General features: G+C 41.8%; 55 protein-coding genes, 1 tRNA gene and 1 pseudogene (1 of these 57 running past the window's edge). 28 read left to right on the plus strand and 29 right to left on the minus strand.

Features of this window, described 5'->3' with window-relative positions:
* Positions 1 to 213: 213 nt before the first annotated feature.
* Complete coding sequence (locus tag H6H03_RS08955; RefSeq protein WP_190954791.1) at positions 214 to 1,044, plus strand: alpha/beta fold hydrolase; 831 nt, start codon at positions 214 to 216, stop codon at positions 1,042 to 1,044.
* Between the two features lie 139 nt (positions 1,045 to 1,183).
* On the opposite strand, the gene H6H03_RS08960 is transcribed toward H6H03_RS08955, so the two are convergent.
* Entirely contained in the window at positions 1,184 to 1,480 is a 297-nt protein-coding gene (locus H6H03_RS08960; RefSeq protein WP_190954792.1) for a DUF3349 domain-containing protein, read from the minus strand.
* A gap of 2 nt (positions 1,481 to 1,482) precedes the next feature.
* Positions 1,483 to 1,662: a DUF1308 domain-containing protein gene (locus H6H03_RS41205; protein WP_313931815.1), complete on the minus strand. Its 180-nt coding sequence runs from the start codon at positions 1,660 to 1,662 to the stop codon at positions 1,483 to 1,485.
* Between the two features lie 192 nt (positions 1,663 to 1,854).
* Here H6H03_RS41205 and H6H03_RS08970 point away from each other — a divergent pair, with 192 nt between their 5' ends.
* The 4 genes from H6H03_RS08970 (at position 1,855) to H6H03_RS08985 (ending at position 7,322) form a co-directional block, all read left to right on the plus strand.
* On the plus strand, positions 1,855 to 3,018 hold the full coding sequence (locus H6H03_RS08970) for a hypothetical protein (protein WP_190954793.1): 1,164 nt from the start codon (positions 1,855 to 1,857) through the stop codon (positions 3,016 to 3,018).
* Between the two features lie 359 nt (positions 3,019 to 3,377).
* Positions 3,378 to 4,859: a leucyl aminopeptidase gene (locus H6H03_RS08975; protein ID WP_190954794.1), complete on the plus strand. Its 1,482-nt coding sequence runs from the start codon at positions 3,378 to 3,380 to the stop codon at positions 4,857 to 4,859.
* Between the two features lie 257 nt (positions 4,860 to 5,116).
* Positions 5,117 to 6,139, plus strand: coding sequence for a phosphate acyltransferase PlsX (plsX, locus tag H6H03_RS08980; RefSeq protein WP_190954795.1), 1,023 nt, complete (start codon positions 5,117 to 5,119; stop codon positions 6,137 to 6,139).
* 190 nt (positions 6,140 to 6,329) lie between these two features.
* The gene (locus H6H03_RS08985; RefSeq protein ID WP_190954796.1) at positions 6,330 to 7,322 is read left to right on the plus strand and encodes a beta-ketoacyl-ACP synthase III; all 993 of its coding nucleotides are present in this window, start codon (positions 6,330 to 6,332) and stop codon (positions 7,320 to 7,322) included.
* A 24-nt stretch (positions 7,323 to 7,346) separates the two neighbouring features.
* Here the strand turns inward: H6H03_RS08985 and H6H03_RS08990 are convergent, their stop codons facing one another.
* Entirely contained in the window at positions 7,347 to 7,520 is a 174-nt protein-coding gene (locus H6H03_RS08990) for a hypothetical protein (protein WP_190954797.1), read from the minus strand.
* 13 nt (positions 7,521 to 7,533) lie between these two features.
* On the opposite strand from H6H03_RS08990, the gene fabD reads away from it, so the two are divergent.
* From fabD to H6H03_RS09005, 3 genes are all read left to right on the plus strand, one after another.
* Positions 7,534 to 8,415: an ACP S-malonyltransferase gene (gene fabD, locus H6H03_RS08995; RefSeq protein ID WP_190954798.1), complete on the plus strand. Its 882-nt coding sequence runs from the start codon at positions 7,534 to 7,536 to the stop codon at positions 8,413 to 8,415.
* 134 nt (positions 8,416 to 8,549) lie between these two features.
* Positions 8,550 to 9,140 carry a Uma2 family endonuclease gene (locus H6H03_RS09000; protein ID WP_190954799.1) on the plus strand — a complete coding sequence of 197 codons (591 nt, stop codon included), beginning with the start codon at positions 8,550 to 8,552 and terminating at the stop codon, positions 9,138 to 9,140.
* A 110-nt stretch (positions 9,141 to 9,250) separates the two neighbouring features.
* Positions 9,251 to 9,916, plus strand: coding sequence for a glutathione S-transferase family protein (locus H6H03_RS09005; protein ID WP_190954800.1), 666 nt, complete (start codon positions 9,251 to 9,253; stop codon positions 9,914 to 9,916).
* A gap of 117 nt (positions 9,917 to 10,033) precedes the next feature.
* Here the strand turns inward: H6H03_RS09005 and H6H03_RS09010 are convergent, their stop codons facing one another.
* From H6H03_RS09010 to H6H03_RS09030, 5 genes are all read right to left on the minus strand, one after another.
* Positions 10,034 to 11,029, minus strand: a complete 996-nt coding sequence (locus H6H03_RS09010) for a DnaJ C-terminal domain-containing protein (protein ID WP_190954801.1) — start codon at positions 11,027 to 11,029, stop codon at positions 10,034 to 10,036.
* 119 nt (positions 11,030 to 11,148) lie between these two features.
* A complete protein-coding gene (locus H6H03_RS09015) occupies positions 11,149 to 11,346 on the minus strand; it encodes a hypothetical protein (RefSeq protein WP_190954987.1) in 198 nt (65 codons plus the stop codon).
* A 9-nt stretch (positions 11,347 to 11,355) separates the two neighbouring features.
* Positions 11,356 to 11,895, minus strand: a complete 540-nt coding sequence (locus tag H6H03_RS09020) for an AAA family ATPase (protein ID WP_190954802.1) — start codon at positions 11,893 to 11,895, stop codon at positions 11,356 to 11,358.
* Between the two features lie 33 nt (positions 11,896 to 11,928).
* Positions 11,929 to 13,218 (minus strand): glucose-1-phosphate adenylyltransferase, encoded by a 1,290-nt coding sequence (locus tag H6H03_RS09025; RefSeq protein WP_190954803.1) that lies wholly within the window; start codon positions 13,216 to 13,218, stop codon positions 11,929 to 11,931.
* 323 nt (positions 13,219 to 13,541) lie between these two features.
* A complete protein-coding gene (locus tag H6H03_RS09030; RefSeq protein WP_190954804.1) occupies positions 13,542 to 15,560 on the minus strand; it encodes a pentapeptide repeat-containing protein in 2,019 nt (672 codons plus the stop codon).
* A gap of 41 nt (positions 15,561 to 15,601) precedes the next feature.
* On the opposite strand from H6H03_RS09030, the gene H6H03_RS09035 reads away from it, so the two are divergent.
* Positions 15,602 to 16,936 (plus strand): trypsin-like serine peptidase, encoded by a 1,335-nt coding sequence (locus H6H03_RS09035; RefSeq protein ID WP_190954805.1) that lies wholly within the window; start codon positions 15,602 to 15,604, stop codon positions 16,934 to 16,936.
* Positions 16,937 to 17,043: 107 nt separating this feature from the next.
* Here the strand turns inward: H6H03_RS09035 and H6H03_RS09040 are convergent, their stop codons facing one another.
* Positions 17,044 to 18,081 (minus strand): caspase family protein, encoded by a 1,038-nt coding sequence (locus H6H03_RS09040; RefSeq protein WP_190954806.1) that lies wholly within the window; start codon positions 18,079 to 18,081, stop codon positions 17,044 to 17,046.
* Positions 18,082 to 18,150: 69 nt separating this feature from the next.
* Complete coding sequence (locus H6H03_RS09045; RefSeq protein WP_190954807.1) at positions 18,151 to 18,318, minus strand: caspase family protein; 168 nt, start codon at positions 18,316 to 18,318, stop codon at positions 18,151 to 18,153.
* Between the two features lie 146 nt (positions 18,319 to 18,464).
* Here H6H03_RS09045 and H6H03_RS09050 point away from each other — a divergent pair, with 146 nt between their 5' ends.
* Positions 18,465 to 18,836, plus strand: coding sequence for a CU044_2847 family protein (locus tag H6H03_RS09050; protein WP_190954808.1), 372 nt, complete (start codon positions 18,465 to 18,467; stop codon positions 18,834 to 18,836).
* A 40-nt stretch (positions 18,837 to 18,876) separates the two neighbouring features.
* On the opposite strand, the gene H6H03_RS09055 is transcribed toward H6H03_RS09050, so the two are convergent.
* From H6H03_RS09055 to H6H03_RS41210, 3 genes are all read right to left on the minus strand, one after another.
* The gene (locus H6H03_RS09055; protein ID WP_190954809.1) at positions 18,877 to 19,179 is read right to left on the minus strand and encodes a hypothetical protein; all 303 of its coding nucleotides are present in this window, start codon (positions 19,177 to 19,179) and stop codon (positions 18,877 to 18,879) included.
* Positions 19,180 to 19,293: 114 nt separating this feature from the next.
* Positions 19,294 to 21,021: a S8 family peptidase gene (locus H6H03_RS09060; protein ID WP_190954810.1), complete on the minus strand. Its 1,728-nt coding sequence runs from the start codon at positions 21,019 to 21,021 to the stop codon at positions 19,294 to 19,296.
* Between the two features lie 324 nt (positions 21,022 to 21,345).
* Positions 21,346 to 21,471: a hypothetical protein gene (locus H6H03_RS41210; RefSeq protein ID WP_277926136.1), complete on the minus strand. Its 126-nt coding sequence runs from the start codon at positions 21,469 to 21,471 to the stop codon at positions 21,346 to 21,348.
* On the opposite strand from H6H03_RS41210, the gene H6H03_RS09065 reads away from it, so the two are divergent.
* Positions 21,466 to 22,929 (plus strand): glycoside hydrolase family 13 protein, encoded by a 1,464-nt coding sequence (locus tag H6H03_RS09065; protein WP_190954811.1) that lies wholly within the window; start codon positions 21,466 to 21,468, stop codon positions 22,927 to 22,929. The genes H6H03_RS41210 and H6H03_RS09065 overlap by 6 nt on opposite strands.
* 164 nt (positions 22,930 to 23,093) lie before the next feature.
* Here the strand turns inward: H6H03_RS09065 and H6H03_RS09070 are convergent, their stop codons facing one another.
* The gene (locus H6H03_RS09070) at positions 23,094 to 23,513 is read right to left on the minus strand and encodes a fasciclin domain-containing protein (RefSeq protein ID WP_190954812.1); all 420 of its coding nucleotides are present in this window, start codon (positions 23,511 to 23,513) and stop codon (positions 23,094 to 23,096) included.
* Positions 23,514 to 23,664: 151 nt separating this feature from the next.
* Between H6H03_RS09070 and H6H03_RS09075 the strand changes: the two genes are divergently transcribed.
* The 5 genes from H6H03_RS09075 (at position 23,665) to H6H03_RS09095 (ending at position 26,902) form a co-directional block, all read left to right on the plus strand.
* Positions 23,665 to 23,901 carry a DNA-directed RNA polymerase subunit omega gene (locus H6H03_RS09075; protein ID WP_094351515.1) on the plus strand — a complete coding sequence of 79 codons (237 nt, stop codon included), beginning with the start codon at positions 23,665 to 23,667 and terminating at the stop codon, positions 23,899 to 23,901.
* 104 nt (positions 23,902 to 24,005) lie between these two features.
* A complete protein-coding gene (locus H6H03_RS09080; protein WP_390842034.1) occupies positions 24,006 to 24,602 on the plus strand; it encodes a hypothetical protein in 597 nt (198 codons plus the stop codon).
* A 155-nt stretch (positions 24,603 to 24,757) separates the two neighbouring features.
* Entirely contained in the window at positions 24,758 to 25,123 is a 366-nt protein-coding gene (locus tag H6H03_RS09085; protein WP_190954813.1) for a DUF1818 family protein, read from the plus strand.
* Between the two features lie 95 nt (positions 25,124 to 25,218).
* Positions 25,219 to 25,292, plus strand: a tRNA-Pro gene (locus H6H03_RS09090).
* A gap of 224 nt (positions 25,293 to 25,516) precedes the next feature.
* Complete coding sequence (locus H6H03_RS09095; protein WP_190954814.1) at positions 25,517 to 26,902, plus strand: hypothetical protein; 1,386 nt, start codon at positions 25,517 to 25,519, stop codon at positions 26,900 to 26,902.
* Positions 26,903 to 27,444: 542 nt separating this feature from the next.
* Here the strand turns inward: H6H03_RS09095 and H6H03_RS09100 are convergent.
* Complete coding sequence (locus tag H6H03_RS09100; protein ID WP_190954815.1) at positions 27,445 to 27,684, minus strand: hypothetical protein; 240 nt, start codon at positions 27,682 to 27,684, stop codon at positions 27,445 to 27,447.
* 313 nt (positions 27,685 to 27,997) lie between these two features.
* Here H6H03_RS09100 and H6H03_RS09105 point away from each other — a divergent pair, with 313 nt between their 5' ends.
* A complete protein-coding gene (locus H6H03_RS09105) occupies positions 27,998 to 29,638 on the plus strand; it encodes a purple acid phosphatase family protein (protein ID WP_242057761.1) in 1,641 nt (546 codons plus the stop codon).
* Between the two features lie 161 nt (positions 29,639 to 29,799).
* Here H6H03_RS09105 and H6H03_RS09110 read toward each other — a convergent pair whose 3' ends face one another.
* A complete protein-coding gene (locus H6H03_RS09110) occupies positions 29,800 to 30,465 on the minus strand; it encodes a class I SAM-dependent methyltransferase (RefSeq protein ID WP_190954817.1) in 666 nt (221 codons plus the stop codon).
* Positions 30,466 to 30,532: 67 nt separating this feature from the next.
* Between H6H03_RS09110 and H6H03_RS09115 the strand changes: the two genes are divergently transcribed.
* Both H6H03_RS09115 and H6H03_RS09120 read left to right on the plus strand, forming a co-directional pair.
* Positions 30,533 to 30,937 (plus strand): hypothetical protein, encoded by a 405-nt coding sequence (locus tag H6H03_RS09115; protein WP_190954818.1) that lies wholly within the window; start codon positions 30,533 to 30,535, stop codon positions 30,935 to 30,937.
* Positions 30,938 to 31,168: 231 nt separating this feature from the next.
* The gene (locus H6H03_RS09120) at positions 31,169 to 31,942 is read left to right on the plus strand and encodes a hypothetical protein (protein ID WP_190954819.1); all 774 of its coding nucleotides are present in this window, start codon (positions 31,169 to 31,171) and stop codon (positions 31,940 to 31,942) included.
* Between the two features lie 238 nt (positions 31,943 to 32,180).
* On the opposite strand, the gene H6H03_RS09125 is transcribed toward H6H03_RS09120, so the two are convergent.
* The 7 genes from H6H03_RS09125 to H6H03_RS09155 all read right to left on the minus strand — a co-directional run bounded on the left by H6H03_RS09125 (position 32,181) and on the right by H6H03_RS09155 (position 40,260).
* Positions 32,181 to 32,894, minus strand: a complete 714-nt coding sequence (locus H6H03_RS09125; protein WP_190954820.1) for a hypothetical protein — start codon at positions 32,892 to 32,894, stop codon at positions 32,181 to 32,183.
* A gap of 150 nt (positions 32,895 to 33,044) precedes the next feature.
* On the minus strand, positions 33,045 to 34,688 hold the full coding sequence (locus tag H6H03_RS09130) for a formylglycine-generating enzyme family protein (protein ID WP_190954821.1): 1,644 nt from the start codon (positions 34,686 to 34,688) through the stop codon (positions 33,045 to 33,047).
* On the minus strand, positions 34,685 to 36,370 hold the full coding sequence (locus tag H6H03_RS41730) for a VWA domain-containing protein (protein WP_190954822.1): 1,686 nt from the start codon (positions 36,368 to 36,370) through the stop codon (positions 34,685 to 34,687). The genes H6H03_RS09130 and H6H03_RS41730 overlap by 4 nt, the downstream gene beginning before the upstream one ends.
* Positions 36,363 to 37,316 (minus strand): AAA family ATPase, encoded by a 954-nt coding sequence (locus tag H6H03_RS09140; RefSeq protein ID WP_190954823.1) that lies wholly within the window; start codon positions 37,314 to 37,316, stop codon positions 36,363 to 36,365. Before H6H03_RS09140 ends, H6H03_RS41730 begins: the two co-directional genes overlap by 8 nt.
* Positions 37,301 to 38,323: a hypothetical protein gene (locus H6H03_RS09145; protein WP_190954824.1), complete on the minus strand. Its 1,023-nt coding sequence runs from the start codon at positions 38,321 to 38,323 to the stop codon at positions 37,301 to 37,303. Before H6H03_RS09145 ends, H6H03_RS09140 begins: the two co-directional genes overlap by 16 nt.
* A 291-nt stretch (positions 38,324 to 38,614) precedes the next feature.
* Positions 38,615 to 39,964, minus strand: coding sequence for a hormogonium tapered terminus morphoprotein TftA (gene tftA / locus H6H03_RS09150; RefSeq protein WP_190954825.1), 1,350 nt, complete (start codon positions 39,962 to 39,964; stop codon positions 38,615 to 38,617).
* A 110-nt stretch (positions 39,965 to 40,074) separates the two neighbouring features.
* The gene (locus H6H03_RS09155; RefSeq protein WP_190954826.1) at positions 40,075 to 40,260 is read right to left on the minus strand and encodes a hypothetical protein; all 186 of its coding nucleotides are present in this window, start codon (positions 40,258 to 40,260) and stop codon (positions 40,075 to 40,077) included.
* Here H6H03_RS09155 and dnaG point away from each other — a divergent pair.
* The 5 genes from dnaG to H6H03_RS09180 all read left to right on the plus strand — a co-directional run bounded on the left by dnaG (position 40,259) and on the right by H6H03_RS09180 (position 47,675).
* Positions 40,259 to 42,214: a DNA primase gene (gene dnaG / locus H6H03_RS09160; RefSeq protein ID WP_190954827.1), complete on the plus strand. Its 1,956-nt coding sequence runs from the start codon at positions 40,259 to 40,261 to the stop codon at positions 42,212 to 42,214. The two genes, H6H03_RS09155 and dnaG, sit on opposite strands and share 2 nt — an antisense overlap.
* Positions 42,215 to 42,529: 315 nt before the next feature.
* Positions 42,530 to 44,263: a serine/threonine protein kinase gene (locus tag H6H03_RS09165; RefSeq protein WP_190954974.1), complete on the plus strand. Its 1,734-nt coding sequence runs from the start codon at positions 42,530 to 42,532 to the stop codon at positions 44,261 to 44,263.
* 404 nt (positions 44,264 to 44,667) lie between these two features.
* A complete protein-coding gene (locus H6H03_RS09170) occupies positions 44,668 to 45,231 on the plus strand; it encodes a pentapeptide repeat-containing protein (RefSeq protein ID WP_190954828.1) in 564 nt (187 codons plus the stop codon).
* Between the two features lie 238 nt (positions 45,232 to 45,469).
* Positions 45,470 to 46,210, plus strand: a complete 741-nt coding sequence (locus H6H03_RS09175) for a cytochrome c biogenesis protein CcdA (protein ID WP_190954829.1) — start codon at positions 45,470 to 45,472, stop codon at positions 46,208 to 46,210.
* 64 nt (positions 46,211 to 46,274) lie between these two features.
* Positions 46,275 to 47,675, plus strand: a complete 1,401-nt coding sequence (locus H6H03_RS09180; RefSeq protein WP_190954830.1) for a cytochrome c biogenesis protein — start codon at positions 46,275 to 46,277, stop codon at positions 47,673 to 47,675.
* On the opposite strand, the gene H6H03_RS42200 is transcribed toward H6H03_RS09180, so the two are convergent.
* The 5 genes and pseudogenes from H6H03_RS42200 to H6H03_RS09200 form a co-directional block, all read right to left on the minus strand.
* Entirely contained in the window at positions 47,672 to 47,875 is a 204-nt protein-coding gene (locus H6H03_RS42200) for a hypothetical protein (protein WP_449289991.1), read from the minus strand. The two genes, H6H03_RS09180 and H6H03_RS42200, sit on opposite strands and share 4 nt — an antisense overlap.
* Before the next feature lie 20 nt (positions 47,876 to 47,895).
* Positions 47,896 to 48,204: pseudogene (locus H6H03_RS09185) on the minus strand (hypothetical protein); the annotation flags it as partial.
* A complete protein-coding gene (locus H6H03_RS09190; RefSeq protein WP_190954988.1) occupies positions 48,116 to 48,433 on the minus strand; it encodes a hypothetical protein in 318 nt (105 codons plus the stop codon). The pseudogene H6H03_RS09185 and the gene H6H03_RS09190, both read right to left, overlap by 89 nt.
* 159 nt (positions 48,434 to 48,592) lie before the next feature.
* Entirely contained in the window at positions 48,593 to 51,511 is a 2,919-nt protein-coding gene (locus tag H6H03_RS09195; protein ID WP_313931824.1) for a tetratricopeptide repeat protein, read from the minus strand.
* On the minus strand, positions 51,512 to 51,964 hold the full coding sequence (locus H6H03_RS09200; RefSeq protein WP_190954833.1) for a hypothetical protein: 453 nt from the start codon (positions 51,962 to 51,964) through the stop codon (positions 51,512 to 51,514).
* Positions 51,965 to 52,194: 230 nt separating this feature from the next.
* On the opposite strand from H6H03_RS09200, the gene sat reads away from it, so the two are divergent.
* The 4 genes from sat (at position 52,195) to H6H03_RS09220 (ending at position 56,586) form a co-directional block, all read left to right on the plus strand.
* Positions 52,195 to 53,373 carry a sulfate adenylyltransferase gene (gene sat, locus H6H03_RS09205; protein WP_190954834.1) on the plus strand — a complete coding sequence of 393 codons (1,179 nt, stop codon included), beginning with the start codon at positions 52,195 to 52,197 and terminating at the stop codon, positions 53,371 to 53,373.
* 4 nt (positions 53,374 to 53,377) lie between these two features.
* Positions 53,378 to 53,767, plus strand: a complete 390-nt coding sequence (locus H6H03_RS09210) for a hypothetical protein (RefSeq protein ID WP_190954835.1) — start codon at positions 53,378 to 53,380, stop codon at positions 53,765 to 53,767.
* A 2-nt stretch (positions 53,768 to 53,769) separates the two neighbouring features.
* On the plus strand, positions 53,770 to 55,896 hold the full coding sequence (locus H6H03_RS09215; protein ID WP_190954836.1) for a caspase family protein: 2,127 nt from the start codon (positions 53,770 to 53,772) through the stop codon (positions 55,894 to 55,896).
* A 207-nt stretch (positions 55,897 to 56,103) separates the two neighbouring features.
* Positions 56,104 to 56,586: a hypothetical protein gene (locus H6H03_RS09220; RefSeq protein ID WP_190954837.1), complete on the plus strand. Its 483-nt coding sequence runs from the start codon at positions 56,104 to 56,106 to the stop codon at positions 56,584 to 56,586.
* 365 nt (positions 56,587 to 56,951) lie between these two features.
* On the opposite strand, the gene H6H03_RS09225 is transcribed toward H6H03_RS09220, so the two are convergent.
* Positions 56,952 to 57,671, minus strand: the 3' portion of a protein-coding gene (locus H6H03_RS09225) for an oxidoreductase (protein WP_190954838.1). It continues 168 nt past the right edge of the window; only the last 720 of its 888 coding nucleotides appear in the window; its start codon lies off the right edge, out of view — the gene reads right to left on this strand; its stop codon occupies positions 56,952 to 56,954.

The raw sequence follows: 57,671 nt of genomic DNA on the forward strand, positions 1-57,671 counted from the left end.
CCCTCTGAACTGGGCAGACAAAATGCCCACCCCACAAGAAAATCCTGATGTTTTTTGATTGGGAAGTCTCTGAATTCAAGGCTTTGAGTTGCTTGCTGAGAGGGAATTTTTGCGTCTGGTCACAAGCAGCCAACAATCAACAATCCAAAAGTTTTATACCATTAACTAGTGACCAATGACTAATACTTCGACTTTGCTCAGTACAAGTGACCAATGACTACCCCAGAAGTTGAACTCAAGCCTTGTTTCCTTACACCGAAACGACTAAAACCACAGTATCCGCTGTTTGTGTATTTACCAGGAATGGATGGAACAGGTCAATTATTGCGATCGCAAACCGCTGGATTAGAAGTTGGCTTTGATGTCCGCTGTTTTGCAATCCCTCGAAAAGACCTTAACAGTTGGGATGTGCTAACGAACAGTGTATTAGACTTAATCCACGCCGAATTAGAAAAGAGTTCCCACAGGAGGCCAGTTTACTTGTGTGGTGAATCCTTTGGCGGTTGCTTGGCGATGAAAGTTGCAATCAAGGCACCGCAGCTATTTAAACGAATTATTTTAATTAACCCAGCTTCAGCCTTTCACCTTCGTCCTTTGTTGAATTGGGCATCGCAAATTACTTACTTAGTCCCATCAGGATTATATGATGTCGGCGCACTGGGGTTACTGCCATTTTTAGCATCTTTGCCACGTATTTCTCGCAGCGATCGCCATGAATTATTAAGAACTATGCGTTCTGTACCGCCAGAAACCGTTCATTGGCGATTGTCTTTACTGCGGGAGTTTGAGATTGATAAAGAGAAATTGGGCCGCTTAAAGCAACCAGTTTTGTTGATTGCTGGTGGTAGCGATCGCCTTTTACCTTCTGTAACTGAAGCCAAGCGTTTAGGGAATATCATACCAAATACCGAGATTGTGGTGCTGCCTCACTGCGGACATGCTTGCTTGTTAGAGCAAGATATTAATCTCTATGAAATTCTCAAGACTAACGACTTTTTAGAAAGTCAAGCTGATACTGTTACACAGCAAGAAGTGAGAGGATAGGGTGAGGGGCGATCGCATTTCTACAAATGCAAAACGCCCATAAACTTTAGTATGTTAGTTACACAGAGTTATCTAACTTAAAAGTTTGTATTAGCAAGGCGATCGCTCTTTTGCCTAAATAGGCAGGTTTACGATCGCGCTATTCAGTTTCTTTAAGCCACTTTTCATAACCGCAAACAAGCAAACGCTGTTTCACCTTGTCAATAGCTTCAGCCTTTGGCACATCAGTTGTTACTACACGATACACATCATTGAGAACAAGGTTATAATGCCTTCCTGTGCAGTGAGATACGATTTCTGCTAAGTTTCGATCTGACATTTCATCATAAAGTAATGCCAACAATGGTAAATAGTCTTGTGTTTCTATTCCATTGGGAAAAGCACACTGAATCAGTTTATAAGTACTTAAAAGATAAGGTGCAATAGTAATTTGCATGGTTAGTTTCCTGTTAAAAGGCAAGGCTGATGGATATACACATTGAACTTTACACCCTGAGAAAGTGCTGCTCTAACCGCTTTAGCATCTGCTGTCATCGTCACAATGCCTAACCGATCCCCTGTTCCTAAAATGATGATATCATTAGCGCCCAAACTTCTAGTCGGCTGTAAGTTTAGCAAACACAGTGCCTGTGTCTAGATTGACCATTTAAACGCCATACTCAACGGGATTATTTTATGGGAATGAGGTAACTTTCGGTAAAAGCATCGCAGGAATTTTTAATCCATAACTTGTACTTGTCGAGGGATGTCAAGCCGATGGCAATTCGCTACAAAATAACATAGAGAGGCTTTAGAGAATGGTGTCTAGCAATGACAGATCGATCCCAAGAAATAGAAGCAAAAAAATTAGTTAATTCACCTACAGAAACAAACAAAGTAAAAATTCAACCTCAATCATCAGTTGAAAATCAACCGTCTATATTAGAGTCTTTTGCTAAAACTGTTGCTGAGACTGGTAAAGCAGTTTTAGACACAGCAATAGGTCTAGGACAAGCAGCCACTAAACAAACACACAAATTAATTGAACAAACAACTCAAACCAGCGGTACAGTTGTAAATCGCCTGAGCGATAATTGGCTGATTAGAAAACTATCTGGAGTATTAAATCTCAATTGGCTATTTGGTGCCACTGATAATGTTGATTTAGAAAAAGCAGAAGTGGCAGTTAAAAAGCTCAAGGAAAAGTATCCCAACGAATCACCCAGCCAAATTGCTCACCGCATCATGATGGACAAAGCAGCAAGAGCCGGTGGGATTGGTTTGGCAACGAGTATTTTACCAGGATTTGCACTGACATTTTTGGCAATTGATTTAGCAGCCACAACAAAATTGCAGTCAGAAATGGTTTATGAAATTGCATCTGACTATGGGCTAGATTTAAAAGATCCTGGCCGCAGAGGTGAAGTTTTAGCAATTTTTGGTTTGGCTTTGGGTGGAGGCCGTTTGTTGAAAGCTGCGGGATTAGGCTTGTTAAGAAATGTGCCCTTTGCGGGTGCAGCGATCGCCGCTAGTTCAAATGCAACAATGATCTATTCATTGGGGTATGCTGCTTGTCGATTTTATGAAGCCAAACTAGATGAATCAACTTCCCTCAATTCGCCAGAGACATTGGCAACATTAAAACAACAGAGTGAAGAGTATCTGCAAAGTGCGATCGCTCAACAAGCCGTCATGGATCAAATTTTAGTTCACATGATCCTCGCCAGCCATCCCGAAAAAACTTGGCAAGAAATTTTGCCAGAATTGCAAGTTGCAAATTTAAGCCCTACGTCCCTAAAAGCCATTGCCGAAAATATCAAATCACCCAAGCCTTTAGATACACTCCTCAATCAGCTAAGCCGTGATTTTGCCATACCGTTGTTAGCTCAGTGTCGCAAAATTACCCAGCTTGATAACCAGACTACACAACTTGAACAGGAAATAATAGACGCGATCGCCAACAAATTCGATCTGGGCATGGGGAATGGGGCATAGGGCATTGGGCATTGGGCATAGCGAATGAGTCTTTGATACTCGCCGACGAGTGTTTAATACTCGTGAATGAGTGTTTAATACTCGTGAATGAGTGTTTAATACTCGTGAATGAGTCTTTGATACTCGTGAATGAGTCTTTAATACTCGCCGACGAGTGTTTAATACTCGTGAATGAGTCTTTGAACTCTACTTTATACACCCCAATGCCCAATGCCCAATGCCCCATACCCAATGCCCAATGCCCCATGCCCCATGCCCAATGCCCAATGCCCAATGCCCCATGCCCAATGCCCCATCCCCAGTCCCCAAATTTTGAGCAATACTGGTACAAGAACGAATATTTTAGATAAAATCCCGCAATGAAAATTCAACCTAGTGATACGCCTTTGCTAGAGTGGACAGGCGATAGTCTGGCAATTGGATTATTTGAAGATGGAGTAGAGTTAACCGGAGATCTGGCAAATTTAGATCAAAAGTTTTCCGGAGTCTTGAAAGAACTGATTGCTGAAGAGGAATTTAAAGGGAAAGCCAATAGCACCATTTTTACCCGTGTGAGTGGTAATAGCCCAGTGCGTAAATTGATTGTGGTGGGTTTAGGAAAACCAGAAGCACTCAAACTAGATACACTGCGACGCGCTGCGGCTGGGGTAGCTAGGGTAGCCAAAAAGCAAAAAAGCAAAATTCTCGGTTTGAGTTTTCCACTATGGAATAACGATCCTGACGCAAGTGCCCAAGCCATCGCAGAAGGCGTAGAATTAGCACTCTACCAAGATGTTCGCTTTAAATCAGAACCCGAAGATAAAGGGCCACAAATAGAAACCGTAGAATTACTAGGTTTTGGTGGACAAGAAGCAGCCATCAACCGCGCTCATCAAATAGTTTCCGGGGTAATTTTGGCACGGCAGTTAGTAGCAGCCCCAGCCAATGCAGTAACACCGATTACCTTAGCAGAAACAGCCCAGGCGATCGCCAACGAACACGGTTTACAACTGCAAATTCTCGAACGAGAAGACTGTGAAAAGTTGGGTATGGGTGCTTTTTTGGGAGTAGCCCAAGCATCTGATTTGCCACCAAAATTTATTCACCTCACTTACAAACCAGAAGGTACACCTAAAAAGAAACTAGCCATTATTGGCAAAGGTTTAACCTTCGACTCCGGTGGACTTAACATAAAAGGTGCTGGCAGTGGTATTGAAACCATGAAAATTGATATGGGTGGTGCAGCTGCAACCTTAGGTGCAGCAAAAGCGATCGCTCAACTCAAGCCAGATTCCGAAGTACACTTTATCTCAGCGGCGACCGAAAACATGATTAGTGGTCACGCCATGCATCCAGGTGATATCCTCACAGCATCAAACGGCAAAACAATCGAAGTGAACAACACCGACGCAGAAGGACGTTTGACCCTAGCAGATGCCCTAGTGTATACCGACAAATTAGGATTAGATGCGATCGTAGATTTAGCCACCCTCACAGGTGCCAACGTCATCGCCCTGGGCGACGATATTGCTGGCTTATATACTCCCGATGATGCAGTAGCTTCCCAATTGGAAAAAGCCGCCCAAACATCAGGAGAAAAGATTTGGCGGATGCCAATGGAAGAAAAATATTTTGAAGGGCTAAAATCTGGCATTGCCGACATGAAAAACACCGGCCCCCGTCCAGGTGGTGCAATTACCGCCGCCCTTTTCCTCAAAGAATTCGTTAAAGAAACCCCTTGGGCACACTTAGACATAGCCGGCCCAGTGTGGACAGATAAAGAAAACGGCTACAACAGCTCCGGGGCAACTGGTTACGGTGTTCGGACGCTGGTTAACTGGGTATTGAACGCTGGGGAGTAGGGACTGGGGACTGGTGACTGGGGAGATGAGGGAGTGTGGGGGGAAAGATTCTTCCCTATCCTCCCACACCTCCCACCCCTCCCACACTTCCTGCTTGCCCAATTCCCAATCCCCAATGCCCAATTTCGTGCTATCTTGGGTGGGCTAGCCACAAAAAATGTTGCAATATTAACAAAAGTATTTGGCTATCTCGAAAGTTAAGCTTTTTGGGCAAAGCCATCTGGTAAAATTTGTAAGGTTTCTAGAAGCTCTAAGCAATGGGATCGACTCGTGTACGGATCGCAATTGACGCAATGGGAGGGGATCACGCACCCGGTGAAATTGTTGCTGGCGCATTGCGAGCAAGGGAAGAATTGGGTGTAGATATATTGTTGGTCGGCGATCCCCAACAAATTGAAGCTGCCTTACCTCCAAAAACAAATTTAGGGCAGATGGAGATCGTGACCGCACAGGAAGCGATCGCGATGGATGAAGAGCCTTTAAACGCAGTTAGACGCAAACGCAACGCTTCTATCAATGTGGCGATGGATTTGGTCAAGCAGCAACAGGCAGATGCGGTATTTTCAGCAGGTCACTCTGGCGCAGCTATGGCATCAGCTTTGCTCCGCTTAGGACGATTACCAGGAGTTGACCGCCCGGCCATTGGGACTGTTTTCCCGACCATTGTCGCTGGGAAGCCAGTGTTAGTGCTTGATGTCGGCGCAAATGTAGACTGCCGTCCGAAGTTTTTAGAGCAGTTTGCTGTCATGGGGTCGGCTTACAGTCGGTATGTCTTAGGTACAAATGAACCTAAGGTGGGTTTGTTGAATATCGGTGAAGAAGACTCCAAGGGCAATGATGCAGCTGTCCGCGCCCACCAACTACTACGGGAAAATTCCCAAATTAATTTTATTGGCAATGCCGAAGGGCGTGATGTGCTTTCCGGGCGTTTTGATGTGATTGTCTGTGATGGCTTTGTTGGCAATGTCTTGTTAAAATTTGCCGAAGCTGTCGGAGAAGTAATTTTGCAAATCTTAAGGGAAGAATTACCCCAAGGATTACACGGTCAAATCGGCTCAGCACTGTTAAAACCAAACCTCAAGCGCATCAAGCAGCGCATGGATCACGCAGAACACGGCGGCGCTTTACTCTTAGGCGTGGCAGGAGTTTGCTTGATCGGTCACGGTAGCTCACAGGCACCATCAATTTTTAATGCAATTCGCATGGCAAAAGAAGCAGTTGACAACCAGGTACTGCAAAGAATCCAGTCCCAATACACCCTAGAGCGGGAGAGCGGTTAGTCATTAGTTATTAGTCATTAGTCACTTGTACTGAGCGGAGTCGAAGTATTAGTCATGAGTCATTAGTTAAAAGCAACAAATGGCAAATGACAAAAGGCAAAGTCAAATTAGACAAATAACAAAGGACGAATGACGAAGGACAAATAACCAAGGACAAGTGACAAAAAGCTGATAGCTTGGGAGATTAGGTGTGCATAACTTAGGTATAGCAATTACAGGAAGTGGCTCAGCAGTACCAGCAACTTCCCTACACAACCAGAGATTGACTGAACTGGTTGAAACATCCGACGAATGGATTACCACAAGAACTGGAATTTGTCAACGGCGAATAGCGCTACCATCGGAGTCATTGAGTGTACTCGCTACAGCGGCCAGCAATCAGGCGATCGCAGCTGCGGGAATTAAACCAGAAGACCTAGATCTGATTTTGCTGGCGACTTCTACCCCTGACGATTTGTTTGGTAGTGCTTGTCAAGTACAGGCTAAATTGGGAGCAACCAAAGCAGTAGCCTTTGACTTGACGGCAGCCTGCTCAGGCTTTGTATTTGGACTGATTACAGCAGCTCAATACATCAGAACCGGTGTCTATCAAAATGTACTGTTGATAGGAGCAGATATCCTCTCTCGTTGGGTAGATTGGCAAGACCGACGCACTTGTGTACTATTCGGTGATGGTGCAGGGGCAGTGGTATTGCAGGCATCCAAAAGCGATCGCTTACTAGGTTTTGCCCTCAAAAGTGATGGTACTCAAAACCATTACCTCAACCTTAGCTATACAGGCTCATCCGAAGAACTACTTCCTGGTATAAATGTCACTAAAGGCGCTTACCAACCCATTAGTATGAACGGCAAAGAAGTCTACCGCTTCGCCGTCCAAAAAGTGCCAGAAATCATTGATAAAGCCTTGTTTCAAGCTAACCTCACTGTTGACCACATAGATTGGCTAATCCTACATCAAGCCAATCAGCGGATTATTGATGCCGTTGCCCAACGCCTCAATATCCCAGAACAAAAAGTTATTAGTAATCTCGCCCACTATGGCAATACCTCCGCTGCTTCCATCCCTCTAGCTTTAGATGAAGCAGTGCGCCAAGGCAAAATTAAACCCAATCACATCGTTGCTACATCCGGCTTTGGTGCCGGTCTTACATGGGGTGCAGCAATTTTTGAATGGGGAAGATAGGGATTGGAGACTGGTGACTGGGGACTAGGGAGATGGGGGAGTGTGGGGAGTGTGGGGAGTGTGGGGGGAAAGAGAATTAATACTTCCCCATCCTCCCACACCTCCCACACCTCCCACACCTCCCACACCTCCCCATACCCAATGCCCAATGCCCAATGCCCAATGCCCAATGCCCAATGCCCAATATCCACTGACCACTGACTATTGACCAATGACTAAAACTGCATGGGTGTTTCCCGGACAAGGTTCCCAAGCGCTGGGAATGGGAATGGATTTATTAGATATACCTGCCGCTAAAGACAAATTTGACCAGGCTGAGGCAATTTTAGGCTGGTCTGTGACGGAAATTTGTCAAACACAAGAAGAAAAATTATCACAGACGCTATATACTCAGCCGAGCCTTTACGTAGTAGAAAGCATTCTTGCTGACCTTCTTCGAGAGCGAGGGCATCAACCAGATTTAGTTGCTGGACACAGTTTGGGAGAATATGTTGCCCTTTATGTCGCTGGTGTCTTTGAGTGGTCGGCTGGTTTATATCTAGTGAAGCGTCGTGCAGAACTCATGGATAGTGCCTCTGGTGGTATGATGGCAGCCCTGGTGAACTTTGACCGCGAACAGTTGGAAAAAGTCATTGGCGAAACGCCTGATGTAGTCGTGGCAAATGACAACAGTCCGGCTCAAGTGGTAATTTCAGGTACTACCGAGGCTGTACAAACAGTCATGTCTCAAGTAAAAGCCAAACGTGCTATTCCTTTAAAAGTTTCTGGGGCATTTCATTCACATTTAGTTGCGGCGGCGGCGGCTGAATTTCAAGACATTTTGCAATCTGTGGAATTTCAGCCAGCTGTTGTTCCAGTTTTATCGAATATAGAACCAATTCCGTCTATTGATGCCGAAATTTTGAAGCAGCGCCTCAATCAACAAATGACGGGTTCGGTACGCTGGCGAGAAATTTCTCTGCAATTACCAGCCAACGGCATCGAGCAAGTAATAGAAATTGGCCCTGGCAAAGTTCTAACTGGCTTAATTAAACGTATTAGCCCTGACTTAATCCTAAAAAACATCAATACTGCTGCTGATTTGCCAGTTTGATTTTTTGAAAGGATCTTTTAAAAAGAAGAATTCAGAATTGGTGAATTCAGGAATCAGAATCAATGCGATCGCTGACTCCTGAATAGTTTATTTTTAAAATTAAAAACAAAACCTGATACTGATTCTGCCAACCAATGATTACTTCAACAAACGTCACCCGAAAACTATTCAATATTCAAGAATATCACCGCTTGATTGAATTAAGTTTCCTTACAGAAAACGACAGAATTGAATTAATTCGTGGAGAATTAATGCAAATGGCTGCCAAAGGAACACCACACAGTAGCTGTACTTCTTCTCTAGTCAATGAATTAGTAGTTTTACTCTACAATAAGGCTATAGTTAGAGGGCAAGAACCAATTTCATTACCTCCAAATAGCGAACCTGAGCCTGATGTAGTCATTGCGCGTTATCGTGCAGATCGTTATTCGTCAAAGCATCCTTCTGTTGAAGATATTATATTAGTAGCTGAAGTATCTGATAGTCCCCTTAAATACGATACACAAGAAAAATTAACCCTTTACGCTGAATCAAAAATTGCTAATTATTGGATATTTAATTTAATAGCGAATTGTTTAGAAGTTTACACCCAGCCGTTTCAAGATTTGCAAGGTAATTTTAATTATGCAACTAAGCAAATATATTTACCAAATGCAATTGTAAATATTCCTGAATTTCCAGATTTATTGCTCAATTTATTAGCGGTGTTTCCTCTAGTTAGTTAGTACTACACAAAGTTATATCTGCAACCATACTTGCTCAATAAATCTGCTTTTTGGTAGTAGGTATTCAGATAGCCTTGCAAGTAAGATGGTATAAAGTATGAGGTTTTCTGATGCTGACTCTTTATCACTCGCCAATTTCTCCTAACTCGCGCCGTGTCTGGATTACTCTGCTAGAAAAAGGACTTGAGTTTGAATTGGTAGAGATCGAGCTGGATGGGGAGCAGTTGAAACCAGAGTTTTTGGCAATTAATCCTTTTCATCATATTCCAGCTTTGGTAGATGACGGCTTCAAGATAATAGAATCTTTGGCAATTCTCGACTATTTAGAGGCAAAATACCCTACGCCTGCGATGCTGCCTAAAGATGCAAAGGATTTGGCGATCGCACGTATGGTACAACTGGTGACTGTGAATGAGCTTTTGCCTGCAACTACCATCTTTCTACCTCAGTTTCTAGGCTTGCCTGGAGGAGATCCAGAAAAAATTGAGAAGGCAAAGCAAAAAATTGCTACAGTGCTGAAGTTTTTTGAAAGTTTACTTGACGATCGCCCTTACTTTGGCAGTGAAAACTTAACTCTAGCTGAAGCTGTGGCTGGAACTGTAGTACCTTTGATGCCAATTGTAGGCATATCTTTAAGTGAATATCCAAAATTAAACGCTTGGTGCGATCGCTTGATTGCACGTCCCACATGGCAAGCTACTGAGGCTACTGCGGAGGACATAGCGGCGTTCAGACCGATCGTAGTGGCAAGAATGTCACAACAGAATTCAGGCTAAAAGCCATCAGCTTTAAGAGTAAGCTTCTGACAAAGATTGCAAACTTTCAAAAGCCTGCCTGTACGCGCCGCGCCATAGGCAAGCTTTGTTTGCATGGGTGCTTGATAATAATTTTTCTTACAGCTTGACTTGAGACAAATGACTGCGGGGATTGTAGGTACGTATAGCCCGGATTTTTTCATAATACTCCCGCTCCTGTTGGCTGAGGTCTTTTGGTGGGGCGATCGCCACCTTCACCAACTGATCGCCGCGTCCACCCTTGGCGAGAGGCCAACCTTTGCCACGCAACCGCAGTGATTGGCCGGAACGCACACCTGCTGGTAGCTTGACATTAACCATACCATCAGGTGTAGGTACATCAATAGATGCTCCCAGGGTTGCTTCATCTGGGGTAATTGCCACTTCGCAAACCAAATTATCGCCTTCCATTTGGAAGAACGAGTGCGGCTGAAGTTCGACTTTTAAGTATAAATCTCCCCGTTGTTGAGTCATGGGGTTAATTTGACCTTTACCCCGCACGCGTAGGCGAGTACCAGTTTTAGCCCCAGGTGGGATGCGAACATCAATTGTTTCATTGCCTAAACTAAAGCGCTTTTGCACGCCATAAAATGCTTCACCAAAAGTTAACGCGATCGCAGCTTCACTATCTTGGGCAGTACCAGCGCCTGCATCTTGAAACCCATAATCGCTAAAGCCACCAAAACCACTAGGAGCACCTGTGGAAGTGCGGTAAGAATACGTTTGTCGCCCACCGCGAGGGCTAGCACCACCAAAGCGTCCTAGCAACTCATTAATAAACTCATCAAAATTGCCGTATTGACTGAAGTCAAAACCGCCCATATCAACACCAGCGCCACCAGACGGGAAACCTTGACCAGCTTGTTTCCAATATTGACCGAATTGGTCGTATTTTTTGCGTTTATCTGGGTCTGAGACGACTTCGTAGGCTTCGTTAATTTCTTTAAAGCGTGCCTCAGCCTGTTTGTTGCCTGGATTCACATCAGGATGATATTTGCGGGCTAGTTTCCGAAAGGCTTGTTTAATTTCCTCTTGACTGGCAGTCTTACTAACTCCCAAAATTGCGTAATAGTCTTTGAAGTCGGTTGCAGCCATTCTACCAGCCTCCTATATAAATTTACGTTATGTTTTTTTAAGATAAGAGATATTTACTTTGCCAGGTATAATGCCAAGCAAAAAGAATCTGACTTTAAATTAACAAAGAATATACAAAATCAAGTGTGGTTCTTGCTGACCGGGCGATCGCAATTTCCGTACTTTGAAGAAATGGGGGATTGGGGACTGGGGACTGGGGATTGGGGACTGGGGACTGGGGACTGGGGACTGGGGAGATGGGGAGAACTTACAACAAGTCTTTCCCCTTGTCGCCTTGTCCTCTTCCTATGCCCAATGCCCAATGCCCCATGCCCCATGCCCTAAATTCAAAGAAAACGAATCAGGTTGTCTAATCCTTCTTCTAGACTTGGCGGAGCATCCCGGAGTTGACGGTGCATTCGCAAGATAATTTCTTCTGGAACTTGGCGCGATCGCTTTTTATTGCGTGCCAAACACAGCCAAACTGGCATGTTTACCCAAATTCCCGTAATCTGGGTAAACCCAAAGTCACGGGCTAAACTAATCACCTCACGGCGATTGCCTCGTTGGGCGTTGGTGGCGTCGAAAATTGCCGTCCTACCAGTGGAAATAGCTTGTTGAAATTGCCGTTCCACTTCCCGCCAAATTAATAGCCACGATCCCTGAATAGTTTCCGAACCAAATAGTTGCCCCCGGATGGCATCGGTAGAAATCAGCAGCATCTGGGGGCATTGTGCCACTAATTGTTTTGCCAGAGTTGACTTACCACTACCTGGAAGACCAATCAGCAACAAAAGTGAGGAATGAGTAGTGAGGAGCGAGGAGTTGAGAGTTAGAAGTGAGGAGTGTTCAGAATTTTTATTTATAACTCCTAACTCACAGTCCATAACTCTTAACTCCTAACTCCTAACTATTAACTATTAAATGATGGTTCCATCAGGAATTACAGCATTTTTTAGTACAACTACGATGCCACTGCGGATGTAGAAACCTTGATTTTCCCGATTGGCTTCTTGGACGTTATCTTTGTTGATAATTTTTACATCATGGCCTATGCGGGCATTTTTATCGATGATGGCACCCCTAATGATTGTGTCAGTACCGATGCCTACGGGAATGTCACCTTTGACTAAGCTACATTGGCGTTCCACAGAAGCCTGGTAAAAGTCTGCACCCATAAGCAAAGATTCTTCGATGACGCAGCCAGATTCAATACGCGATCGCACTCCCAAAACTGAATGTTGAATGCGGCAATTTTTCAAAATGCAACCTTCGCCAATAATTGATTCTGTGATTTGGCAATCTAATAGTTTGCTTGGAGGTAAATATCGGGCGCGGGTATAAATTGGTGCTTGTTCGTCGTAGAAACTAAAAGGTGGCTGCGGTTGGCGAGTCAGGGTTAAGTTTGCGTGATAAAATGCCTCGATTGTTCCAATATCTTCCCAGTAATCATCAAATAGATAAGCTTGAACGTTGTAATCCTTAGAGGCATCAGGAATAATTTCTTTGCCGAAATCAGTCCTTTCTGTACCCTCTCTTAACAACTTGAACAAAACGTCTTTTTTGAAGACATAAATCCCCATCGAGGCGATGTAAGGCTGTTGTTGGGCTTGTTCTTTTGTTAATCCCAGTACGCTTGTATCAACTTGCATTTGGGTTAACGCTTCGCCTTTCGGTTTTTCGCTAAAATCGATGACTCTACCAGAATCGTCAATTTTCATCAAACCAAAATCTGAGGCGCGGCGCTCATCAATGGGGATGACTGAGAGAGTAATATCAGCCCCTGTTTCTCTATGGCGCTGGATAAACTGACGATAATCCATGCGGTAAAGGTGATCGCCTGAGAGAATTAGATATTCATCTACATCCCATTCTTCCATTAACCACAGGTACTGACGCACCGCATCGGCTGTACCTTGGAACCAGTTCGGGTTTTCTGGTGTTTGTTGTGCAGCTAGCACTTCGACAAACCCTTCATTGAACCCAGTAAAATTGTAGGTACGGGCAATGTGACGATTCAGGGAAGCTGAGTTAAATTGTGTCAGAACATAAATTTTGAATATTTCGGAATTTATACAGTTACTGACAGGGATATCGATTAAGCGGTATTTCCCCGCCACTGGTACTGCTGGTTTGGCGCGGAGTTTGGTTAGCGGATAAAGCCGAGTCCCCGCGCCACCACCAAGGATGATTGATAAAACTTTTTTCACAAAATTTCTCCCAGCTGCCTTTCAACTCTCATCTTCAGTTTAGGACTGTATGTGGCAGCTGGTAAGGGGGAATCAAAGAATCTCAGGGATGAATTTTATAAAATGCTGCTGGTGTTTAATGATATTATTGACTACTTTTTATTAAAATATAAGTATTAATTAATACTAAATAAACTATTTTTTAGCTACTCTAATATCATAAATAGTTAATTTTTAGGTTTCCTAGCAAATCATTAATAAGTATTTTTTTAGACATAGTGTTATTATCAGAGTTAGAAGTTATTAGATAACTAAGTGGTTATTGATGCTTGTTAGCGTGGTTCCTAAATTTCTCCTGGTGAAGCTTCTGTTTTTTCTGTTCTCAGTTGGGAGTATGCTTGTTGGATAGCTGTGGCGATCGCACTCTCTGGTATTAGATTAGCGATTTCCTGTCCTTGTTGTAGAAGAAACTGTTTAAAAAATGGGTCGTTTTTAGCTTCATTGAGAATCACCTGCTGAATTAGTTCAGATTGTTGACTGGTAGAAATAGCAACGCTTTGACTTTGAAATTGCTCTAACAAGCTTTGAGCTAAAGTTGTCGCTTCAGCTAAATTGCTACCATTAGCTACAAAACTGCGAATCTTACTAGCAGCTTCGTCATAATTAATTTCACCAGAGCCTGCAAGGTTTGTAATTGTGCTACCAACAATAAAAAAACTATTACCAAAAGGCCTTTTATTTAAAGCTTGTGCTTGATTTTCTGCAATACCGAGAAGCCTATTAATTTGCTGTTCTTTGACAGCCATCAAAGTTTTAAGATCTTCATAAATTAGATTGACTTTTTGTTCAACTTCTCGCCGAGGAATCCCTTCTCTATATGCTACTTTCACAACCCAAAGGTCGCCGCGTTGTTCGACTCCTTTCAGTTCTAATCCTAAACCTTCATCATCTAATTGTAATTTACGGAAAGCAAAGCTTAGAGCTTGCCAGTTAATACCTTCTTTAAAAACTAATTCCACTACTTCTTCTACTTTTTGAAACAGAGCTTCAAACTCTCCTTTCTCAAAGTTGCGCCCAACAGGATATTTATCTGTAGACTCTCCTTTATCATCTAATTTGCGGTAGATATATTCACATTCAACCCCAGCAAAACAAGTCTGGGAATTAATACTCCAATCTTCAATACAAATTCCTGTCAATTTAGCACGAGTAAAATTCGCTCCTGTAACTTGAGCGCGTACCAAAATACTTCGACGCAAATCAGCACCTTGTAAATCTGCGCCATTTAAATTAGTTTCTATTAGAATAATATCTCTCATATCTACATCTCGTAAATATGCACCTTGCAAATTGATTCTGCTAAAATTTTTATGTTCGCAAACTTCTTTAGTGAGAAGCTTTTGCACTTTGTAATTGATTAAATCTAAATATCTATTATCGAGTCTGGCTCTATCCAAACCAGTAACTCCCTTAAAACAAGTCCGGTAAAATTTACGCGCTCTTAAGTCACTATTTGCTAACTGAGAACCAGTAAAATCAACATGACTTAAATCTAAATTATAAAACGATGTTCCGCCCCAAGAAGCAACTGCGATCGCCCAATCTCGCAAAAAGTCTAAATGCCCGCGATGTTTATTATGAAAATTTGTTGCGATTAGGCTAACAATTATCGTACCAAAGCCTAAAGCTATACCACCACTTATAGAAATACTTCTAATTAAAAAACTATCTTCTTCTGGTTTATTTTCTAACCAGTGAAAGTGATATGCTGCCACAGCAATAATTATTGCTGAGAATAGTATAGCGAGAATTCCCCACACTCGAAGTAAATATTTATTTTGAGAAGACAAAGTTGAACTTAAAGCAAAAGCCAAGCTACCTGCTAACAGACTAATCGTTGCAAACAACATTCCAAATGTAGTGGCAGCTAAATTTTGAATACTGCGATCGATAACTGGTGGAATACCTTGTTTTATAGTTGTAAATAAATTGAAATTTACTAACAATGCTGTTATAAACAAAGCTATCAGAAAACTTATAAAAGCTATTTTTAAACCTTCAGCAATACCTCTGCGTATAGTAGTAATTATCCAAAGGGTCACTACCACAATCATCCAAAGTAGTTCTATCCAACCATCAGCTTGTATACTTATGTTAAAAAATACATTCGCACCAAAAAATCCAGATACAATACCTGATGTTAAATAAAGAACATTTATAAATAAAAGCAGCAAAGCTTTTACTATTAGTGGTTGACCAGCAATCATACCACGTAATTCCGATTGCAAAGATTCTTGAGAGAAACGCCAACCTTGGATATTTTGTCCGGGTTGGATAGGGCGGGATAAGTGATGAGACTGCATTCCAATTCCACCAAGTAATTTTCGGATTTTACAAAACGTTTATGAGCATTAATATAACTCCGTCTCGGAGCAAAATATTATATAATTGGTTTCTGCCTACTAGACTTCTTAGGGAAAGACTCAATGTAAGTTCTATACCAATTAATAGGCAGCAAGAACAATTACTTGAGTCTATTGACCCCGGAGATTTAGTAGAAATTATCAACTCGCGTTTTGATGTTAACCCAACATCGCGGATTAATGCAGTTTTTGGAAATCCAGATTTTTTACCATTTTCTTTTTTAGAACTAGGAGTAAGGCGAGGCGCTGCGGTATGCCGAATAGTTCGGAATTTCTCTGAACCATTTAGGCAAGAAATAGTCAATGTAGTTAGTGAGTTTGAACAGGAACTTAAAAATAATAATCAAGATATTCTAACTAGGCAAGAAATAGAAGAAATCTTTTCAATGTCAGAAAAAGAACAAGGTTTTGCCGACGATTTTTTTCCTAATCTTGCTGAAGCATCTCCTTCAAATGTGCTTCAAGATCCAGAACGTTTTAGTAAACTGTTACCAATTCCGATTGGGACAGGGTTTTTAGTTGGAAATAGTTATTTACTTACCAATCATCATGTACTTCCAGAGCGGAAAATATGTCATGAGATTATAGCCGAATTTGGATACGATCAAGATGGTCTTGGAAGAAAAATTCCGCCGATAGCATATAAACTTGATACCAATCCAGAAACGGGTTTTTTTGAAACTAATGAAAATTTAGATTACACCTTGGTTAAGTTGCAAGATAAACCTGTAGATCCAGACTTCTCTATTTTAGGCCGAGCAGGCGATCGCTTCGGCTGGATTACCTTAGACGAAAACCCAACAAGGATTGCACCGCCTGTAGATGAGACAAAAATCCAAAATCTTCAATCCGACGGTTTTGAGATCAGAATTCCCCAAGGGAAATCTATGGAAGGAGAACCTGTAAATATTATTCAGCATCCAAAAGGAAAGCGTAAACAAGTTATTCTTTCCAGTAATCGAGTTACTGAAATTTATAAGCAATTTATTCAGTATCAAGCTGATGCTGATTTTAGTTCATCGGGTAGTCCAGTTTTTAATCAGCAATGGCAATTAGTAGCCTTACATCATGCAGCAGTAGCAGAAAATGACACTAATACAATGTTTGAAATAACAGCAGAAGAAGGTGTGAGAACTTGTGAAATTGTCAAGGATTTAAAAGCAAAAATGGAACAATATAATGCAGAGGCAGATTTAGGGCCAGAACAAAAATCAAATCCTCAATCGCAAAAAATTCAGACTTTTATCACAAACTTTGTTGATACAGTAGAAAAAAAAGCTGAAAGCAATCCTACATATCAAGCAGCAGCTTCTTAAATAAGAATTCAAAACTCAAGAGTCAGAATTCAAAATGATTATATGAGTTGAATCTCGCGTAAAATTGGGAACTTGCTGTTTGGACTAATATTAAATCAGTTCGCAATTCAACATCCCAAATTATTAATTTCTTGTTCATAACTGGCGATTTTTTGTCGCAATTTTTCCTGTTCATTTTTGGCACTTCTACGTATTTTTGGGTCACTTGTCAGTCTTTCTTGTTGTTCATATTCTTCTAGTAATTCTAATGATTCACTAAGATGATTCCGAAGGGTTTGACACCGCTGCTGGTTAGTTAATTGGTTAAGCGATGGAGATGGCAAACTAGAGGAATTAACGGTTATGCTGCGAATTTGGTTAGGAGCTTCATTATAGTTAATCGAGCCACTAGCAGCAAAGTTTCCAATAGAATTACCAGACATGTTAAAAGATTTATTAATTACTGGTTGGTCTGATTGGGGTGTAGAAACTGGAGCCTGACTGCCTGTAGGATAGCTAACTAAAGTAATAGAACGTCCCCAACCCATGCGAATAGGTTCTTGTACAGAACCTCTAAGTTCATCGCTGATAAAATCAAATAAGCGATCGCTGCTAATTCTTCTACTCTTACCTGCATTCTCAGGCGCTAGTCCCTTGATAACTGCACCTGTGAAAATGCTATATTCTTCACTCTTAATTACTCCCGCACGTTCAAAGCCACGACAAGCTGTAATTAAGTAATAATCTCTTTGGGAACTGAAAGCGGTAAGAGTTTGTTCTATCAACTGTCTTTCCAAAAAATAGCCAGCATGACAACAATCGAGTAGCACTACCAAACTACTTAATTGCGAATCTCGAATTAATTGATTGAGACTGTCAAGGGAAATACTAGATTTTTGTTCTACAATTTGGTTTTCCGCAACTTCAATCTGAGAATCAGAAGTTGCCAAATATCCCTTTTTTTGTCCCAAGCGATCGCAAGTTATAAAACCGTGTCCGCTAAAATAAATCAACGCTTCATTATTAGCAGCTTTCTCTAGTAAAAAAGTTTTCAAATCTTCGCCAAGTTGAGCGCCAGTAACTTTTTGCGCTCCTATTTCAAAGCCGTTTTTAAGTAGAACAGCGTAAAAAAACCAAAATATGTAACTAAAAGTAAAGTTGCCCAAAAAACTCTTGCCTTCTGCCTTCTGCCTTCTGCCTCCTGCCTTGTCATAACGACAATTTTCAACACCGACCTACTTATCCTTATTCCAACGCTGGGGTAGTCTTTGCACAGACTGGAAATCACCATATTGCTCTAGAATTTGCGCTATAGCCTCGGCATCATTTGTAGCTTTCGACAAACGCGGTAATGATGGGCTGAGATAATCGGCGATGCCAATAACAAGGGCGTATCGTGCCATTTAACACACCTTGGGTTAGTAAATACAGGATAATCTTGACAGACACAATTGATGGCTGTGTTACTAGAAACAACACGATATGTTATTTTTTCGCAAACAGCCTGGAATATTTCAGACACGATACAAAAATTTAATTGAGGTAGCCCATGTCAGAAGTACAGCAACTATTTTTCCAAGCAGACGGTGAAATTAAGCAGATTCAAATTAACGTCACAGCCACCGAAATAACTCAGGAAATTGAGGAGGAGGATGATGGCATAGAATACAAGGATATCCGAACAGATGCGATCGCTCGAATGCAACAAGCTCGCCAAATGATTCGCTCTTATACTATCTATGCTCTTAGTGCTTTTAGAGACTTTAATACTGCTGAGATTGAAGAGGTAAGACTTAAATTTGGCATTAAGCTGGGTGGCAAAGCAGGCATACCTTACATTACCGAAGGTTCAGCTGAAAGTAATCTGGAAATCGAGGTGAAGTGTAAGTTTCCAGAAAAACAAAAACCTGATTCACAGTAACAGTAAAAAATTATCCGCGGGGTGTAGGGTTAGGCAATGCCTATTGAACACCCAACTTGCCAATACCTATTCTCCTATTAACCAAATGTAATTGCTGCGATCGCTTCAAATACTTCACCCAAGGTTGCTCTGATAATTGAGAGATGGCATTGGGTGACAGTGTTGCCGTAAAAATATCTTTACCGCTGGTAACACCGCTAACGCCGAAATTTTCTAAAACAGCAGTTGCATTAGAGTCTAAAATTGGTTCGGTATGGATAAAAACCCCCAAACTCGGTTTTTCTGAATCTTGAACATCATTCAACGCTGTAGCAAGGGCGGCATCTAGCTTTTGATAATTCATAAACAATTCCTTGTTAAAAAGGGTAGGCAATTTTTACCTACCTTAACTTATCAAATTTATAGTTTTTTATTGCCTACCCTTGTACAGAAATAATATCCACCTTTCTCAATCTAATTACAGATTTAAAGCATTAATCACTCCATAACCCCATTTCTCATCGAATGTACCTGCGGGTTTTCCGGGAATTGCACTATTTTTACGTAGCAAATCTTTCAAAGTAGCGGGATCGAGTTGGGGATCGCGTTGTAAGAGTAATGCAACTAAGCCAGTGACGAAAGGTGTAGCCATACTCGTCCCAGCCATTGCCACAAACTTAGAATTAATCATTGAAGAACGGGCAGAATTAGCATCAGCAGAAAGTGTAGAAACAATCATTGCTCCCGGTGCTGCTATATCGGGCTTTTGGGCATCATTGCGTAAAGGGCCTTCACTACTGAATTCGGAAATCGTATCCAAATCTAAGCCCATTTCCCGCACTTGGTTATCAATATCTGTGTACTTAGCTTTGGTAGTATAAGCTGCAACTGTAACAGCACTACTAGCGGCTCCTGGGGAACCAATTTTTACTGCATCCTTGATACTTTTACCTGTAAAAAATACTGATGACATATCATCTAACGTCCACACATCTACACGTGTGTCAGTTGCAGAAGTATTGCGTAGGCGTAGTTGCCAAATACCTCCCATGACTTGGGAAGGGCCGATACCACGTATTTGGACAAAGAAGTTGCGATCGCCGTTAGCTTGGTCTGGGCCTGGTGTCACAATTTCCACCCGTGCATCAGGTAACTGATATTCCTGCGTAGGATTACCGTCAGTAATGATTTTTTGGAACGGAGTAACAAAATCGTTGGGACTCCGCACCGAAACTTCCAACTCACTGTCTTTGGAATACCAACCATTTAGCCAAACTATGCCTACTTGATTCAAAGGAACATTAAAGCGCATACCACGGGTGCGATCGCTGGGTATGGTTGCTTGGCCGTGAATATTGATGCTTCCTTCGTTACCCGCAGCACAGCAAACAATTCTGCCAGGGCCAGTTTCGGCGTCAATTACCTTTGATAGAGAATCGCTACCATCATGGGCATCGGCGTGTCCACCCAAGCTGAGATTAACAACGGCTGGGCGTCCCAATTGTCTGGCGACTCGAAAAATGTAGCGAATGCCATCGGCAATGTGGGCATCTTGTAAATCTGACCTGACCACAACTAATTCCGCCTCTGGCGCTACGCCGCTATAGGTAGCATCTGCACCAGCAGCGATTCCGGCAACGTGGGTGCCATGTCCCTCGGTATCCTGAGAAATTGTCAGCTGCGCCCCTGAAAATTCAGCCCCGTAGCCTCCTTCTGCTACTCCTGGGCCTGGGAGTGTTTGATCCCAAATGTGTAAAATTCTGCCGGCAAAAGCTGGGTGTTTCGGGTCAATGCCACTATCTATAATGCCGACAATTACGCCTTTGCCAGTCAGCCCAGTTTGGTTTTTAAACTCCGGCAGTTTAACTTTTCCGGGTGCAACGTCCATCCGTAGCTGAAGTTTGCGTGATGGTTTGATACGTTGGATTGTATCTTCTTCAGATAAGACATCTAAAGCATTTATTGGTAAGAAAGCTGTGCGGACGCTGCCAGAATTTTGATTGACTTCAATATTATATTGCGATAAATAACTCAAGTCTGCATCAGAGTCGCAGTAGAGAAAAACGACGCTTTTAGTTGGCTTGACAGTGGTCTTATGGGCAATAATACCGAGCGATCGCTTATGTGTAACTAAGGCTTGTTCTCCTTCGTTTTGATAATCCTGAAAGGCCAAAAGTAATCCGGGAGAAAGTTTGTCGTGTCTCATTTTTGCCTCAAATTCAATTTATTGGGGTTAGGAACCATAACAATTCATATTTTGAATCCTAACTTCCTTTTCTACTACTAGGACTGAATACACCTTGACATAATTCATAATCTATAAAAATAATCCAGTACTTGCTTAATTCATTACGGATAAAGTTAATTCAATAAATATTAACAATTATTAATTAAGTAAAATTAATAATTTTGCTAGGATTTTTTTTCAAATTCTGATAGTATTATTCGGCTACAAAATAGATTCTGAATAAAAAATAAAAAATGGGAAAGAGTCTTCCCATGCCCAATACTTCTCTACGAGAGGCTGCGCTCAGTACAAGTGCCCCATGCCCAATGCCCAATGCCCAATGCCCAATTTTCTATCATAAGTAGGAGCCACAAAGAAGCTAATATCTGCAACGATCGCTTCTGAAGCCACTGTGAGTAATTCATGCAAATTCAAACACCAGACTGGGTGAAGCACGCTGTTTTCTACCAAATCTTTCCAGACCGCTTTGCTAGAAGCAAAAAGCCACGTAAACGCCTGTTGCATGAAGCCCGTTGGGAAGATTGGGACGCAATGCCAACACTCCAAGGTTATAAAGGCGGGGATTTATGGGGCATCATGGAAGGTTTAGACTATATCAAGGATCTGGGCATTAACGCCATTTACTTTACACCGATTTTTCAATCTGCCAGCAATCACCGCTATCATACCCATGATTATTATCAAGTCGATCCCATGCTGGGGGGCAACGAAGCTTTTAAAGAATTACTAGAGGCCGCCCACCAACGAGATATCAAAGTTGTTCTGGATGGAGTTTTTAACCATTCCAGCCGGGGATTTTTCTTTTTCCACGACGTTTTAGAGAATGGGCCTCATTCACCGTGGGTAAATTGGTTCAAAATCGAAGGTTGGCCCGTTTCCCCCTACAATGGCGAGTTTCCTGCTAACTACGTAGGTTGGGCTGGAAATCGCGCCTTGCCAGAATTTAACCACGACAATCCAGAAGTGCGGGAATACATTATGGAAATTGCCGAATATTGGATTAAATTCGGCATCGATGGTTGGCGATTAGATGTACCATTTGAAATTAAAACCCCTGGTTTTTGGCAAGAGTTCCGCGATCGCGTCAAAGCCATCAATCCTGAAGCTTACATCGTCGGCGAAGTCTGGGGAGATTCCCGTGAGTGGCTGGATGGGACGCAATTTGATGGAGTGATGAATTATTTGTTTGCCGGGCCGACAATTGCCTTTACGGCTGGCGATCGCGTAGTCTTAGATCAAGTGCAAAGCCGCGACTATAAACCTTATCCACCCTTATTTGCTGCCGAGTACGCCAGCAAAATCCAAGAATTACTCGAACTTTATCCTTGGGAAATTCAGCTGACTCAACTGAATTTGCTAGCAAGTCACGATACAGCCCGATTGATGAGCATTGCCGGTGGCGATATACCCAGCATAGAATTATCAACTCTACTGCTACTCACCTTTCCTGGTGCCTCCAGTATCTACTATGGCGATGAAGTTGGCTTACCTGGCGCCATAGACCCAGACTCACGCCGTGGTTTTCCCTTAGAGGCTAACTGGAACCGAGAAATTTTCAATACTCACCGCCAATTAATTGCCCTCCGCCACGCTTACCCAGCATTGCGTACAGGTGATTACCAAGTTCTCTACGCTCAAGGGCAACTTTACATCTTTGCGCGAACTTTAGAGAAAGAAGAACTGATAATTGCCGTCAACGCTGGGACAAGTTCGGTAACAGCAAGTGTAGATATCGCCAGTTTGCACACTCAACCCAACAAACTCTTATACGGTAGTGCTGAATTTGAGTGGAATAGTGAAGGTGAAACTCAGCAGTTGTCATTAACTGTTCCTGCACGTACTGGCTGCATTTTGGGGCTGGGTTAGGGACTGGGGACTGGGGAGATGGGGAAGTGTGGGGAGAGAGGGGAGAGAGGGGAGAGAGGGGAGAAAGATTTTTTCACCATCCTCCCACACCTCCCACACCTCCCACACCTCCCACACCTCCCACACCTCCCACACCTCCCACACTTCCTGCTTGCCCCATGCCCTTACTTCCCCGCCACCATTGCAGGCATCAACACTGCATCAATAATATGGATGACGCCATTGTCTGCCAAAATGTCTGTTTTAATGACATTGGCGCCATTCACCTGAATTTTACCGTTGACAGATTCAATAGCTACAATTGACCCTTCAAGGGTTTCTGCTTCATTAATTTGTGCCAAGTCATCAGACCTGACATCCCCGCTAGCGACATGATACGCCACAATTTTCTTGAGCTTGGGAATGTCTTGTAGTAAGGAATCTAAAGTTCCCTCTGGCAAATTGGCAAAAGCTTCATCAGTGGGTGCAAAGATTGTCAAAGAACCAGGACTTTTGAGACTTTCTATCAAATCTACAGCTTTAACAGCCTTTATCAGTGTATTGAAATTTCCTGCTGCGATCGCAGTTTCCACAAGATCAGCCATGAGGGTGCGTCAGTTAATACTACAAGTTACTTATAAAGTGACTAAAATACTCTTAGCCTCTATCAACAGAAAGGTTGCTGGCGGTTAAACAGACAGTAGCAGACTGATTTAGTACTGTTACACTGGAGAATGTCCCCAAGAACCACTAATTATGCTAAAGCGTTCTAAGTTCGAGACAACACAGTCTCAAATTATGCACCGTGCTGAGGATTTGATCAGTGCAGCCTCAAATCGTTACCGCATTACGGTTCAGGTGGCGAATCGTGCCAAGCGTCGGCGTTATGAAGACTTTGAAAGTAATGAAGATGCAATGATGAAGCCAGTGCTAAGGGCAATTATCGAAATGTCTGATGAATTGACTCAGCCAGAAATTATTGGCGAACTATAAAAATATTGCTGAGTGAGGTAGAGACGCGATTAATCGCGTCTGTACAAAAATTCTGATTCAGCCAAATTCATACTTGCACTCAGCAACGACCAAAGTATTTTTCTATGAAAAAAAGAAAATTTTTTTTGAAATCAGTTTTTTCAAAACTTAAAACTCAGTACTCACCAATACTATTTGCGTTAATGGTGGGTTTAATTATTTTGGGTTCCACTTTATTTACCATCCAACCTGGGATAACACAGACAATCACTGCCAGTGATGTTTGGCAGATAGTGTACCAAAAATTGCCAGATTTCCCACGGGAAAATAAGTATATCAACAAAGAAAATGGCAAAGTTGCCGAAAATAATACCTTAGCAACTCGGTTGATTAGGTATCACGTCTACACCAAAGGGCGTCCCGCAATTTATCGCTTGGATTGGAAATTAACTTTGGCTGATTACCTGGGTGCTAATGAAGTTATGTTTGATAGTAGCTATCCAGGAAATGATACACTGCGGGAAAATCCCATAGAAGGCGATAAAGCTGCAATCGCTCGTCTCACTCGCAGTCAGCGAAATGCTTTAGTAGAAGTTTTAGTTAGTATATTTAATCCTAATTCCCAAAACACATCAGCCCCTCGCCCCAACTCCACAGCCAACCCCAGCACATCAACAACTCCACAGCCACCCCAAGGTGGAGGCGCACAATTACTTAAATAATGCCAGAGTAATGAGTTGTAAATTAATAACTCCTGACTCCTAACTCCTCACTCCTCACTCCTAACTCCTCACTCCTAACTCCTAACTCCTCACTCCTAACTCCTAACTCCTAACTCCTAACTCCTCACTCCTCACTCCTGACTCCTAACTAAATTATGGAACGCGTTGTCAAAAGCGGTTCTGGTTGGCGTATTGGCTGGAACCCCGATGCACCTGAATTTAAAGGTTTAATAGGTACTGATGACTGGGCAATTGAGTTAACCGAAGCCGAGTTGAATGATTTTTGTCGTCTACTGGCACAGTTAGCAGACACCATGAAGCAACTCGCAACAGAATTAATGGAAGAAGAGAAAATCGCCTGTGAAGCTGAAAGCGATTTATTATGGATGGAGGTAGAAGGCTATCCCCACGCCTACAGCCTGCGTTTCATCTTGAATACAGGGCGATGTGTAGAAGGTAAATGGGATGCTTGTGCTGTTGGAGATTTACTGCAAGCTAGCGGGATGCTCAAAGTTTTTTAAAGCTAATATCTAGACTTTTATTTCTCTACATGCTAAAATAGCGAAAGTGAATAAACGGATTCAAGGTTTTAAATCTAAAATCCAAAACTGATTCACGGGGCGTAGCGCAGCTTGGTAGCGCGCCACTTTGGGGTAGTGGAGGTCGTGGGTTCAAATCCCGCCGCTCCGATTGATAAAATTCTTAACCCACCACTCTTTCAGGAGATTGGAGGGTTTTTTAGTCTCTAAGCTTAAATTTAATGCTTGAATTTAATTTCTAACCAATTTCTTAGCAAATTGGTTAGGCTTATGAACGCCCGAAACAAAGTACAGAATGGACTTGTAGGCAATGGTAGTGTGAGTTAGAAAATAATTAAACTGCAAAGGCTTGCAAAAATGAAATAAAGTATCATCATGAGTTATCAAAATTACAGAAAAATCAGTACATATGAAATTAATGGTTATACATTTGATGACTGGTATAAAATTCTGGTTAATGCTAATAAAATGATCCTCTTGGAAGTCCCGTGTCCATCATGGGGCAGCTGTAATTCACATTTAGATATAGCTGATGACTATTATGGAGCATTAATTTTAGGAGAAAGCATAGCAGAATATTGTGAAGAAATTTCATATCATATAGGCAATAGTTCAATTCAGTTTTTACTGCAAGTTAGAGATGTTACAATATTAGCTGAAAAACTAGCTTGGTACTCTCAATTAACTGAAGATGAATATAGCGAGTTTTATTCTGATTTTAATTTAGAAGAAAGAACTAAAATTTACTTTCCGGATATAGCTGATTCTTTTCTAGCAAACTATATAGGTGGAGAGTATGATTTAGACGATGAAGAGGTTGAAGAATCACATCGAAAATATCCCGAACGTCGTCATCAGTTTTGGAAATCATTTGCAAGCCTTGATATTGGCTATGAATTCTATGTATCTCGCTACTCTTGGATAGTCCCACTGGAGGGTGATATTACAGAATTGTTACAAAAATACGGTGGCGTTGAGGATGAGTTACTTCTACTTGAAGAAGCCAATTATTTATCAATACTAAATCATGAACCTATTGTATTTAATAAAACTAGTGTTGTATCTTTCCCTCAAGAAAGACTATTTCAAACACAAACTTGCGCTAGAGATATTTTGCTTCAGAAGTATAAAGATAAATATTTTGATATTCAAGATTTTAACCAACAGATGAAAAAAATATTTTTAGCTAAAGAAGGAGACATTTTAATAGTATGTGATGAATTTTATAAATATGTGTTTTTTAGAGATTGTTTAGAAAAAGTAAGATATGACAAGTTAGAAGAATATTTAAATATATTTAAAGGCTTAGTTGGAAAACAAAATGAAATGGTCTATTCTTGGCAAAAACTTAATGACGAGCAGTTTGAAGAACTTTGTTACCATATAATTTGTAAGCATTATAAGCCTATTAAAATAAGAAAAATGGGTAAATCGCGCTCCCGCGATGGCGGTAGAGATATAGAGTTTTACACACCAGCGCGTCTTGGAACTGATTCAATAAAATGGATTGTACAATGTAAGTTAATTAGAGATGGCAGTTCACTTACTGCAAGCAAAATCAATATGATGGATACTATAGCTCAATATGGGGCGAAAGGATTTTGTGTAATGACTAGTAGCGTTATTGATAGTAATCTGTATGATAGATTGGATGACATTAAACGCAACTATGGTATTGAAATAGATGACTGGTCTAAATTAGAGATAGAAAATTTCTTAGACAAATATCAGGAACTAAAACATAAGTATTTTTTTGATTAAATTTAATACTTCAAATTAATTGCGAGTTTGCGCTCCTGAAGGTGAACGGATTCATTATGAAAAAGTAGTTGATAATTATCCTTAAGAGTAATTACGGAAGATAACAATATAAGCTTAGGTTTTCCTCAGATAAATTTATTATAAATTTAGTTGAAATACTATAGATGGTTAGAAGAAGTTTATTTATAACTAAAATAGTAAGCTTTACTTGTAGCACCATCAATTTAAATTATGATTGACATTCAAACTATATTAGAAATTTTTGATTGGATACAACAAGGATTAAAAACTGGACAGTATATAAGAATTGGTGGTGTTATTCGTGAACGACCAGTTGATTAGGGGTTTACATTACTAAATATGAATAGATTTGTTGTCAGAAAATAATTGCTAAAAATATATTAAAAACTTTTAAATTTCAAAATATTAAATAATCAAGAGTATTGGAAAATCACAGAATTTTGAATAATAATCAGGGTTCCATTCTATGGTATAAATCACCACTGATGTGTCTATATAGATAGCGCCAGAAGAAGGGAGTATTAGCTGTCCCATGAATCGCGTTCCTGTTGCAGTTGTCTATCTATATCCTCGGTGGTTCTGAAAGCGTGTTTACTACGGGCTTGTTCTATTAACTCTAAGACAGAAGCGCGTTTTGATGCCGGTTTTTCTGGCAAAATAACAAATACATCAACGTTGTCGCCAATCTCGGCTTGTGGAAGTTCTATTTCTATTTTGTTTCCTGGTAAAACTTTAGTTGTAATACGTATAGCTGCTTGCATGATTTTTTCAACCTTATATAGTTAGAACATTATCTTTACCATTGTTAGGGTTAACCCTATTGAGTTTAATTCTAGATCGTTACCTTTGGCTAAAGGGAGAAGTTTGCATAAGGGGTTATCGAGGATAAATTGTAAACTTTATCCCCAAAAAAAGCTAATAATAAAATTGCATTCAGTCAGTGAATACCCTATAAAATTTGGTATGTTACTCATGCTCAGACGCTTAGATAGCCGTAAAATCTCCTCGGTGGCTATGCTTTCGCTTGTTATATGCTTTACTCTAGTAAGCGTGCATTCATGTAGGCAAACAGATATGATATCAGCACCTTATCTGCTGACCGATCCATTTTTGCAGTTGCCAACTGAAAATTCAGTGCGAGTAGTTTGGTTTACCGAGTTTGCTGGTACTCAACATACAGTGTCCTACGGTGAAAATCTCAAACAAACTGCTAAGGCAAATACTATCAAACTCAGTCGCACGCGTGAAGACCAAAAATCAAGGGTTGGAAACCAAACCCAAGACAAGCAAGTTTATCAAAAACCTGTTAGGCGTGACATTTGGCGACATGAAGCTGAGGTAACTGGGTTAACTCCTGGTGTGCGGGTAAACTATCGCGTTACAAGTGTGCGGGAAGATGGCGAAACTGTTAGCAGTGATGTTTTTACTCTTGCAGCTACTCCAAAACCAGGTACACCACTAAAAATTCTGCTTACCTCAGACCATCAATTAAAGCCGATGACATCTGCAAATCTGCAAAAGGTAGTAGAAACGGTTGGACGAGTTGATGGGGTATGGTTTGCTGGTGATTTGGTCAATATTCCCGATCGCGCCTCCGAATGGTTTGATGATAATAGCGGTGGTGCGCTGTTTCCCGGTTTACAAGGTCGTGCTAAGTACGAAATGACTCACGACGGTGTTAAGACAACCTACACTGGTGGGCAAATAATTCAACATGCACCCATGTTTACTTGCATTGGTAATCATGAAGTGATGGGGCGATTTGCTAGAACTGGCAGTTTAAATGATGAGTTTGATGATACCATTCCTCATGCGATCGCTCAAAAATTGTATCCTGACAAATCTCTCATCGATAATTCTTTTAATACTGTTACCTACGAAGAAATTTTCACTCTACCGACAAGTCAAGAAGGTGGAAAAAAATATTACGCAGTTACCTTTGGAGATGTACGTCTCGTAGTACTATACATTACGAATATGTGGCGCAGCCCCAGTTTAGATGGAAAGCGTAAAGGTAGATATCAAGAAGCAGAAAAGGATTTCAATAATTCAGAAAATTGGGGTTATGGACAGGTAATTTATGAGCCAATTGCTAAAGGTTCCAAGCAGTATAATTGGCTAGAAGCAGAACTCAACAGCCGTGAGTTTAAACAAGCAAAATACAAAGTTGTAATGTTTCATCATCCGCCTCATACTCTGGGTGATAATATAGTTCCTGCCTATACAGAACCAGTACAAATAATTGAGCGAGATGGTAACAATATTAAGGCAGTGCGTTACGAGTATCCCAAAGACACAGATTATATCATCCGAGATGTTGTGCCTTTGCTAGAAAAAGCGAATGTGCAATTAGTATTTTATGGACATTCCCATTTGTGGAATCGCTTTATTAGCCCCAGTGGAATACACTTTTTAGAAACATCTAATGTTGGTAATACTTATGGTGCGGCTTGGGGTAACAGAAAGCGAGAAGTGCCAATTGGCTATCAAGAAGAGTATGTTCAACTTGGCGACCCCAATGGTTTAGAACCGATAGTACCGACAATTGCTCCTTTGTTAGGTGAAGATGCTAAACCGATGCCTTATATTGCTAGTAATGAGCTTACAGTTTTTAGTATATTTGACACAGCAACGGGTACGATCGCTAGTTATCATTTTGATACTCGTAAGCCTGATTCAGAGGTACTAAAGTTTGATGAATTTAAGTTAAAATAATTTATTAATCATTAGTCATTAGTGATTAAAAAACAATGACCAATCACAAATGACTAATGGCAATCAGATAAAGCAAATATAGCAGTTAAAGCATAATTTAGGACATAAACCGATTTTCAAGCCTGTTGCCTATTGCTTGTTGCCTGCTATGTATTCAAATACTAACGTCGTTTAACTGCTAAAGTAAGTCCATCTGCAATGGGGACAAGAGAAAGAATTACGCGTTCGTCATGGTGTAACTTTTCGTTTAGTGCCCTAATTGCTTGGGTACTTTCATCTTGAAATTGTGGGTCAGCAACGTGCCCTGACCACAAAACATTATCAATAGCAATTAATCCGCCTGGACGTACTAATTGTAGCGATCGCTCGTAATATCCCTCATAATTTTCTTTATCAGCATCGATAAAAGCAAAATCAAATGTCTCGGCTTGGCCAGTTGCTAACAATCTATCTAAAGTTTCCAAGCCTGGTGCCAAATGCAAATCGATTTTATGGGCAACCCCAGCTTCTTGCCAATACCGCCTGGCGATCGCAGTAAATTCTTCACTCACATCAGCTGCAATAATTTTACCATCATCTGGTAGCGCTAAAGCTACAGAAAGTGAGCTATAACCTGTAAACACGCCAACTTCCAAGGTTTTCTTCGCTCCAATCAGCTGCACCAAAAGCCTCATAAACTGCCCTTGTTCTGGCGAAATCTGCATTGTGCCACTGGGGTGGTTCGCGGTTTCTTGACGCAGCTTCCAAAGAATTTCTGGTTCTCGCAGGGAAACGGATAAAAGATAATTGTATAGTTGGTTATCAAGACCTATAGACTGTTTTGGCATGATAGATGAGAAAATTTAGGGAATCTACAGTTATACTATCGCTGATTAGGGGTTTCTGAGGATTAATATGGTGCGGCTTTTGACAGTAATATTGTTGTTGCTATTGACGGCTTGTGGCAGTATTGGATTGCTACCGACTAGCGAATTAGTGCAAAAAGCGATCGCACTTGAGCTAGAACAAACTCAACAAAAGCTTAGCCAGCAGTTGGATCTAGATTTTCAAGGATTTGAAATCAAGCGGCTATCCATTAGCCAAGAACAACCCCTAACTATTGAAAATTTACCAGCTTTTCGCGTCCAAGGAACATACGACTTAATTGTTAAGTTGCCAAAACGAAGCTTAACGCAAGCAAAAAAACCGTTTAACCTTTACTTGCAAATTCAGCAAGAAGGTAAAACTTGGCGATTACTGCTTCCAGATAAAGGTAGTAAAGATATGCAACCAATTTGGCGTAGTTATCTCATTCAATAGTTCAAAATTGTTAATTAGCCAATTCTGCTATATGTGCAGCTAGCAAAACTATCACAAGCATTTGTGTTACTAATTTTTACAAAAAGGTGAGAAAGATACTTAACTTATTTAATGTAGCTATCTCATCCAAAAGATAGTGTGTGCAACAAAAAAAAGCATCACAATTATTTCAGTAAAACTGCTGGGGCATAGTCACGATCGAAATGATGGTTTCATCGGAGACAATAGAAAATGTATATTAACTTTTTTATCAGTTCCATTGCCAGTATTGTAGTTGTGGTATTGGCTGCTTTTGGTTTACTCCAATGGTTGCACATACCTGCTGGTAGCTTTCTTGACTGGGTGATTGGTGGTGCAAGTTTTTGGTGGCTGTTGGTAATTGTTACGGTACCGTGGAATGTGCATTTTCAAGCTAAAGAAGTTTTAGCGGAAGCAGCACAATCTACAGAGAAAGGAATTCCAGTCGATGAAAAACAAGTAAAGTATGTCACAGTTTTGGCAAAGCGATCGCTCTGGGTTGCCATTGCTTTACACTTACTCTCAGCCGTTGGTCTTTATACTCTCGCTGTCACTGGTATTAGTACAGTCGGATATGTGAGTTCTAGTGCAGCTTTGTTATTAACAATTCTGCGTCCAGCGATTCGGGCTTACGAGTATTTATATGCACGGTTAACGATGATTCGCCAAGAATGGAAGTATCCCCGTGAAGATATTGTTGAACTGCGCGATCGCTTTTCTAATTTAGAACAAAAAGTGCAATCTTTAGAGGAGCAACTTAACCCAGAACAACCCTCTTCATTGCCAGCAATGCAACAACGTTTTGCTGAAGAAACTCGCAGAGATTTAGCGCGGATTGCGGCTAATTTAGAAGAATTACGTGCAATAAATCACACAGAACACGAACGGTTAGGGAGAGAAGCCAGAAATGCGATCGCGCAGCTTTCAACTGATGGACAATTTCTCGACCATGTGCGCGAGATCATTCGATTTTTTAAATCAGCCTAAACTTAACACCAAAAATTCGGCTTTGCTGAATTGCGGTATGAATCCAGATGTAGAGACTAGCAATTGCTAGTCTCTACAGGATTTTGATATCATGCACAATCGTTTTCATACATGAAATCAGCAACGCCAAAAATTCTTTAATAGTAGGGTGCGTTATCCCCCAGCGTAACGCACCATCTTCATATAGAGACTGAATTTATAATTCTGGATTCTGAATTCTGGATTCTGAATTCTTATATTACCGTGTTTGAAACTCCAAATTAAGAAAAAGTAAAATCAAACTCACCCCAACTCCCAGACCAACTAAGCCTGTTAACGCATTAGATAAAACAGCCACTAATATTGGATTGTTTACAATAGCAATACTCAGAATCTTGTCTAGAATTCTCAGTAAGCCAAAGTTGATTAGACCAGTTATTAAATAAAAGAAAAATACCCTCCACCAATTACCCTTAACTAAGGTTTTGCTATACTCAAGTGCTGCCTTACCTCTTTGATCTCGGAGAATAAAAGCTGTAGTATAAAAACCGTTGTTTACCAGATAAATAATTCCTGGTATTGCTAGTAATAAAAATCTAAAAAAATAATTGATACCAAATCTTAGATTTAACCCAACCAAAGGTAAAATAGCAGCCAATATCCGTCTAAATATAACTTCAATTTGAGGTCTTTGACCAAGAATTAAGCCTTCTGTAATGATAGAATAAGCAGCACCATAACCTGGTATTACAACAATTAAATAAAACAGATAAAATAAAACATACAAAATTAGTAAAATAGGATTAGACGAAAATGCTCCAGTGCTACCGACAAGGATGATGGCTGAAAAAGGCAGCGCAATACAATAAATACCTAAAAAGAGCGTAAAATTCTTGAGATATAAGTCAAAGCCTATTGATATTAATTCAAGTAATCCGAGTTTTCTGCTTTGAAGTTCAGAAAGGGTACTCATAGATTCAATTTTATTACCTCTTCCCTAAGATATAAATCTACTAAATACCACATTCTATTCAGCATTAATAGTACCCATCAGGGTGCTATTTGATAAGTCTTATGAAGCTTTTTGTAACGAAAATGAATCAATATATTTGAAGTCAAAAGCTTATTTGAGATTGGATTTGTGCAAAGATACTGCCACTCGGAAGCCAATTGTCAGTACTTTGTTGCTAGGAGGAACACCGTTACGATAAGCACAACGACATATATTCGGTTCATTAATCCAAGAACCACCCCGGATAACTCTAGGTGCAGCCCGGTTATTAGTAATTCGGACACTTCCATCTTCTGGTGCATTGATGTAGTCTTCGTACCAGTGATCGGCACACCATTCCCACACGTTACCATGCATTTCATCTAGCCCGAAATTATTTGCTGCGTTATGCGAACCTACTTCAGTAGTTTGTTTGCTCTCTCGCCCTTTGGGGCCAGAACCATATCGTTTGCTGGCGTCATAACTAGCAAGTTGAGGAGAAATGGTTTCGCCAAAATAAAATGGGGTTTCTGTCCCTGCTCGACAAGCATATTCCCACTCGGCTTCGCTGGGTAAACGATAGGGTTTTCCAGTTTGTAATTGCAAACGTTCACAAAACTCGATCGCCTCAAACCAGGTAATATGCTCCACAGGTAAATTATCACCTTGAAAATACGAGGGGTCAGAATTCAATTCAATCCGAACTTTGGTAGTCTTGCTAATTGCCCGCCACTGGGCTTGTGTTACAGGAAAACGGCTTAAAAAGAAAGATGCAATAGTGACTCGATGTTGAGGGCGTTGGCGATAGTCTCCCTCATCATTTGCAGTTCCCATCCAGTAGCTACCATCTGGTATCCGCACCATTTCTAGATTAATTTGTCGCTCTAGTCGCTCATCAAACAGGATTCCTTGTTGTTGGTGTCGCTCAATTACCCACCTTGAACCCAACCGCATAAATCGGGGTTGAGGAATCAGTTTTGCTGTTTCAAATTGAAACGATCTCAGTGAAGTGGTTCTGGAGGCGATGGGGTTGATTTGCCAATCAGAATCTTGTAACTCAGGAATGGGTAAAGTGACTCCTGCAACGACGATTTGATTATTGTGGGTTGGCAAAGATTTGAGGGTTGATTCTGCTTGAGCATGATTGCCACGAGCAAGTTCGCGCATCCCCTGAAGATATGCTAGCAGAGATTCAAAATGAGCTTGACGCAAAGGAGTGGCGATCGCTTCTGTTAACGATGTCATTCGCAGCCATTCTGTTTTTTCCCTGAGGGTTAATTCGGCAAGTTTGTTAGCTAAATCATGGGCGACAGCTTCCGGGTAAACATAGGCAAGTGCTGTCCAACGTTGAGCCTGGGCGAGAGTTTGGGTAGATAATTTAGAATCATTCAATTCGCGCTCTACGTAAGACAATAAAAAGTGGGCTAATTCCTCAACACGCTTGTGACCAAAGCTCGGATGATTAATCATTTGCTCTAAAAGATAATTGCGTAAATCTGCGTTCATCTCGTAAAGCTCATACCCTACCTCTTGGCAAAGCGGAGATAAAAGTAAGTCAGCTACTGCAATCCAAGGCACATTTAAGTCTTGGTTGGCGATATCCATCTGAAAATTTGCCCACAGACAGTAGGTCAAATGGGGCGTGAGAGCGATGGGCAAGGCGGCATGATAGGCTAAATATACATGGGCTTCGGTAAATCGTCTTTGGAATGATGCGATCGCCTGTTCAATTTCCTCAGAGCGTGTTTCAGGCAGCAAATTACTAGAGTTCGTCATCTTAGCGTCCGTCCTCGTAAGATATCGATCGCCCTGTAAAATTCCTGACGATTTAGTTCAAACATAGCAACCAAAGCCGCGATATCATGGGCGGTTGTGGTTTCCCAGCGAGCGCGAGGCACTGGATTGAGCCAGGTAGTATAACGTACATACTGCCCTAACTCTTTTAAAAAGAATTTTGTCAACCGCCGTCGCCGAGAATTCAATCCACCCCGCGCTGCTCCAGCATCGCTGAAAATTAAGCAGACTGTTCTGGCTTTGGGCAAGTTCGATAAACAATCATCAATTGGTTCTGCCTCTAAATGATAGCGATCGCGGTAGAGATATTCATCCGGACAGTTGTGAAAATAGTAAACCCGAACTTGGCTGAAACGCCCGCCACGCAACGCTGTATCTACCAACTCTTCACAAAGGTGATGAAACGGAACCATCGAACCATCTGTGTCAATTAATAGCAGAAGTTCTATCCGGTTAGTACGTCGCGGAACTAACACAGGATTAAGTAGAATTCCGTACTGGGCAACTTGTTGAATAGTTGCTGCCAAATCTAATTCGCTGGGTGGGCCTTCACGGCTAAATCGTCGCAGATAACGCCATCCTTGCTTCATTTGACGATGGGTGACGGGCAAATCATTAACGATGAGGGGAAATTCCCTAAGTTGGTTGTCTGATTGCCTGATTGCTTTAGCCACTTGAATCTCGTCAGCCATTGTGCGAATGACTTCCGCAGACAGCATGGTTTTAGATAAATTAGTGTAAGTTTCCGGAATCAGCGCCTCATCTATAGTAAATGTCTGCCGAATTTTCCACAGCTTCCAAAAAAGAAGCATAAATATTATGCAAGTAGCTGTAAACCATAGCAGTTCCAAATTATCAAAAAAGGGCTTCAGTCCCGCGAATATCCCTCCATCGTCATCTTGGATAGTTAAGCTTGCCACGCTATTTTCATCAAGTTTGACTCCACCTTGGGGGTCGCTCAAGCTTAAAGTAATAGGGAAGTCTAATTCAGCCTTATTATTATTATTAATGGGAATTTGAATTGTTTTTACTTTTTCACCATGTGCAAATTGAATGACTTGGGGAGTAGTATCGACACGGCTGGCTTCTGATATATTCTCTGATACATTCAGGATTGCGCTAACTGCTCCATAATTACCCTTAGTACGAATAATTTTGATCTTCGCTGTTTTGTCAGCTTCGTTAGCAGTGAATTGAGCAACAAAAAAAGAAGCTTTATCAAAGACTAAAGTGCCATAAATTGAATGATTTTCATTTGGAGAAGTAGGTTTTTTGAGGAAGAATATGCTGGCGATCGCCACAACACAGCCCACAAATCCTAATTTTAAAAACAGTATGATTCCATCTATAATATTATATTTTTTGCGAGTTGGTTGTTTGTTTTGATTAGCTCTTAATTCAATGTATGTTGAGTTGGTTTCTTTGGGAAAAAATTCTTCTTCCAATCGCTCTGGAATAATTTGATTGAAATAATCTTGAAAAATTTGTTCTTCTCGCTGGGATTTGACCCAAAGAGCAGAACATAGTTGGGCTAGGGAAGTGCGATCGCGAGTACCAAAACCTGCATTAATAGCTTCAAGGAGCAGATGATATTCTGCTAACCCTAAAGGAAAACCTGCTTTTTGTAAACAGGTGAATAATTCTAATAATGCTGGGTCATTCACGTTCCCTAGTTAACCTCAAATAATTCAGATGTGCATCCCAAGTTTTAAGTAACACTTCTAAATAAGGCAATTGACCTTCCTGGGACAACTTCTCTAATACATTTTGTAATGGATCTCGCTTCAGTGCTTTAATCCAATCAAGCAATTCGCTCGTACTCACATTCTTACTGAATTTCCCTGTTTCACCCTCCATAATTTCCCGTAATTTTAGAAAGCGGGAAACGGCTTTGTCTGTCAATTCATTTGCAATTCCCGGAAAACGATATTTGACAATTTGCACAATTTGTTCATAGCTGGGAAAATCGACATAATAGAATAAACACCGACGCAAAAAGGCGTCAGGTAAATCTTTCTCATCGTTACTAGTGATAAAAACAATCGGTGAATTGATTGCCTTAATTTCCTTTTCTTTGCCATTTTCTCGCACCTCTTCAATCTGAATTAGTTGCTCGTCGAGTTCTAGCAATAAATCATTGGGAAAATCGATATCGGCTTTGTCAATCTCATCAATTAAAACTACCGTCTGCTTGGGATTGACAAAAGCTCGACCTAATGCTCCCAAACGAATATAAGACGTTGGATCGTCAAAACGTTGCTTTTCTTCTCTAGTCAAAGAACCAGACGCTGCTAATTGAGCATCGCGTAGCCGTCCAACCGTATCATAGATATACAAACCATCTTTGGCTCGGCTAGTCGATTTTATATACCAAGCTTCAAAATCTAGCCCTAACTCATAAGCAACTGCAAGAGCCAATTGAGTTTTGCCACAGCCAGGTTCTCCTTTGAGTAATAATGGACGACCTAAATAAATTGCCAGATTTATCGCATCCACTAATTTTGGACTGGGTAGGTAAGGATAGATGACCTTACCTTTGTAAGTATCCCCTGGCTGCGGTTGCTTAGTGCCAGTATATTCCAGGCGATGAGAATCTAGAGGCGTAACCATTTCTCCTCCTGGTCATACCAATTACAACCACAAAGATCGCAAATTTTTTGTAAAGTTGGTATTGGAATTCCTTGTTTTTCTAAAATAGCCTTAATGGTTTCTGTCTTATTAGTAGAGATAGTTTTAGGTAAAAACTCACTTTGATAATTTAACCAATCCCTCATATCCTTCTCTAAAAATGGATTGATTGCAGGTAAACCAAAAGGATATTTTGGTTGCCAAGCTGAATCATATTGCTCGACAAAACCGACATTCCATCCAGATACTACACCTTGGCGATCTATGAGAAATACGATTAGTTTGTAACTATTTTGCTGAATGTCGTTTTCTGATATTTGTTGAGCAAGTGATTCCCAAAAATCCCTAAGTAAATCGCATAAATTTTCTTTAATCGTTTGATCTACATTATCAAAGACAATTAAAACATTCTGTGATTTCCATAGTTCACAAATTTTTTCTGCAATTTGAGAATACAAGCTATTCTCAGGTAAATGAACCCGACCTGCAAATTCGTTCCAAATGGCTAAGATATCGGTTCTGGCTGAAGTTCGATTTAAGTCAATAATAATTTTTTTATCTTCCAAAATTTTTGGAAAAATCAAAGCCAGTCGCTTCAGCAACCATTTTTGACCGTAGTTCTTACAACAGCCCTGAATTAAAAACATCCCATAAGAGTATTTTCCAGCAATCTCTTCAAAGAGGTTATGCTGTTCCCAGTAGCCTAGCTTCAATAGTGGTTTATATAAATCCAAACTTTGGCTTTTTTCTAAGTCAGCCTTTTGCGATTGTTCGGGTTGATTAATCTGTTCTTCTAATTCATCTAGTTCTTCTTCGATTTCTTTTTGTTTTGCTTCATATTCCTCAATTCGCTGTTCTAACTCATATTTCGCTTCCGCATCGGTTTTGATGATTATTTCTTTCTTGAAAAATCTTAACTTTTTGCTAACTTCTTCCCATTCCTCTTCTAGGTCTTGATATCTTGCCTTTAAACGCTTAAGCGAAGGCATATATTCTCCTTAATTTATATTTTAAATATCTATTAATATCGCAGTCATTTTAGCATCTATTCTTGCCTAAAAAAACTGACAACAAGAGTTGAATAATCCTATTTGAGTTGTGAAATTAGTCGTGGAGGCAGTCAATAGACAATAGGCAACAGATTTTTTCACGAATGATTTAGGATTGCTATATAGCCATTGAAGCATAGTTTAGGACATAAGGCGACTGTAAAACCAAGACACAAACAGATTTTCACAAACCTATTGCCTGTTGCCTTTTGCCTACTATTTACTCAAAACTTAAAGAAGTCCTGCTGACTCATACAATCTTTTGAGCATTGCTGTAATTCTTGTTCCATAATCTAAATCTGCTGACCAGCGCCCTGATAGTTGGTCAATTAATGGTGCAATTCCTCGCGTCACAAAGCGAAACCTGGGATCTACTACTTCCTGTACCAAAGGCTCTAAACTAGCGTAAGCTTTTAGATGTTGGACGTGTGCCCTGACTCCAATTCTGGCACTGGGAAAAGATGCAGCCTCGGAACCGCCGCCGATAGTACCTAAACCAGCAAAGTTATTTTGTTCGGGTTTAATATCACCACCAAACCTTAAAAATCCCGTTTCTACACACATTTGACAAAAGGCAATATCATAATTTACCCCTTCTATACCTGCTTCTTCTCGATAAAGTTTTGAGATATCAGGAAACTTTACCAAAGCATTTTCATTATTATTTCTGAGGAATAATTGTAACTGGACTTCTGAAGTATTACCGTTTGACATTACCCGCTCTAATTGACCAGGACAAACTATGAAATTCGAGCGCAAGCTGACAGTACGAGTTCCAGCATCCCAGCCGACTGCAACATTAAAATCCCGCAGTTCGATCGCTTTGACATAAACTATTTTCCGATAAGTAATTCGATTGACATTCGGTGCTTTTGATAAATCTATTCGCAGACGGTCTACTAAATCAATGGGAATGTAAGCATTACCATTAACTAAAATTCCTTGTTCTGAATAATTTTGCCCGTTAATATTAATATTAATTGGTGGGTAAGTCGGTTCTGTAGGAGTTCCGGTAGGATCGATTAGACGACTCCAAGATGCCAATCCGTCAGCAATTCCCAAAGCAAAATCGCGGCGACGAGTTTGCAGCAAAGCCCGATCCTCTGGACTGCTGAGAAATCCCACTTGCATTAACAAAGCTGGAAGCCTTGTCTGGCGACAAAATGCCAAACTACCCAATCCACTATTTGTATCTGGCTTGACTCCGCGATTTGGTAATTGGGGTACGCGGCGCAACAAGGCCACTAGCAACTGTTCAGCATTGGCTTTACGCTCAGTATTGTTGGCAATGTAGAACACACTAGCCCCACGCACAGCAGGACTGCCAGCTGCATCAGATTGAATTTCTAGCGCCACATCACCCCGGCGTCCACGGGAATTGATCCAGCTGATAGTTTGAGCAGCACTCAAATCATCAGGAACTGCTAAAATTTCAAAATTCCGCGCCCGCAGTTCCGTAACAATCAAATCCCGCAGCAGAATCATTTCTTTAGCTTCAGTTGTACCACCAGCGATCGCACCCGGATCGATTCCTCCCGCTTCTTTGCCTCCGTGAGCCGCCGAGATAAAAATACGTCCCATCTTTCAGTATTTCCTCTGTTAAAATTAAGCGTCAGCAATTTTAGACATAATTGGTGGCTTTGCAACAACAATATAATAGCTATCAGAAGTCGAAAGTCATTTGTCCTTTGTTATTTCTCCAAAGTTGATGGCGAGGGATTGGGGACTGGGGACTGGGGACTGGGGACTAGGGGGATAGGGGATGGAGAGACAAGCCGAATAACCAATATCCAATCCCCAATACCCAATACCCAATCCCCAGTCCCCAATACCCAATCCCCAATCCCCAATCCCCAGTCCCCAATCCCCAGTACCATGCAAATCCCCCGCTTACACCCAGACACAATTGAAGAAGTTAAACTACGAGCTGATATTGTCGATGTCGTCTCGGAGTACGTAGTTTTACGTAAACGAGGGAAAGATTTTGTCGGGTTGTGCCCGTTTCATGATGAAAAATCTCCCAGCTTCACCGTCAGCCAAACTAAGCAAATGTATTATTGCTTCGGCTGTCAAGCTGGGGGAAATGCCATTAAGTTTGTCATGGACTTGGGAAAGCGTTCTTTTGCTGAGGTAGTACTGGATTTAGCACGGCGTTACCAAATACCCGTACAAACCTTAGAACCCGAACAACGCCAAGAATTACAGCGTCAGCTGTCTTTGCGCGAACAATTATATGAAGTTCTGGCTTCTTGTGCACAGTTTTATCAACATGCCCTCAGACAATCCCAAGGGCAAAAGGCAATTGAATATTTGCAATCTAACCGCAGACTTCAAGAAGAAACCATACAGGAGTTTGGTTTAGGTTATGCGCCGGCAGGTTGGGAAACTCTGTATCGCTATTTAGTGGAAGACAAACGTTATCCAGCACAACTGGTGGAAAAAGCCGGATTGATTAAACCACGCAAAGAAGGCGGCGGTTATTATGATGTGTTCCGCGATCGCTTAATGATTCCCATCCGCGATGTCCAAGGACGCGTCATCGCTTTCGGTGGTAGAACCCTGACTGACGAACAACCAAAATATTTAAATTCACCAGAAACCGAACTTTTTAGTAAAGGTAAAACATTATTTGCCCTCGATCGCGCCAAAACCGGAATTTCCCAACTCGATCAAGCGGTGGTAGTGGAGGGTTATTTTGATGCGATCGCCCTCCACGCTGCTGGAATTAATAACGCCGTCGCCTCCCTGGGTACAGCCTTAAGCTTAGAGCAAGTGCGGCTAGTATTACGTTACAGCGAATCGAAACAACTAGTACTCAACTTTGACGCTGATAAAGCCGGAACCAATGCAGCTGAAAGAGCGATCGGCGAAATTGCCGAACTAGCATATAAAGGAGAAGTTCAGCTAAAAATTCTCAATTTACCTAATGGCAAAGATGCTGATGAATACTTGCGCGAGCAAACACCAGAAAATTATGCACAACTGTTAGCAAATGCGCCCCTTTGGCTAGACTGGCAAATTCAACAAATTATTCAAAACCGTGACTTAAAACAAGCTACCGACTTTCAACAAGTAACTCAGCAAATAGTTAAATTACTCAAAAATATCGCGAACAGCGATACGCGGAATTATTATGTTTCTTATTGTGCAGAAATCCTCAGTTTAGGCGATACCAGACTTATACCACTACGAGTCGAAAATTTACTAACTCAAATTTCTCCCCCTGCGCCTACATATTCCAAACCAGTATCAGCGAAAAAAGCATGGGGAGGTAGTGAAAAATCCCCACTCCCTACAGAACGCAGCCTTTTAGAACATGCAGAAGCATTATTACTGCGAATTTACTTGCATTGTCCCGAACAGCGTCAAGTAATTATTGACGAACTAGAAGAACGGGATTTGCAATTTAGCCTTTCCCACCATCGATTATTGTGGCGGCAGATTTTAGAAACAACGGTGGAACAGGAAGATTTTACCCTGAGCGTTCGCGTAGCGTCTCGTAGAGAAGTCGAAGGGTTAATTTCAACTCTGCAAAACAAATATTTAGAATTATCAGAAGACCTGGGATTAGTATCGCATCTATTTCATTTGAACGAGAAAACGAAGAAAGAAATACTTCGGACTCCGCAGGTGGTTCAAGCGGCGATCGCTTGCATGGATTTGGTAATGCTGGAAAAACGCTATCGCCACTTTCTCGAACTCTGGCAGCAAACCGATCCCGAAACCGAACCAGAAAAGTATCAATCCTATTATCAGGCTTTTTATGCCGAAAAACTCAAACTTCAAAAAATAGACAGACAACGGCTATTTTCCATCACAGAATTGTTGTAGCGATGTTTACTAATAAGTCAAATTCATTACTAATCCGTATTGCTCTAGCTCAATGATATGACGGTAGATAGTGTAACGCACTACCCGCTAAATCTCAGGAGAGGTTGAGTCATGGTAGCTATTGATGAGCATGGACAACTTCTAGCATTTAAGATAGATATAAGCTTTTATTCTGCCTTCCCTCAGAGGGTGAGCATTGGTTGAGTGTGGTTATTGAGTATAAAAATATATCAATAATTTATACTTACAATGCTAAAAGTAGGGTATTTGAGCATTAAACGAGAATCTTTGCATTTATTATGCCCAAAAGCGTTGATGTACAGTTTTTCTAAGGTTCACTGCATAAATCCTGATTGTCAACGTCCTTATCCTCAACCTTGGGGAAACAAATTTTGCAACAGTTGTGGCGCACCGCTACAGTTGTTAGACCGCTATGTTCCAATTCAGCGTTTGGGTTCCGGGGGATTTGCTCAAATATATACGGTTTGGGATGAAAAAACTCAAACCGAGAAAGTGCTGAAAGTGTTGGTAGAAGATTCACCAAAAGCACTGGAATTATTTACCCAAGAGGCGGAGGTTTTATCGAGATTACACCATCCTGGGGTGCCCAGAGTTGAAGCTGACGGGTATTTTCAGGTAAATTTGTTCAACCCCAAACCTCACCAGCTGCCTTGTTTGGTAATGGAAAAAATCAATGGGCAGACTTTAGAGGAGATATTACAAAAATATCCACAAGGGTGTCCAGAGAATTTGGTTTTAAACTGGTTCGCCCAAGCTGTAGAGATTTTAAAAGAATTACACAAACGTCAAATTATTCACCGAGATATTAAACCTTCTAATTTGATGCTGGATACCTTTGCAGGGGAACCAAAAAGCGATCGCCTGGTATTAATTGATTTTGGCGGAGCAAAACAAGTTAGCCCTTCAAAAGTGGGTTCCCGGTCTAGTTCCACCCGATTATTTTCTTCTGGCTACAGTCCACCAGAACAGGTGACTGGAGGCATTGTAGGGCCTGGTGCCGATTTTTATGCCCTTGGTCGAACAATGATTGAACTACTAACGGGCAAGTATCCGCCAGATTTAGAAGACCAGCAAACTGGCGAGTTGCGCTGGCGAACCCAAGTTAATGTCAACCCGGAGTTAGCAGACTTGCTGGATGAGATGGTACAGGAAGATGTGCGATCGCGTCCGGTAAATGCAGTGATGATTGAGAAACGCCTAGCCAAGATTTCTCAACCATTACCGTCGCCAGGGTTATTTTCCCAACTGCGCGATCGCCTCAAGCAAACCTCAACCCAAGCCTCCCAGAACTTGACACAGCTAACACAAGCTGTCGAACAAGCTTTAGGTCAATTTGGCCAAGGTGTAAATCAAACCATTATTTTTATTATTCAGACAATTCTGAAAATTGTACGAGCTTGTTTGGCAACGATTTGGGCGATGATGCTGACTAGTTTTGGTGCTTGTTTTGGTGCGATCGCTGGTTTTATTTTGGCCTATCGCACCAGCTTGGGGCCTCGCATTGTCGAATTTCTTTTGCTTCAGGTTAACCAATTAGTTCCCAACACCCAACCCAGCTTCGGGGCAGATATTTTAGTCTTTCTTGCTGCCGGTTGGGGAACCGCATGGGGGCTAACAGTATCCGGGTGTTTTGGTCAAAGACGGCGATTTTTAGTAGCCTCATTGATGGGGATCGTTAGTTATGGCTTCGGGTGGTTGATTTTGCAATTCATCACGCCAAGAAACAGCGGCGAGGGCTTAGTGGCAATGATTTTGCTGGGAGTTTGCCTACTCACCTTAAGTTTAGGACTTCGCAGCCATCATATAGTGTATGCAGTGTTCGCTGCCTTTGGCAGTGCGATCGGCTATGCAACTTTGATTCTTTTGAACTTAGCACCTCCGATGTTGGAATTTTCCACTCAACCAGGCTGGGCAGAGTTATACAAGCCTCTGATTTTGTTTGGTTCTGTAGGCTTATTTCTCAGCTTTTGGTTAGGAGTGAGCTTTTACCTAATTGTCCCTGGGTTGCGTTTTTTGGGCTGGAGGTAAATGGCATTGGGCATTGGGCATTGGGCATTGGGCATTGGGCATTGGGTATTGGGTATTGGGGTGTTGACTGATAACTGATTAATTATTCACACCTCTACTCCTCTGCCCCTCTGCCTCCTGCCTCCTGCCCCCCTGCCAAAAACAAGATCCCCCTAGTCGTTTTTTTTCATCGAGCTAGGGGGATCACATATGTGGTAGTCTATAAATGGTTCGGTATAGTTCCTTACGACTCGATTGTATAGCCTAGATTCCACTTTGAGTAGTCCTAACGCAACAATTTATCGTATATTCATCGCTTCTTAATCAATGCTTCATGCCTGTTATTCACTTGGCAGATTCTATATGTAATTATGACAGTACCGAGTGTACATTAGTTGTCATCCTTGTAAATATCTGTAACAAATATGAAACTTAAGATTGTCGCCACCGTCTGCTTGTTAGCTAGTTTCGGCTTTGCAGGGCAGACATTTGCATCAAACGTGCAAGACTTAGAGCAGTTGAAGGCGACAAATACTTGTCCCAGGTGTGATTTGAGTGGTGCTGACCTAACTCAACTGAATCTAAGTAGAGCCAATTTGCGGGGGGCTAACTTGAGTGGTGCAACGTTATCTCAAGTTAATCTCACCAATGCCGATCTCACAGGTGCGAATTTAGAGGGTGCAATTCTCAATTCGGCGAATCTCACTGGTGCTTCTTTAACCGGTGCAAACTTGAAATCAGCATCCCTAGAAAAAGCGGATTTGTCCTATGCAGGTTTCATGAGCGCTAATTTAGAAGCAGCAAACTTAAAGGATGCCAAATTGCTGTTTACTAATTTTCGGGCGGCAAATTACAGACTAACAATTTTGAATGATGGCGTCGTTACCTCCGACAAACCATACGGTTGGTCGTTAGAGCGTCCAAATAACAGAGAATGTAACGAGTTCAGACCCGAAGATACTCCAGGTACAACCTGCTACGGAAAATAAGGGACAATTAGAGACGTTGCATTGCAACGTCTCTACATCTGTTTGAATAGCAAAAAATCTTGGGGTGGGGGATATAATCTTTGATTTGGTAACTGTGTCTTAATAGTGGATGGGGCGATCGCTTTTTGAACAATATCCTATCTCAATATGTAGTACCGTAGCCCTTCATTGGCGACGCAATAGCTAAAGTTAAGCTAAAATTCAAGCAGAGTAAGCATTTCACGCTTAGGAATACTCCATGCTTGAGACTTTGGAAACGCGACTTTACGAACTAGAACAATTTGCCAACGCCCTTGTTTCTCATCAATTGACGCACATTAGCGTGGTGAGTGTTGGTGTCATCTTTGCAGCTGGCTTGCTCACCAGCCTAACGCCTTGTACGCTTTCTATGCTGCCAATTACCATTGGCTATATCGGCGGTTATGAAGCCAAAAGCCGTCTCCAAGGCGTTGCCCAATCAACTTGGTTTGCTCTGGGATTAGCAACTACTCTTGCAGGATTAGGTATCGTAGCAGGTTTGGTGGGAAAAGTCTACGGTCAAGTAGGAGTCGGTTTACCAATCATTGTCAGCATCATCGCCATTCTCATGGGGCTGAACTTATTGGAAGCACTACCTCTGCAATTTCCATCCTTGGGCGAAACTAATTGGATTTCCCAAGATTTGCCAGCAGGGTTGCGTTCCTATTCGCTGGGACTGACTTTCGGGTTAGTTGCATCTCCTTGCAGCACGCCTGTTTTAGCTAGCTTGCTTGGTTGGATTGCCAATACAGAAGACTTAATTTTAGGCGCTGTTTTATTACTTTCTTATACAGCCGGCTATGTAGCACCATTGATTTTAGCAGGGACTTTTACTGCTTCAATTAAAAAGTTGCTAGAACTACGCCGTTGGTCTGGTTGGATTAACCCAGTGAGTGGGGCACTATTAGTAGGATTCGGTGTATTTTCTTTAATTTCTCGAATTCCCCTTGGCAGTTTTTAAGTCAGGAGTCAGAATTCTGAATTCTGAATTCTCAAGATTGTACACCCATTAACACATGTGAGTAATGACATTAGAAGATTCGACTTCCAAAAAAATTAGTTGGTGGGCTGTATCTGGGCAGTATTTACGCCAAGAGTTTTTGCCTGTACTGACAGATTTACGACTGGCGATCGCACTATTACTATTGATTGCCATCTTTAGCGCTACAGGTACCGTAATCGAGCAAGGCCAGTCTCCAGCATTTTACCAAGCTAACTATCCAGAACATCCAGCATTGTTTGGTTTCTTAAGTTGGAAAGTAATTCAAGTAGTTGGCTTAGACCATGTATATCGTACTTGGTGGTTTTTAGCATTACTCATTTTATTTGGCACTAGCTTAACTGCTTGTTCTTTTACTCGTCAGTTACCAGCCCTAAAAGCAGCCCAACGCTGGAAATATTACGAGGAACCACGGCAATTTAAAAAACTAGCTTTAAGTGCAGAATTAGATACTGGTTCTTTGAATTCTCTAAACGAAATATTGCAGAAACGCCGCTATAAAATTTTTTCAGAACCAGAAAAAGAAAATGTTTTATATGCTCGTAAGGGAATAGTCGGGCGTATCGGGCCAATTATTGTTCATATTGGCATCGTCACTATTTTGTTAGGGGGAATTTGGGGGGCAATGACTGGATTTCTTGCCCAGGAAATGGTTGCTAGTGGCGATACATTTCAGGTGAAAAATGTTATAGATGCTGGCCCTTTGGCAGCGAAGCAAGTGCCAAAAGATTGGTCTGTGCGCGTTAATCGCTTTTGGATTGATTACACGCCAACTGGAGGTATCGATCAATTTTATTCAGATTTGTCTGTTTTAAATAATCAGGGACAAGAAGTTGACCACAAAAAGATTTTCGTCAACCAACCTCTGCGCTATCATGGCGTAACTTTCTACCAAACTGATTGGGGAATTGCAGCTGTTCGCGTCCAGTTTAATAACAGCCCAATTTTCCAGCTACCAATGGTCAAGCTGAACACCAACGGTCAAGGTGCAATTTGGGGAACCTGGATTCCTATTAAACCAGATTTGAGTGAGGGTGTCTCGGTGCTAGCCAAAGATTTGCAAGGAATGGTATTAATTTATGATGCCACTGGTAAGCTAGTTAATACTATACGCGCTGGCATGTCTGCCCCAGTCAATGGCGTGAAATTGAAAATAATAGAGGTGATAGGTAGTACTGGTTTACAAATTAAAGCCGATCCAGGCATACCGATTGTTTATTCAGGATTTGCTTTATTAATGTTGGGTGTGGTGATGAGTTACTTTTCTCACTCGCAAATTTGGGCATTAAAAAAAGGGGATTTCTTGTATGTTGGTGGTAAAACTAATCGCGCCCAAGTCGCTTTTGAACAAGAAGTTTTAGAAATTTTAGATCAATTGAGTTCGCAGCCCAAGAATGAAGATAAAGGAATAGCAATTCAAGTTTAATTGTCATTTGTAGAGACGCGATGAATCGCGTCTTTAGAATAATCATTAAAAACCCGATTCATCGCGTCTTTAAAATAATCATTACAAACCCGATTCATCACGTCTTCTGCCGCAAAGCTGGAAACGACTTGAGTAATATACTTCCTCCAACCAAAGCAAAAATCGATCCTAAGCCCGTCAAGATTAGAGTTGAAAGCCATAAACTTACCCAGGAGTCAATCGTTGCAGAATTTGGCTTGTCAGGAATGTATAGAATTTTTACCTGCTGACCTTTAGCAAATTGTGGTGGGTTAGTACCTGCATTTGATTCAAATACTGTTGATTCGCCAGAACGAGTAGTATGAAGTAGTTGATAAATCCTGGTTTTACCCCTCCCTAACCCTCCCCTTGTAAAGGGGAGGGAACAAAACTCTCTAATTTCCCCCCTTACCAAGGGGGGATTAAGGGGGGTAATTCGACTTGTGTGTACACCGTAGCCCTTGGCAAGGGGGGACGGCGACAGCCAGGGGGTAAATATATGCAGCTTCACAAAGAAACGGTATTACTGCTGAGGGTGCGGCATTTTCAAGGAGCGATGATACCGTATTATCAACAAAATTATGCGTTTCATCAACAAAAGCATGTGTTTCATCAATAAAAGCATGTGTTTCATTGACAAAAGCATGTGTTTCATCAACAAAAGCATGTGTTTTATTGATAAACACATGTGTTTCATTGACAAACACATGCGTTTCATTGACAAAAGCATAATTTGTCAATAAATTAATAATTTTTGCAATAACGTTTGTTGATTAATTTTGAATACAAGCAAAAAAACTGTTGACTTCTTAACAGTTGACAAGGTATTATATAAATAATGGAAAAGGTGTCGGCAGGTATATCCAGTTTTCCAAAGATATTAGTTAGTAGTTTGAGACTTAGCGCCGCAGCAGTATAAAAGCAATTAAGCCAACTAAAAAACAAAGCGCGAACTTTACCCAAGGGTGTTGGATAAATTGGATGAGTTTCTCTTTTATTCTGTTTGTTGGTGCAGGTGATGAGTTGATTTCGGCGATGCGAGTTTGGGCGTATTCTTGGATTGGTGCATAGTTAATGGTAGTGGCGAGTTGAGCCGCATGATTTAAGGAATTAATTGCGGCGTTTGAGCCTCCCATCTTTAACTGGACATCGGCGATAAATAATAGATTACGGCTTTGATTGTAGATACTACCAATTTGGATGTAGAGGTTTTGTGCTTGCTGGAGATAGTCAAGTGCTGTTGTCGGGTTTTCTTGTAACTTACCGAATTCTTGCAGAACGTTAGCTTCCCCCAAGCGATCGCCAATGTCGCGGTAGAATTGCAATGCGCTTTCGTAGCGTTGTAATGCTTCATCACGTCGGTCGAGAAACTGCAAAACATCGCCAATGGCAATTAATGTATTAGCTTCCCCCAAGCGTGCGCCAATGTCGCGGTAGAATTGCAATGCGCTTTCGTAGCGTTGTAAAGCTTGTTCGCTGCGTTTGAGAAACTGCAAAACATCGCCAATGGCTTTTAATGTATTAGCTTCCCCCAAGCGTGCGCCAATGTCGCGGTAGAATTGCAATGCGCTTTCGTAGCGTTGTAAAGCTTCTTCACTGCGTTTGAGAAACTGCAAAACATCGCCAATGGCTCTTAATGTATTAGCTTCCCCCAAGCGATCGCCAATGTCGCGGTATAATTGCAATGCGCTTTCGTAGCGTTGTAAAGCTTGTTCACTGCGTTTGAGAAACTGCAAAACATCGCCAATGGCTCTTAATGTATTAGCTTCCCCCAAGCGATCGCCAATGTCGCGGTATAATTGCAATGCGCTTTCGTAGCGTTGTAATGCTTGTTCACTGCGGCCGAGAAACTGCAAAACATCGCCAATGGCTTGTAATGTATTAGCTTCCCCCAAGCGATCGCCAATGTCGCGGTATAATTGCAATGCCCTTTCGTAGCGTTGTAAAGCTTGTTCACTGCGTTTGAGAAACTGCAAAACATCGCCAATGGCAATTAATGTATTAGCTTCCCCCAAGCGTGCGCCAATGTCGCGGTAGAATTGCAATGCGCTTTCGTAGCGTTGTAAAGCTTGTTCACTGCGTTTGAGAAACTGCAAAACATCGCCAATGGCTTTTAATGTATTAGCTTCCCCCAAGCGATCGCCAATGTCGCGGTATAATTGCAATGCCCTTTCGTAGCGTTGTAAAGCTTCATCACGTCGGTCGAGAAACTGCAAAACATCGCCAATGGCTTTTAATGTATTAGCTTCCCCCAAGCGTGCGCCAATGTCGCGGTAGAATTGCAATGCGCTTTCGTAGCGTTGTAATGCTTGTTCACTGCGGCCGAGAAACTGCAAAACATCGCCAATGGCAATTAATGTATTAGCTTCCCCCAAGCGATCGCCAATGTCGCGGTAGAATTGCAATGCGCTTTCGTAGCGTTGTAAAGCTTCATCACGTCGGTCGAGAAACTGCAAAACATCGCCATACACCTTGAGGAAATCACTGTAAAATCGTAATTCATCTGAATTTTCTGGCTGTTGCCACTGTTGATATAAACGTTCGTATAATGTTAGACGCACTGAGAAATAGTAATTTCTCTTCAAAAACTCGTCGCAGTCATCGTGATTATTTTCACGATAATAAACGCTAGCAAAAGCTTGGTGATATTGCCCAAGTTCGCACAGATGATGAAAAATTTCGAGATATTCTGCGACTTCATCGAGTTTATCTGTGGTTAATTCTGGCTTGCGGTGTTGTTCGTAGTAGGCGATGGCGCATTGATGCGCTGCCGGTGAACAAAACTTTTGTAAATAGCTTTGAATTAAGGGTTGAAAAGAAAACTTCCACACCCCTTGCTGTTTCTTCTCTTGTAACAGAGAACGTTTTGCTAATTGTCGCAGTTGTAATTCTAGTTCTGTGTCGTTGCTTTGGTTATCGCTAGACATATCCTTTGCTGCACAACAGTCAAAGGGTAGACGATACACGCTTAAATTCTGCAACCAAGTTTTTAATTTTGGTTCTAGACGCCTAAGACTGGCATCTAAGATTTTAGCAATACTCGCCTCTGGGTTATCTCGGTGCAAACCTAATATCTGAAAAATATCCTGCTTCAAAACATTAATATCGGCTGCTTCTCCCTCTTCAGCTTTCAACAAACCCGCCACCAGCTTCAGCAACAGAGGATGTCCATCTACACGATGAACAAATTCTACTAAATTTGTATTTAAACCTTGAATTTCCAAAGCTTGCAATAACGCCACACCTGCATCTGTATCAAGTCCACCCAGCGGTAACCAACGACTTTGGTTGAGGGTATTGTTTGGTAGCGTTGGTTGTTCGCGGCTAGTTAGCAAAATTTTACTTTCACTACTAGAACCGAACCAACGCGCCCAAAATTGGGCATAAACTTCATCGTGCCATTGTCCATCATCTTGCAGCAAAGTTTCTAGGTTATCCAAAACCAGCAAATATTTTTCTGTTTGCAAACAATGACAAACAGCAATTAATAAATCTTCTGGTTTTTCCGGTGCTGGTTTGTTTAACTCATCCAACAGCCAGCGTCCCCAAACAGCAAAAGGATAAGCATCACTAAAACTTACCCAAAGTTGTTGGGGAAAATCAGCCGCTACATCACATAATTTCGCAACCAACGCCGATTTTCCATAACCACCTGTAGCCGTGACACCAATCAAACGCACGTCGTTTGTATGTAGCCATTGCTGCAATTGCCCAAGTTCTTCACTTCGTCCTTGCCAATGACTAGTATCAGGACGCAGTGAGTTAATAACCTGACTAGAAGCATTTGACTTTATCCGTTGCCCTACGGACGACTCCAGTCAAGGCTGTGGCGGATTGCCATAGTAGTTGTTATTAGTTACATTACCAAAGTTATTAGTATTGCGATCGCCCGTCACTTTGGTTTGATAATTCTGTCCGCCATAGTTGTACTGATTTTGACTGCTGTTATCTTCCACCCGATGAAAATTGATTTCCTCAGCAATTTTTTGGACATCAGTAGCAAAATTATTATCTGCTTTCATGGCATCCAAAAGATAAACCGCCACTCGCTGTAACGCTTCCTCGTTGCCTCGTTCCACATCAGCCAAAGCATCCTTAGCCCCAGCATTACCACCGAGTTTTTGCCGAATCTTCTGATACAGTTCGTCAATCTTCTTCAGTCCCGCCTCAGTAAACTTCTCGCCTAACTTGCCCACACCAGACTCAAAAAACTTGTTAAAAGCAACTTTGGCGATGGCCTGTGCTGCTGCTAAGGTAATGAGGTCACCCATATCTATAGAATTCCGCGATCGCTAATTCATGTTTATAACTGTTTATACGGCTGACTAAAGTATAAACTGTCAAATTTCCGCAAATTTCTTAATAAACACTCTGCATCTCCCACCATCCTCCCACACCTCCCACACCTCCCCATGCCCAATCCCCCATCCCTTTTGTCCCACCATTTGGTAAGTTAGTACATAGTCTGAAACAATAGCAGTTATCGCAAGAGGGGATTACGTTGAGTCACCATCCAGATGCCATTGCCCCCCACGGTGGACAGTTAGTTAACCGTATCGCCACACCAGAACAAAGAGAGGAATTTCTCTCAAAAGCTGACTTTTTGCCACGAGTGCAGCTTGACGATCGCGCCGTTTCTGATTTAGAAATGATAGCGATCGGTGCTTTTAGTCCACTCACGGGTTTTATGAACCAAGAGGACTACGATCGCACTGTCACAGAAATGCGACTAGCTAACGGTGTTGTGTGGTCAATACCAATTACACTATCGGTAGCCGAAGAAGTAGCTTCCCCTCTCCAAGAAGGTAGCTTGATTCGCCTCGATAACCCCGCAGGTAAGTTTATTGGAGTTTTGCAACTCACCCAAAAATACCACTACGACAAAACCCGCGAGGCAATTAATGTCTACCGCACTGATGATGCCAATCATCCCGGCGTACAGGTAATCTATAACCAAGGCTCAGTACATCTGGCTGGTGACATCTGGCTATTGCAACGGGAACCCCATCCCCAGTTTCCCGCTTACCAAATCGATCCCGCAGCCTCACGGCAAATGTTCCGCGAAAATGGCTGGAAAACTATTGTCGGTTTCCAAACTCGCAACCCCATCCACCGCGCCCATGAATACATCCAAAAGTGCGCCTTAGAAACAGTGGATGCGCTATTTTTACATCCATTAGTCGGCGCAACCAAAGATGATGATATTCCCGCCGACGTGCGGATGCGCTGTTATGAAATTTTGCTGGAACACTACTATCCCCACGACAGGGTAATTTTGGCAATAAATCCCGCCGCCATGCGTTATGCTGGCCCTCGCGAAGCCATATTCCATGCCCTAGTCCGCAAAAACTACGGCTGCACTCACTTTATCGTTGGCCGCGACCATGCTGGTGTTGGTAATTATTATGGCACCTATGATGCTCAATACATCTTTGATGAATTTGAGCCAGCCGAATTAGGCATCGTGCCCATGAAATTTGAACACGCCTTCTACTGCACCCGTACCAAACAGATGGCGACAACTAAAACCAGTCCCAGCAAACCAGAAGAACGCGTTCACCTTTCAGGAACCAAAGTTAGGGAAATGCTGCGACGCGGTGAATTACCTCCACCAGAATTTTCCCGCCCTGAAGTCGCCGCAGAGTTGGCGCGGGCAATGCGGATAGAGGTGTCGGTTTAGGGCATTGGGCATTGGGCATTGGGTATGGGGAGGTGTGGGAGGTGTGGGAGGTGTGGGAGGTGTGGCAGGTGTGGGAGGTGTGGGAGGTGTGGGAGGTGTGGGAGGTGTGGCAGGTGTGGGAGGTGTGGCAGGTGTGGGAGGTGTGGGAGGTGTGGGAGGTGTGGGAGGTGTGGGAGGTGTGGGAAGTAAATCTTTCCCCCCTCTCTCCCCACACTCCCCCATCCCCCCTCTCTCCCCACACCCCCCTATCCCCCCACACTCCCCACACTCCCCCATCTTCCCAGTCCCCATTCCCCAGTCCCCAGTCCCCAGTCCCTACCTCCCCAGTCCCCCTTTACACTACAGCCCTCAAACCTTTAAGCTGCTAGCTGGTAGGCTGAGAACTGATGGCTAATTATGAAACGGCGCACGTTTTTAAACAGAATTGGCTCAATACTCGCTGTATTGGGGCTAACTGAAGCTGAGTGGTTGACTTTGGGAAACCGCTACTACTATGCTTTGGCACAACCCAGTCCGCGCAAGTTGGCATTATTAATCGGTATTAACCAATACCCAAAACTTCCCTACCTCAGTGGTTGTCTCACTGATGTAGAACTGCAAAGAGAACTTTTGATTCATCGCTTTGGCTTCCAAAGGTCAGATATTCTCACCTTAACAGAGGAACAAGCTAGCAGGGAATTCATTGAGGCGGCTTTTGTAGACCACCTGGGCAAGCAAGCTCAAGCTGATGATGTGGTGGTGTTCCATTTTAGCGGCTATGGCAGTCGTGTCAAATTGGAAACATCTTCAGATGCAATGCAAAATGCTCTGGTGCCAGCTAATGAAAGTCAAAATACACAAAATGAAAAAATAGTCAATTATTTATTAGAAGAAAGTTTACTATTATTATTGCGATCGCTCCCCACAAACCGAGTCACAGGAGTATTAGATACTAGTTATTCGGTTCCTAACTCAGTCATCGGATTAAAAATTCGCGCCCTCCAGGAGTCACCAGAAGCCAAGCTGGTAGCAGAGGAACTGGATTTTCTCAAAGAACTGAAAACTCAAAAATCACGCAGCACTCCTGTTGTGTTAACTGCTACTTCAAGTTACAAACAGTCAGCGAGGGAAGCAGTCTTTTCTGGTTTTAGCGCCGGGTTATTTACTTACGCCTTGACTCAGTATTTATGGGAAATTACACCAGCTACTAAAATTCAAGTCGCTCTTTCTCATGTGGAAAATTCTTTGTACAAATTGGGTAGCAAACAGCAACCAGATTTATTAAATACACAGAAAAATCAAAATGTAGAGACGTTACATCTAACGTCTCTACTGCCAGATAGTAACATTGGCGGAGAGGGCGTGGTGAGAGCCGTTGAAGAAGACGGCAAAACAGTGCAGCTGTGGTTGGCAGGATTACCTCCCCAAGTGCTGCTATACTACGGAGTGAATTCTCGATTGACTCTACCAACAACAGAGCAATTGGTATTGCGATCGCGTAGTGGGTTAACAGCAAAAGCGCAATTTTTCAAAATTGAAGGTGCAACTCCGGCGCAAGTCGGGCAACTTGTCCAAGAAGCAGTCCGCGTTTTACCAAAAAATATTAATTTAATAATTGGTCTGGATACTCAGCTCGAAAGAATTGAACGAGTAGACGCCACAAGTGGCTTTGCCGCTACTGCTCATGTGTCCACCGTAGTAGCAGGAGAACAACCAGCTGATTATATATTTGGTAAGCTCCAGCAAACACCTAGTCGCTATGGACTATTTACTCTCGATGGCGAGTTAATTCCCGACACCGCAGGCGTTGTTGGCGAAGCCGTAAAAGTTGCAGTACTGCGGTTAGCACCGAAGCTATCGACTTTACTAGCAGCCAAATTATGGCGACTCACAGAAAATGAAGGTTCTTCCCGCCTAGCCATCAAAGCAACCCTAGAGATAATTAGTGATAAATCACCCCAAGCCTTAACGCAGCGCCAAACACAGCGAACTCAACACTCATCACTCAACACTCAGCAGTCAACATTCCGCACTCCCATTGTCCCTATCGGTAGTCGAATGCAATATCGGCTGCAAAATGAGAGCGATCGACCAGTATACTTAATTTTGCTAGGTTTAAAAAATAATCAGACGCCAACTGTCTTTTACTCTTGGGAAACTCCACAAGAACCAAACACTACGGAAAATAAACCTCTTTTCCAAGAAGTTGTCATCGCCCCAGGTGAAACCCTTACCTTGCCCAAAAATAATGCTGGTTCTGAGTGGGTAATTCCAGCGCCAGCCTTCTTTTCGGAACAACAACTAATTTTTAGTATTGCTCCCTTGAGTGCAACTCTCGCCGCCTTAAACACTGCAAACTATCCCACACCCGACCAGCATCCAATTGTTCCATTGTCGAAACCGTTAGATGTTGCCCAAGCCTTACTCCAAGATTTACATAACGCCAACTTCATCAAAACCGAAATGAACGGCACAGCAACCGACTCATATATTTTGGATGTAAATAATTGGGCAAGTCTAAGCTTTACCTTTCAAGTTGCGTGAACGCAGATGGGCCAAACAGCGAGTGTTGACTGTTGATGCTATGAAATATTTCCAAACTAAGAAATTTTTTTCTTAACTGTCTTAACTGTCCAAAAATTATTTCTTAACTGTCTTAACTGTCCTTGTGTTTTTGCTTTAATACTGAGAATATTTCAGTATAATTCCAGCTGGAATAGACATAGAGCAAATTAGTAAACAGAAGGAATCATGTCTGACATCAAAAAACTTGGTCAATCTTGGATATTTAATTGGTTCTTTGGCTTTAGCCAGATCCCTACAGATGAAGATTGTTGCATTTACATGAAATCAGTTTTATGTTGCGCTAAGGGAGATGGAGTTCTCTCACAGCAAGAAAAAGATTGGGCTATTGGATTCTGTGCATCCTGGGGAGTAGCAGACTGGGTAATTGAAGAGCTAAAAGCATACGACGCAGATGAAGATATAAAGGATGTCATTGCTCGCTCTCCTCAAGTTTCCATAGCACAAAGAGATTTACTTCTCACAGCAATTAGGGCTTCGGCTGCTGATGGAGAAATTCATGAACAGGAAAAGAAAAAAATTCTGCAAATGGCTTCTATTATAGGAGTCAAAGAAGAGATAGTAGAGCAGTTAGAGCAACTACACCAAGAAGAATTAGCATTACGGCAAAAGCGTGTTAAGCTGCTATATCCGGAGAAAAGCCCCTATTAGTAATCTACAGCTAATGCGATCGCTTATTTAAAGGATGTCTGAAAAGTTTTTTGTATACAGCAAAGGCTTAGAGATCCCCCTAAATCCACGCCACTTGCTTGGCTGTCGGCAGAGCCGCCCAACGCAGTGGTTCCCCTTTAAAAGGGAGACTTTGAGCCTCTTATTCCCCTCTTTTTTAAGGGGGATCGGCAAACATTTGATACTCCTCAGACATCCTCTTAGAAACTCTCTATCCTCAATTAAATAATAGGCCTTACGTTATCATCAACTGTTCCCCAAGAGGTGATAAAGATGTTCAAATTGTCACTTTACAGAAGAAAGGCAGAGGGCAGGAGGCAGAAGGCAGAAGGCTTGATGATAAAAAATTAAGTTGAACTACCCACAAGTTCATCAAAAGCAGTATTTACAGACACTTCTTTCCAAGCATCTAGTTCTGTTTTCACCGACTCCAGTTTGGCATTAATAGCAGAAATAGCATCTTCTCCTAACACCAATCTCAGTGGCGGATTATTACTATTAACAGCTTTAATAATTGCCAAAGCTGCTTTTTTCGGATCGCCTGGTTCCTGAAATTCCAATTTATTATCTAATATATCTTGCGCCCCTTGACGCATTTCACCAATCACTGTTTCATAGTCCTGAATTTCATTATCAGCGATAACCAAAGAACCCGTGACAAATTCTGTACGAAAAGCACCAGGTTCGACAATTGTGATTTTGATACCCAGAGGTGTAACTTCCTGAGCCAATGCTTCAGAAATTCCTTCTATGGCAAATTTTGTACCATTATAAATTCCCGTACCAGCATAACCAACAAAGCCACCCACCGATGAGATATTAACTATGTGTCCACTGCGTTGCTCTCGCATATAAGGTAGTACATTGCGGAGCACTTCTAAAACACCAAAAAAGTTGGTTTCAAACTGACGGCGAACTCCTTCATTGCTGACTTCTTCTATTGCTCCTAAAATTCCATATCCGGCATTATTAACAAGTACATCAATGCGTCCAAATTTGGTAATTGCTTGTTTGACTGCTTGTTGTATTTCTTCAGGTTTAGTGACATCAAGTTGCACCGCCAATGT

The sequence above is a fragment of the Nostoc paludosum FACHB-159 genome (assembly GCF_014698835.1).
GTDB lineage: Bacteria > Cyanobacteriota > Cyanobacteriia > Cyanobacteriales > Nostocaceae > Nostoc > Nostoc paludosum.

Coding starts and splice junctions, on each gene's coding strand:
- H6H03_RS09120 (WP_190954819.1), top strand. CDS start 31,169: ATGTATATTAACTTTTTTATCAGTTCCATTGCCAGTATTGTAGTTGTG.
- H6H03_RS09125 (WP_190954820.1), bottom strand. CDS start 32,894: ATGAGTACCCTTTCTGAACTTCAAAGCAGAAAACTCGGATTACTTGAA.
- fabD (WP_190954798.1), top strand. CDS start 7,534: ATGACTAAAACTGCATGGGTGTTTCCCGGACAAGGTTCCCAAGCGCTG.
- H6H03_RS08975 (WP_190954794.1), top strand. CDS start 3,378: ATGAAAATTCAACCTAGTGATACGCCTTTGCTAGAGTGGACAGGCGAT.
- plsX (WP_190954795.1), top strand. CDS start 5,117: ATGGGATCGACTCGTGTACGGATCGCAATTGACGCAATGGGAGGGGAT.
- H6H03_RS09065 (WP_190954811.1), top strand. CDS start 21,466: ATGCAAATTCAAACACCAGACTGGGTGAAGCACGCTGTTTTCTACCAA.
- H6H03_RS09045 (WP_190954807.1), bottom strand. CDS start 18,318: ATGGCACGATACGCCCTTGTTATTGGCATCGCCGATTATCTCAGCCCA.
- dnaG (WP_190954827.1), top strand. CDS start 40,259: ATGCAAATCCCCCGCTTACACCCAGACACAATTGAAGAAGTTAAACTA.
- H6H03_RS09180 (WP_190954830.1), top strand. CDS start 46,275: ATGACATTAGAAGATTCGACTTCCAAAAAAATTAGTTGGTGGGCTGTA.
- H6H03_RS09035 (WP_190954805.1), top strand. CDS start 15,602: ATGAGCATTAATATAACTCCGTCTCGGAGCAAAATATTATATAATTGG.
- H6H03_RS09155 (WP_190954826.1), bottom strand. CDS start 40,260: ATGGTACTGGGGATTGGGGACTGGGGATTGGGGATTGGGGATTGGGTA.
- H6H03_RS09170 (WP_190954828.1), top strand. CDS start 44,668: ATGAAACTTAAGATTGTCGCCACCGTCTGCTTGTTAGCTAGTTTCGGC.
- H6H03_RS09015 (WP_190954987.1), bottom strand. CDS start 11,346: ATGGGGCATGGGGCATTGGGCATTGGGCATAGGAAGAGGACAAGGCGA.
- H6H03_RS09115 (WP_190954818.1), top strand. CDS start 30,533: ATGGTGCGGCTTTTGACAGTAATATTGTTGTTGCTATTGACGGCTTGT.
- H6H03_RS09105 (WP_242057761.1), top strand. CDS start 27,998: ATGATATCAGCACCTTATCTGCTGACCGATCCATTTTTGCAGTTGCCA.
- H6H03_RS42200 (WP_449289991.1), bottom strand. CDS start 47,875: ATGGCTTTCAACTCTAATCTTGACGGGCTTAGGATCGATTTTTGCTTT.
- H6H03_RS09005 (WP_190954800.1), top strand. CDS start 9,251: ATGCTGACTCTTTATCACTCGCCAATTTCTCCTAACTCGCGCCGTGTC.
- H6H03_RS09080 (WP_390842034.1), top strand. CDS start 24,006: ATGAAAAAAAGAAAATTTTTTTTGAAATCAGTTTTTTCAAAACTTAAA.
- H6H03_RS09215 (WP_190954836.1), top strand. CDS start 53,770: ATGAAACGGCGCACGTTTTTAAACAGAATTGGCTCAATACTCGCTGTA.
- H6H03_RS09050 (WP_190954808.1), top strand. CDS start 18,465: ATGTCAGAAGTACAGCAACTATTTTTCCAAGCAGACGGTGAAATTAAG.
- H6H03_RS09165 (WP_190954974.1), top strand. CDS start 42,530: ATGTACAGTTTTTCTAAGGTTCACTGCATAAATCCTGATTGTCAACGT.
- H6H03_RS09140 (WP_190954823.1), bottom strand. CDS start 37,316: ATGGTTACGCCTCTAGATTCTCATCGCCTGGAATATACTGGCACTAAG.
- H6H03_RS09145 (WP_190954824.1), bottom strand. CDS start 38,323: ATGCCTTCGCTTAAGCGTTTAAAGGCAAGATATCAAGACCTAGAAGAG.
- H6H03_RS09100 (WP_190954815.1), bottom strand. CDS start 27,684: ATGCAAGCAGCTATACGTATTACAACTAAAGTTTTACCAGGAAACAAA.
- H6H03_RS08970 (WP_190954793.1), top strand. CDS start 1,855: ATGACAGATCGATCCCAAGAAATAGAAGCAAAAAAATTAGTTAATTCA.
- H6H03_RS09110 (WP_190954817.1), bottom strand. CDS start 30,465: ATGCCAAAACAGTCTATAGGTCTTGATAACCAACTATACAATTATCTT.
- H6H03_RS09085 (WP_190954813.1), top strand. CDS start 24,758: ATGGAACGCGTTGTCAAAAGCGGTTCTGGTTGGCGTATTGGCTGGAAC.
- H6H03_RS08955 (WP_190954791.1), top strand. CDS start 214: ATGACTACCCCAGAAGTTGAACTCAAGCCTTGTTTCCTTACACCGAAA.
- H6H03_RS09030 (WP_190954804.1), bottom strand. CDS start 15,560: ATGCAGTCTCATCACTTATCCCGCCCTATCCAACCCGGACAAAATATC.
- H6H03_RS09055 (WP_190954809.1), bottom strand. CDS start 19,179: ATGAATTATCAAAAGCTAGATGCCGCCCTTGCTACAGCGTTGAATGAT.
- H6H03_RS09060 (WP_190954810.1), bottom strand. CDS start 21,021: ATGAGACACGACAAACTTTCTCCCGGATTACTTTTGGCCTTTCAGGAT.
- H6H03_RS09175 (WP_190954829.1), top strand. CDS start 45,470: ATGCTTGAGACTTTGGAAACGCGACTTTACGAACTAGAACAATTTGCC.
- H6H03_RS09075 (WP_094351515.1), top strand. CDS start 23,665: ATGCTAAAGCGTTCTAAGTTCGAGACAACACAGTCTCAAATTATGCAC.
- H6H03_RS09130 (WP_190954821.1), bottom strand. CDS start 34,688: ATGACGAACTCTAGTAATTTGCTGCCTGAAACACGCTCTGAGGAAATT.
- H6H03_RS09095 (WP_190954814.1), top strand. CDS start 25,517: ATGAGTTATCAAAATTACAGAAAAATCAGTACATATGAAATTAATGGT.
- H6H03_RS09220 (WP_190954837.1), top strand. CDS start 56,104: ATGTCTGACATCAAAAAACTTGGTCAATCTTGGATATTTAATTGGTTC.
- H6H03_RS08960 (WP_190954792.1), bottom strand. CDS start 1,480: ATGCAAATTACTATTGCACCTTATCTTTTAAGTACTTATAAACTGATT.
- H6H03_RS09010 (WP_190954801.1), bottom strand. CDS start 11,029: ATGGCTGCAACCGACTTCAAAGACTATTACGCAATTTTGGGAGTTAGT.
- H6H03_RS09070 (WP_190954812.1), bottom strand. CDS start 23,513: ATGGCTGATCTTGTGGAAACTGCGATCGCAGCAGGAAATTTCAATACA.
- H6H03_RS09020 (WP_190954802.1), bottom strand. CDS start 11,895: ATGGACTGTGAGTTAGGAGTTATAAATAAAAATTCTGAACACTCCTCA.
- H6H03_RS09200 (WP_190954833.1), bottom strand. CDS start 51,964: ATGGGTGACCTCATTACCTTAGCAGCAGCACAGGCCATCGCCAAAGTT.
- tftA (WP_190954825.1), bottom strand. CDS start 39,964: ATGGGACGTATTTTTATCTCGGCGGCTCACGGAGGCAAAGAAGCGGGA.
- H6H03_RS09000 (WP_190954799.1), top strand. CDS start 8,550: ATGATTACTTCAACAAACGTCACCCGAAAACTATTCAATATTCAAGAA.